The 57671-nt window shown below is 30.6% G+C and carries 59 protein-coding genes and 1 other RNA gene (2 of these 60 running past the window's edge); 2 read left to right on the top strand and 58 right to left on the bottom strand.

All coding sequences use genetic code 11. The features are described from left to right. The 23 genes from flgK to FDN13_RS01045 all read right to left on the bottom strand — a co-directional run. Window positions 1-1306, bottom strand: the 5' portion of a protein-coding gene (gene flgK, locus FDN13_RS00935) for a flagellar hook-associated protein FlgK (protein WP_138978458.1). Its footprint begins 356 nt before the window's first position; the window shows 1306 of its 1662 coding nt (coding positions 1-1306); it begins with the start codon at window positions 1304-1306; the stop codon falls past the left edge of the window. A 10-nt stretch (window positions 1307-1316) separates the two neighbouring features. Next, complete coding sequence (locus tag FDN13_RS00940; protein ID WP_138978459.1) at window positions 1317-1748, bottom strand: flagellar protein FlgN; 432 nt, start codon at window positions 1746-1748, stop codon at window positions 1317-1319. After that, window positions 1748-2026: a flagellar biosynthesis anti-sigma factor FlgM gene (locus tag FDN13_RS00945; protein ID WP_138978460.1), complete on the bottom strand. Its 279-nt coding sequence runs from the start codon at window positions 2024-2026 to the stop codon at window positions 1748-1750. The genes FDN13_RS00940 and FDN13_RS00945 overlap by 1 nt, the downstream gene beginning before the upstream one ends. A gap of 83 nt (window positions 2027-2109) precedes the next feature. After that, window positions 2110-3186, bottom strand: coding sequence for a flagellar motor switch phosphatase FliY (gene fliY / locus FDN13_RS00950; RefSeq protein WP_168190024.1), 1077 nt, complete (start codon window positions 3184-3186; stop codon window positions 2110-2112). Next, a complete protein-coding gene (gene fliM, locus FDN13_RS00955; RefSeq protein ID WP_138978462.1) occupies window positions 3179-4168 on the bottom strand; it encodes a flagellar motor switch protein FliM in 990 nt (329 codons plus the stop codon). Before fliM ends, fliY begins: the two co-directional genes overlap by 8 nt. 10 nt (window positions 4169-4178) lie before the next feature. Beyond that, window positions 4179-4571 (bottom strand): chemotaxis protein CheW, encoded by a 393-nt coding sequence (locus FDN13_RS00960; protein ID WP_138978463.1) that lies wholly within the window; start codon window positions 4569-4571, stop codon window positions 4179-4181. A gap of 10 nt (window positions 4572-4581) precedes the next feature. Further along, window positions 4582-4941: a response regulator gene (locus tag FDN13_RS00965; RefSeq protein WP_138978464.1), complete on the bottom strand. Its 360-nt coding sequence runs from the start codon at window positions 4939-4941 to the stop codon at window positions 4582-4584. Window positions 4942-4955: 14 nt separating this feature from the next. Continuing rightward, entirely contained in the window at window positions 4956-5552 is a 597-nt protein-coding gene (locus tag FDN13_RS00970; RefSeq protein ID WP_138978465.1) for a chemotaxis protein CheC, read from the bottom strand. A 13-nt stretch (window positions 5553-5565) separates the two neighbouring features. Further along, window positions 5566-7536, bottom strand: a complete 1971-nt coding sequence (locus tag FDN13_RS00975; RefSeq protein ID WP_138978466.1) for a chemotaxis protein CheA — start codon at window positions 7534-7536, stop codon at window positions 5566-5568. A gap of 1 nt (window position 7537) precedes the next feature. After that, window positions 7538-8314 carry a CheR family methyltransferase gene (locus FDN13_RS00980; protein WP_138978467.1) on the bottom strand — a complete coding sequence of 259 codons (777 nt, stop codon included), beginning with the start codon at window positions 8312-8314 and terminating at the stop codon, window positions 7538-7540. Window position 8315: 1 nt separating this feature from the next. Then, on the bottom strand, window positions 8316-9368 hold the full coding sequence (locus tag FDN13_RS00985; protein WP_138980993.1) for a protein-glutamate methylesterase/protein-glutamine glutaminase: 1053 nt from the start codon (window positions 9366-9368) through the stop codon (window positions 8316-8318). Between the two features lie 5 nt (window positions 9369-9373). Continuing rightward, entirely contained in the window at window positions 9374-9862 is a 489-nt protein-coding gene (locus tag FDN13_RS00990) for a chemotaxis protein CheD (protein ID WP_138978468.1), read from the bottom strand. Window positions 9863-9878: 16 nt separating this feature from the next. Further along, window positions 9879-10337 carry a chemotaxis protein CheW gene (locus FDN13_RS00995; protein ID WP_371414830.1) on the bottom strand — a complete coding sequence of 153 codons (459 nt, stop codon included), beginning with the start codon at window positions 10335-10337 and terminating at the stop codon, window positions 9879-9881. An 11-nt stretch (window positions 10338-10348) separates the two neighbouring features. Beyond that, window positions 10349-12229: a flagellar assembly protein A gene (locus tag FDN13_RS01000; RefSeq protein ID WP_138978470.1), complete on the bottom strand. Its 1881-nt coding sequence runs from the start codon at window positions 12227-12229 to the stop codon at window positions 10349-10351. Between the two features lie 156 nt (window positions 12230-12385). Further along, a complete protein-coding gene (locus tag FDN13_RS01005; protein ID WP_138978471.1) occupies window positions 12386-13684 on the bottom strand; it encodes a phosphatase PAP2 family protein in 1299 nt (432 codons plus the stop codon). Window positions 13685-13798: 114 nt separating this feature from the next. Continuing rightward, window positions 13799-14167, bottom strand: an RNA gene (rnpB, locus tag FDN13_RS01010) — RNase P RNA component class A. A 107-nt stretch (window positions 14168-14274) separates the two neighbouring features. Beyond that, the gene (locus FDN13_RS01015) at window positions 14275-14976 is read right to left on the bottom strand and encodes a zinc ribbon domain-containing protein (protein ID WP_168190025.1); all 702 of its coding nucleotides are present in this window, start codon (window positions 14974-14976) and stop codon (window positions 14275-14277) included. A 64-nt stretch (window positions 14977-15040) separates the two neighbouring features. Then, window positions 15041-16141 carry a Nif3-like dinuclear metal center hexameric protein gene (locus tag FDN13_RS01020; protein ID WP_138978473.1) on the bottom strand — a complete coding sequence of 367 codons (1101 nt, stop codon included), beginning with the start codon at window positions 16139-16141 and terminating at the stop codon, window positions 15041-15043. Then, window positions 16132-16815, bottom strand: a complete 684-nt coding sequence (locus tag FDN13_RS01025) for a tRNA (adenine(22)-N(1))-methyltransferase (RefSeq protein WP_138978474.1) — start codon at window positions 16813-16815, stop codon at window positions 16132-16134. The genes FDN13_RS01020 and FDN13_RS01025 overlap by 10 nt, the downstream gene beginning before the upstream one ends. Window positions 16816-16834: 19 nt before the next feature. After that, window positions 16835-17569: an HAD family hydrolase gene (locus FDN13_RS01030; RefSeq protein ID WP_138978475.1), complete on the bottom strand. Its 735-nt coding sequence runs from the start codon at window positions 17567-17569 to the stop codon at window positions 16835-16837. A gap of 59 nt (window positions 17570-17628) precedes the next feature. Then, a complete protein-coding gene (gene rpoD, locus FDN13_RS01035) occupies window positions 17629-18708 on the bottom strand; it encodes an RNA polymerase sigma factor RpoD (RefSeq protein WP_138978476.1) in 1080 nt (359 codons plus the stop codon). A 23-nt stretch (window positions 18709-18731) separates the two neighbouring features. Continuing rightward, window positions 18732-20510 carry a DNA primase gene (dnaG, locus tag FDN13_RS01040; protein WP_138978477.1) on the bottom strand — a complete coding sequence of 593 codons (1779 nt, stop codon included), beginning with the start codon at window positions 20508-20510 and terminating at the stop codon, window positions 18732-18734. 172 nt (window positions 20511-20682) lie between these two features. Then, complete coding sequence (locus FDN13_RS01045) at window positions 20683-21687, bottom strand: deoxyguanosinetriphosphate triphosphohydrolase (RefSeq protein ID WP_138978478.1); 1005 nt, start codon at window positions 21685-21687, stop codon at window positions 20683-20685. 265 nt (window positions 21688-21952) lie between these two features. Between FDN13_RS01045 and FDN13_RS01050 the strand changes: the two genes are divergently transcribed. Continuing rightward, the gene (locus tag FDN13_RS01050; protein ID WP_138978479.1) at window positions 21953-23029 is read left to right on the top strand and encodes a CotS family spore coat protein; all 1077 of its coding nucleotides are present in this window, start codon (window positions 21953-21955) and stop codon (window positions 23027-23029) included. A gap of 21 nt (window positions 23030-23050) precedes the next feature. Here the strand turns inward: FDN13_RS01050 and ppdK are convergent, their stop codons facing one another. From ppdK to gpr, 26 genes are all read right to left on the bottom strand, one after another. Continuing rightward, on the bottom strand, window positions 23051-25687 hold the full coding sequence (ppdK, locus tag FDN13_RS01055) for a pyruvate, phosphate dikinase (RefSeq protein WP_138978480.1): 2637 nt from the start codon (window positions 25685-25687) through the stop codon (window positions 23051-23053). 95 nt (window positions 25688-25782) lie between these two features. After that, complete coding sequence (locus FDN13_RS01060; RefSeq protein ID WP_305781726.1) at window positions 25783-26415, bottom strand: helix-turn-helix transcriptional regulator; 633 nt, start codon at window positions 26413-26415, stop codon at window positions 25783-25785. Between the two features lie 229 nt (window positions 26416-26644). Beyond that, window positions 26645-27205: a DUF4342 domain-containing protein gene (locus tag FDN13_RS01065; RefSeq protein ID WP_138978482.1), complete on the bottom strand. Its 561-nt coding sequence runs from the start codon at window positions 27203-27205 to the stop codon at window positions 26645-26647. Between the two features lie 12 nt (window positions 27206-27217). Beyond that, complete coding sequence (gene recO / locus FDN13_RS01070; protein WP_168190026.1) at window positions 27218-27958, bottom strand: DNA repair protein RecO; 741 nt, start codon at window positions 27956-27958, stop codon at window positions 27218-27220. An 18-nt stretch (window positions 27959-27976) separates the two neighbouring features. Next, a complete protein-coding gene (gene era, locus FDN13_RS01075) occupies window positions 27977-28864 on the bottom strand; it encodes a GTPase Era (RefSeq protein ID WP_138978484.1) in 888 nt (295 codons plus the stop codon). Window positions 28865-28867: 3 nt separating this feature from the next. Continuing rightward, window positions 28868-29266, bottom strand: a complete 399-nt coding sequence (locus tag FDN13_RS01080) for a cytidine deaminase (RefSeq protein ID WP_138978485.1) — start codon at window positions 29264-29266, stop codon at window positions 28868-28870. A 66-nt stretch (window positions 29267-29332) separates the two neighbouring features. Then, window positions 29333-30028, bottom strand: a complete 696-nt coding sequence (locus FDN13_RS01085) for a diacylglycerol kinase (protein WP_138978486.1) — start codon at window positions 30026-30028, stop codon at window positions 29333-29335. 10 nt (window positions 30029-30038) lie between these two features. Next, window positions 30039-30521, bottom strand: coding sequence for an rRNA maturation RNase YbeY (gene ybeY, locus FDN13_RS01090; protein ID WP_138978487.1), 483 nt, complete (start codon window positions 30519-30521; stop codon window positions 30039-30041). Then, window positions 30508-32628: an HD family phosphohydrolase gene (locus FDN13_RS01095; protein ID WP_138978488.1), complete on the bottom strand. Its 2121-nt coding sequence runs from the start codon at window positions 32626-32628 to the stop codon at window positions 30508-30510. Before FDN13_RS01095 ends, ybeY begins: the two co-directional genes overlap by 14 nt. Next, window positions 32606-33568, bottom strand: coding sequence for a PhoH family protein (locus FDN13_RS01100; protein WP_138978489.1), 963 nt, complete (start codon window positions 33566-33568; stop codon window positions 32606-32608). The genes FDN13_RS01095 and FDN13_RS01100 overlap by 23 nt, the downstream gene beginning before the upstream one ends. 15 nt (window positions 33569-33583) lie before the next feature. Further along, window positions 33584-34765, bottom strand: coding sequence for a sporulation protein YqfD (gene yqfD, locus FDN13_RS01105; protein WP_138978490.1), 1182 nt, complete (start codon window positions 34763-34765; stop codon window positions 33584-33586). A 9-nt stretch (window positions 34766-34774) separates the two neighbouring features. Further along, window positions 34775-35056 (bottom strand): sporulation protein YqfC, encoded by a 282-nt coding sequence (gene yqfC, locus FDN13_RS01110; protein WP_138978491.1) that lies wholly within the window; start codon window positions 35054-35056, stop codon window positions 34775-34777. A gap of 119 nt (window positions 35057-35175) precedes the next feature. After that, window positions 35176-35619, bottom strand: a complete 444-nt coding sequence (locus FDN13_RS01115) for a GatB/YqeY domain-containing protein (RefSeq protein ID WP_138978492.1) — start codon at window positions 35617-35619, stop codon at window positions 35176-35178. A gap of 16 nt (window positions 35620-35635) precedes the next feature. Continuing rightward, on the bottom strand, window positions 35636-35812 hold the full coding sequence (rpsU, locus tag FDN13_RS01120; protein WP_078696164.1) for a 30S ribosomal protein S21: 177 nt from the start codon (window positions 35810-35812) through the stop codon (window positions 35636-35638). Between the two features lie 133 nt (window positions 35813-35945). Beyond that, a complete protein-coding gene (locus FDN13_RS01125; protein WP_207670925.1) occupies window positions 35946-36290 on the bottom strand; it encodes a histidine triad nucleotide-binding protein in 345 nt (114 codons plus the stop codon). A gap of 58 nt (window positions 36291-36348) precedes the next feature. Beyond that, window positions 36349-37641: a tRNA (N(6)-L-threonylcarbamoyladenosine(37)-C(2))-methylthiotransferase MtaB gene (gene mtaB / locus FDN13_RS01130; RefSeq protein WP_138978494.1), complete on the bottom strand. Its 1293-nt coding sequence runs from the start codon at window positions 37639-37641 to the stop codon at window positions 36349-36351. Then, on the bottom strand, window positions 37638-38393 hold the full coding sequence (locus FDN13_RS01135) for an RsmE family RNA methyltransferase (protein ID WP_138978495.1): 756 nt from the start codon (window positions 38391-38393) through the stop codon (window positions 37638-37640). The genes mtaB and FDN13_RS01135 overlap by 4 nt, the downstream gene beginning before the upstream one ends. Before the next feature lie 9 nt (window positions 38394-38402). Beyond that, on the bottom strand, window positions 38403-39344 hold the full coding sequence (gene prmA, locus FDN13_RS01140; protein WP_138978496.1) for a 50S ribosomal protein L11 methyltransferase: 942 nt from the start codon (window positions 39342-39344) through the stop codon (window positions 38403-38405). A 116-nt stretch (window positions 39345-39460) separates the two neighbouring features. Next, window positions 39461-40630, bottom strand: coding sequence for a molecular chaperone DnaJ (gene dnaJ, locus FDN13_RS01145; RefSeq protein WP_138978497.1), 1170 nt, complete (start codon window positions 40628-40630; stop codon window positions 39461-39463). 32 nt (window positions 40631-40662) lie between these two features. Then, window positions 40663-42483 (bottom strand): molecular chaperone DnaK, encoded by a 1821-nt coding sequence (gene dnaK / locus FDN13_RS01150; RefSeq protein WP_138978498.1) that lies wholly within the window; start codon window positions 42481-42483, stop codon window positions 40663-40665. Window positions 42484-42513: 30 nt separating this feature from the next. Then, a complete protein-coding gene (locus tag FDN13_RS01155) occupies window positions 42514-43131 on the bottom strand; it encodes a nucleotide exchange factor GrpE (protein ID WP_243120240.1) in 618 nt (205 codons plus the stop codon). A 24-nt stretch (window positions 43132-43155) separates the two neighbouring features. Continuing rightward, on the bottom strand, window positions 43156-44187 hold the full coding sequence (gene hrcA / locus FDN13_RS01160; protein ID WP_138978499.1) for a heat-inducible transcriptional repressor HrcA: 1032 nt from the start codon (window positions 44185-44187) through the stop codon (window positions 43156-43158). A 114-nt stretch (window positions 44188-44301) separates the two neighbouring features. After that, on the bottom strand, window positions 44302-45405 hold the full coding sequence (gene hemW, locus FDN13_RS01165; protein ID WP_138978500.1) for a radical SAM family heme chaperone HemW: 1104 nt from the start codon (window positions 45403-45405) through the stop codon (window positions 44302-44304). Beyond that, complete coding sequence (gene lepA, locus FDN13_RS01170) at window positions 45402-47210, bottom strand: translation elongation factor 4 (RefSeq protein ID WP_138978501.1); 1809 nt, start codon at window positions 47208-47210, stop codon at window positions 45402-45404. Before lepA ends, hemW begins: the two co-directional genes overlap by 4 nt. A 121-nt stretch (window positions 47211-47331) precedes the next feature. Then, a complete protein-coding gene (locus tag FDN13_RS01175; protein WP_138978502.1) occupies window positions 47332-48477 on the bottom strand; it encodes a stage II sporulation protein P in 1146 nt (381 codons plus the stop codon). Between the two features lie 154 nt (window positions 48478-48631). Beyond that, window positions 48632-49609: a GPR endopeptidase gene (gpr, locus tag FDN13_RS01180; RefSeq protein ID WP_138978503.1), complete on the bottom strand. Its 978-nt coding sequence runs from the start codon at window positions 49607-49609 to the stop codon at window positions 48632-48634. 234 nt (window positions 49610-49843) lie between these two features. Between gpr and rpsT the strand changes: the two genes are divergently transcribed. Then, window positions 49844-50113, top strand: coding sequence for a 30S ribosomal protein S20 (rpsT, locus tag FDN13_RS01185; protein WP_138978504.1), 270 nt, complete (start codon window positions 49844-49846; stop codon window positions 50111-50113). Between the two features lie 27 nt (window positions 50114-50140). Here the strand turns inward: rpsT and holA are convergent, their stop codons facing one another. The 9 genes from holA to FDN13_RS01225 form a co-directional block, all read right to left on the bottom strand. Beyond that, window positions 50141-51259 carry a DNA polymerase III subunit delta gene (holA, locus tag FDN13_RS01190; RefSeq protein ID WP_168190027.1) on the bottom strand — a complete coding sequence of 373 codons (1119 nt, stop codon included), beginning with the start codon at window positions 51257-51259 and terminating at the stop codon, window positions 50141-50143. After that, entirely contained in the window at window positions 51228-53165 is a 1938-nt protein-coding gene (locus tag FDN13_RS01195; RefSeq protein WP_168190028.1) for a DNA internalization-related competence protein ComEC/Rec2, read from the bottom strand. The genes holA and FDN13_RS01195 overlap by 32 nt, the downstream gene beginning before the upstream one ends. Before the next feature lie 326 nt (window positions 53166-53491). Next, a complete protein-coding gene (locus FDN13_RS01200; RefSeq protein WP_168190029.1) occupies window positions 53492-54010 on the bottom strand; it encodes an ECF transporter S component in 519 nt (172 codons plus the stop codon). 163 nt (window positions 54011-54173) lie between these two features. Next, the gene (locus tag FDN13_RS01205) at window positions 54174-54887 is read right to left on the bottom strand and encodes a TVP38/TMEM64 family protein (RefSeq protein ID WP_138978508.1); all 714 of its coding nucleotides are present in this window, start codon (window positions 54885-54887) and stop codon (window positions 54174-54176) included. Window positions 54888-54891: 4 nt separating this feature from the next. Further along, window positions 54892-55047, bottom strand: coding sequence for a hypothetical protein (locus FDN13_RS14170; RefSeq protein WP_168190030.1), 156 nt, complete (start codon window positions 55045-55047; stop codon window positions 54892-54894). A gap of 349 nt (window positions 55048-55396) precedes the next feature. Continuing rightward, entirely contained in the window at window positions 55397-56221 is an 825-nt protein-coding gene (locus FDN13_RS01210; protein WP_138980995.1) for an RnfABCDGE type electron transport complex subunit B, read from the bottom strand. 17 nt (window positions 56222-56238) lie between these two features. After that, complete coding sequence (gene rsxA / locus FDN13_RS01215) at window positions 56239-56817, bottom strand: electron transport complex subunit RsxA (protein WP_138978509.1); 579 nt, start codon at window positions 56815-56817, stop codon at window positions 56239-56241. Between the two features lie 36 nt (window positions 56818-56853). Then, a complete protein-coding gene (gene rsxE, locus FDN13_RS01220) occupies window positions 56854-57525 on the bottom strand; it encodes an electron transport complex subunit RsxE (RefSeq protein ID WP_138978510.1) in 672 nt (223 codons plus the stop codon). Further along, window positions 57525-57671 carry the final stretch of an RnfABCDGE type electron transport complex subunit G gene (locus FDN13_RS01225; protein ID WP_138978511.1) on the bottom strand. It continues 426 nt past the right edge of the window, so only the last 147 of its 573 coding nucleotides appear in the window; its start codon lies beyond the right edge, outside the window; its stop codon occupies window positions 57525-57527. The genes rsxE and FDN13_RS01225 overlap by 1 nt, the downstream gene beginning before the upstream one ends.

Raw genomic sequence — 57671 nt, forward strand, 5'->3', positions numbered from 1 at the left:
AATTTCTTATCTGACTTATTAAAAGTGCCCTCTCACCATTTCCTTCACTGTAATTTGAATCACTTGTATCAATAACCTTTCCTGCATTTATTTTCTTGGGGTCATCAAGTATATCCTGGCTTACTTTAATAACAGCAGCAGGCTCCTCTGCAGTTTCAGCACTAGCATCAAAGAAATCAATCCCTACACCATTATCTGAATGTATCGTATTTACTGCTATTGCAAGCGACCTTGCAAGATTATTAAGCTGAATTTTATATTCCTCTATTTCTTTATTTATACTTTCATATCCATTTAAACTTCCATTATTAAACTTAGCAGGAGATATGTCACTTATATTTAAAGTACCGTTTTTTTCATAATTTGTTTTATCATAAAATAGGATTTGTGTATCCTTATATTTATCTTTATCAATTCCACTAATTGTAACTTTTTTATTTGGATCTCCATTGATATATATTTCCATATTATATTTTGTTGGATCTGAACTATCAGCTTCAATTTTATTTATATAAGCAACCCCATAATTTATTGATCCATCTTTTAATAGTATCTGTTCATCTACACTTCCATCATCTTTTACAATATTAGCATTAATTTGTATTCCTTTATAATTAGTTTCATCAACACTAAAGCTAAACATTTCTGATAGCTGGTCAAGAAGCAAATCACGCCTGTCAAGCAAATCATTAGGCTGCTGTCCTGTTATTGAAACAGCTTTTATCTGCACATTTAAATCCTGTATTTGAGTTAAGATACTATTTACTTCAAAAATCTTCTGCTGAATGATGCTTGAAGCATTAGACTGCATAGTACAAAGCTGCTCATAGTTATGATTGATAGCTGTACATAAAGAATCTGCATTTTGTGCAACAAGAGTCCTTGCAGTTGAATTAGGCTCAGGGGTATTAGAAAGCTGGCTCCATGAATCCCAAAAATTACTTAGCATAGTTGAAAGCCCTGTATCTGATGGTTCAGTAAAAATTGATTCAATCTCCGATAAAAACTGTTGCCTTGCTTCATATTTACCAAGGGTTGAATTTTCTTTTCTTATTTGGCTGTCAAGAAACACATCCCGTGATCTTGTAATGCTTGCAACTTCAACTCCAGTTCCAAGCTGACCTGGCTCTGCCGCAGTAGTTAAAGATGGCATACCAAAGGGCTGAGTTGTTTTTAAATTTGCTCTTTGAACAGAATATCCTTCCGTATTTGCATTGGAAATATTATGTGCAACTACATTCAAAGCAGTCTGCTGTGCAAACATTCCCCTTTTAGTTATATTAAAAGTATTAAAAAGCCCGCTCATGCTATTCCTCCTATACCTTGGTAGTAAAAACGTTTACTACTTTACCGTTTTCTATTTTACCACTGTTTCCGTAAGTGATAACATTTTTATTTGGATTTAAAGCCGAAGTAATCATTTTTATATAATTCAAAGACTGTTTTGTTAAAACCATATTTGTTTCTTCTTTTTCCTTAATTGATTTAACAATAGATTTTAATTTATCAACTTTATCCTTATCTAAAATGCCTTCTGTTACTAGTTCTTCTGCTGTTTTTTCTTTATATATGCTTATTCTAATCTTTTCAATTTCAACTATCTTCCTTGCAATTTCCTTTTTCTCTTCAATAATCTTTGGAAGTTCACTTGCTTTATCTTTTATCAATACATCCTTCTCAACATCAAGAAGGCTATCAAGGCTTAATAGAATCTCGATTTGTTTTTTAACAATCTCATTAATATCCATTATTTATCACATTCCTTTATATATTCCATTATACTTTTAGCAAGTTCCTCAGCATTAAAATTATAATTACCTTCATCTATAAGTCTTTTTATTTCATCAACTCTTCCATTTTTAATTTCTGTATTTTTAGCTAAATCTATATACTTTTGTAATTCTCTTCCTTCTTTTGATATTTCTATACAGTCATTTAAACTTATTTTATTTTCATTTGTCTTAGATATATTTAAATTTTTAGAATAAATATTAATAACCCTGTTTATATTCATATCAATCTTCATGGAATCCCTCCTATAGATCGATTATCTTAATTATATTCATAATATCGTATATTTTATAATAAACTTTATAAAGAGCCTGCAAGTTATTTCCCTTGCAGACTCTTTACTCTGTCAGCATTACTAATTATGCTTGTTATTCTAACTCCAAAGTTTTCATCGATTACAACAACTTCCCCTAATGCAACCTTTTTACCATTAACAAGTATTTCAACAGGCTCTTCAGTTAACTTATCAAGTTCAACTAACGAGCCTGGTCCCATTTCAAGAATTTCCTTAATTGTCTTTTTACTTCTTCCAAGAACTACAGATATCTCAAGCGGGACATCAAGTATCAAATCTATGTTCTGCTTTTCGTGATTTGAAAGAGGTGTAAGTGGAGCAAATTTTGCCTTTTGCACATTAACCTGAGGCTCTATTTTTATCTCTTCTTCTTCAATTTCATAATTCTTATCATTTGGAGCTGAATTATTGGTAGCTTTATGTTCTCCTCCATTTATTGCAGCCTCATCACTTGCCCCTCCTGTCATCTTATCAACAATACTTCTTGCTGTTTCTATTGATAATAAAAGCATAATCTGGCTATCGAGAAGATTTTCAATCGTTAACCTAAAAGCAATTTCAACTATATCTTCATCTGGATCCACATTATCAGATAAGGTTTTTGAATTATCATCCCATATTCTTGCAGTTGGAGGAGATATATTTACAGGAAGATTTAACATTGTTGAAAGAGATGTTGCTGCTGAACCTATCATCTGATTCATAGCCTCTGAAACTGCACTTATTTCTATTTCCGAAAGTGTACTTCCTGTGTTTTCCCCACTGCCCCCCATCATTATATCTGCTATAACTGCCGCATCAGTTAACTTTATAAGTAAAAGGTTAGCACCTTTAAGATTTTCTGTATATAAAACTTCAAGAGATACTATTGGTACCTCAAATCTTTCTTTTATTTTATTAATAGATGTTATACTTACCTTTGGCGTTGTAATATTTACCATTTTCCCAAGTATAGTTGAAAGAGCAGTTGATGCAGAACCCATGGCAATATTACCTACTTCCCCCAAAAGATCCTTATCACTATCGGATAGAGGGGAAGGTTTACTTACATTTCCAAGTAGTGCATCAATTTCTTCTTGAGAAAGCAAACCATCATACATTATCTTCCACATCCTTACCGATTATTTTTGCAATTTGTATTCCTATTTTTTTGCCTATAGTACCAGGATATACTTTAAAGTGATGACATCCTTCAATATAGTAATCTAACATGTCATTTGTTTTTTTATCTAAAGTTATACAGTCACCTACTGATAAAGATAAAAAATCTTCAACTGTAATATAGCTTTTGCCAAGTTGAGCAAAAGTGTCAACCTTAACCCCCATAATATTGGCCTGCATCATACTCTTATTTTCAACATCTTCTCTTCCTGTAACAGATGTTTTATATTGTATTATAAGTTTGTCCATATATTTTTCTAATGAAATATATGGAATACACATATTTAAAAAGCTTTGATTTTGTCCTATTTCAACTGACATTGTAACAAGCGCAACAGGCTCATTTGGTGCCATCACCTGATTTAATACAGGATTTGTTTCAAGGTTTTCAAATTTAACATCAACATCTATTATATCTTCCCATGCCATCTTTAAATTTTCAAGGAGCTTTAAATTTATTTTTTTCATTATGTTCTTTTCAATTTCAGTAAATTCTCTAATCTTTATTATGTTTTTACCGCTTCCTCCAAATAGTATTTCTAAAATTTGAAACACAAACTGCGGCCCTGTTTCAAACATCATTATTCCCGTAAAAGGCTCCAAAAAGAAACTTATAAGTATTGTTGGATTTGGAATTGAATGTATAAATTCCTCAAATGTTATTTGTTCAGTTGAAATAACCTTAATCTGCACAGAGCTTCTAAGGTGTGCAGTAAGATAATTTGAAGCAATCCTTGCAAAGTTATCATGAACCATTTCAATAGTTCTTATATGTTCCTTAGAAAACTTATTTGGTCTTTTAAAATCGTACTTCCTAACCTTTTGCTTTTCTTCAAGACCATGTTCTTCAAGGTTTAGTTCACCTGATGATAAGGCTGACAGCAGGGCATCTATTTCGTTTTGTGATAAAATTTCACCCATACTATTCCCCCTATCTTAAAACTAGCGTTTCTCCTTTTAACAGAGTTACAATATATTCATTAAAATTTATAACTCCTTTAACATATTCATTATCATTATCAACATTTTCTATCATATCATCAGATATTTCTACAACCTCTTCTACTCCATCAACAATAAATCCCGCCTTTTCATCATCAATCTCAACAACTATTATATTTTCTTCTTGTCCTTGTTCTTCAATATTCATAAATGCCTTAAGATCTATTATTGTTATAATACTTCCTCTAAGGTTTGCCAAACCCTTTACATAATAGGGTGCAGTTGGAACCTTCGTTATCCCCATCATCTTTTCAATTCCATGTACTATATCTGTTTCTAATGCATATCTCTCATTTCCTAAAGTAAAAATTACAATCTGCATCATACCACCTCTATCCAAGTACTTTCTTTAAAGCTTCAAGTACCCTCTCTGGCTGGAATGGCTTTACTATAAAATCTCTTGCACCAGATTTTATAGCCTCCATTACCATGGCCTGTTGTCCCATTGCTGAGCACATAATAATTTTTGCATTAGGATCTATTGCCTTTATCTGCTTAACAGCTTGTATTCCATCCATTTCAGGCATAGTTATATCCATCGTTACTATATCTGGTTTTTCTGTTTTATATATTTCAATGGCTTTAATTCCATTAGAAGCTTCTCCTGCTATTTCATAGCCATTTTTAGTTAAAATATCCTTTAACATCATTCTCATAAATGCTGCATCATCTACAATTAAAACTTTTGGCATTTTTTATCCTCCTTTTATAATCCAAGATTATTTAATATTTTTTTTAATGATCCAGGCTTTGGTATAAAGAAAAAATTAGTTTCTTTTTCAGTTCCATCTTGAATAAAATTTGTATCAATAGATAAAACATAGTCACTATATTGTTCAGCATCTAAAAATGTACTACTAAGTATCGCCCCAAGCATGTCCATTGTTATTGCCGGAACGGAAGTAAGAAGGCTTAATCCTGTTAATCTACTAATAGCATTTATATAAGAATTTCCCATAATATTTCCTATTTCCTGATAAGCTGAAATATATATATCTTCAGTTACATCATCAAAACCTGCAAGAAGCATTTTAGTAATATCCTTTGCTGTTTCATTATTCATTACAAAGAGTATGTTACCAGGGGCATCTCCATATACCTTTAACATTACAGCAATAACAGGCTCCTCTTCTTTTCCGGCTTCTTCAATTGTAGTTTCAAAGGGAAGTATGTTAACTTTTGGCACAGTCATATCAATCTTTTTATTTAGCATTTGGGATAGAGCCGTTGCTGCATTACCTGAGCCAATGTTCCCCACTTCCTTTAAAGCATCAATCTGTATTTCATTTAAATTTCTTTCCAATTTATCACCTACTTTACACAAATGCTGCAACGTTTAGTATCAATGTTACAAGACCATCCCCAAGTATCGTAGCACCTACATATTCTTTTAAGCTTTGCAATGTCCTTCCTATTTGTTTTATTACTATTTCCTGCTGACCCAAAAGAGAATCAACTAAAAGCCCTGCTGTTTTATCCCCTACCTTCACAATAACTATATATTTTTGCTTCAAATCTTCTTCCATCAAATTTAATTTCTTTGAGAGATTTATAACCGGAATTATATTATCCCTATATACTATAACATCCTTTTTATTTGTCTTTTTGATTTCATCTACATTCATAGTTATAACTTTTTCAATAAAACCAAGGGATATTGCAAAAGTTTCTCCTCCTACTTTAACAAGAAGTGCTTGGATTATGGATAATGTCAGCGGCAGCCTTATAATAAAGGCTGTACCTTTATTTGGCTCACTCATTACATCAACAGTTCCTCCAAGTGAGGAAATCTTAGTCCTAACAACATCCATTCCAACTCCTCTTCCTGATATATCGGTAACTTTATCGCTTGTACTAAACCCCTGCATAAATATGAGATTCCTAATATCTGCTGTACTCATTCCCTCTATATCTATCCCTAACTTTTTAGCCTTATTTTTAATTTTATCTATATCAAGGCCTCTTCCATCATCTTCAACCTTTATTACAGCTTTATTACCCTCTTGATATGCCATAAGCTTTATAATTCCCTTTGGGCTCTTTCCTTTTTTAATTCTTTCTTCAACAGGTTCAATTCCATGATCAGCTGCATTTCTTATAAGGTGCATTATTGGTTCACCAATTTCATCAATAACTGTCCTGTCAAGTTCTGTATCCTCACCCTCAATGATAAGCTCAATATCCTTATTTAATTCCTTTGAAAGGTCTCTTACTGTTCTTGGAAATCTGTTAAATACCTTTTCAATTGGAAGCATCCTGACCTTCATAACAAGATCCTGAAGATCTGATGTTATTCTCCCCACCTGCTCTAGTGTTTCATGAAGTTCTGTCATTTTTAAATCGCTACTTATCTGCTCAAGCCTTGTTCTATGCATTACAAGTTCCCCGACAAGGTTCATAAACTTATCTAGCCTTTCAAGATCTACTCTAATTGACTGATGAGACTTTTTACTTATTTTTTCCTCATCTTTATCCTTATTTTTATTACCATTCTCTTCAATGTTTTCAGCTTCAACATCTAAAGTTGCAGCTGTCTCAGCTTTTATTTTACTTTCTAACTCAACTACTTCAACTTTTTCTATCTCTGAAATATTCTTAACAAGTTTTTTAATATCATCTATCTTCTTTTCAGTAATAAGTATAATACTAAACTCCCTATCAAAATTTTCCTGTTCTAAATCCTCAACAGAAGGAACAACTTTAATAAGTTCTCCTGCTTCTTCTAATGTTTTATAAACCAAAAATGCCCTTGCTGATTTTAAAACACAATCTTTATAAAGAGTAGTATCAACCTTATATATATTATAGTTTTTACTTTTTGCTTGCCTAATAATTTCATTGTCGTACTCATTAAGTTCATATACTATATTGTTTGTATCATTTTTTTCTTTTTCCTCTGTAGCTGAACCTATATTATATACGTTATCAAGCATATCAATCAATTCTTTTGTATCGAAATTTTTATTGTCACCATTTTGGATATTGTTAATCATATTTTCAAGAGCATCAACACACTTAAAAAGTACGCTTATAATATCTGATGTAACTTTTAACTCATCATTTCTAAATTTATCAAGAACATTTTCCATCTTATGAGTAAGATCTGCAATATCATTAAAGCCCATACTACCAGCCATACCTTTTAAAGTATGAGCAGCTCTAAATATAGAATTAATTGTTTCCTTCTCATCAGGATTTTTTTCAAGAGCCAAAATACCATCATTAAGGTATTGCAAATTTTCAACAGACTCTTCAAGAAACATATCAAGATATTGGGACATATCCATATTAATTACCTCCCGGTTTTTGGTATATAAATGTTCCAGCTTTTTCAAAACCAAGCTCTCTGTAATTGAAAATACTCTCTGTTGCCCCAACAAATAGTAGAGCACCAGGCTTCATGCTATTATAAAATTTCTTATATATTTTATCCTTTGTTTCCTGTGTAAAATATATAACAACATTTCTACACACTATAAGATCAAAATTTGATTCGTAGCTTTCTAAAATCAAATCATGCCTTTTAAATCTTACCCTCTGTTTTATGTAATCGCTTATAATGTAATTTCCATTTTCTATTTTAAAATATTTATCTATCAAATCCTTGTCTACATTTTTTACATCGTTTTTTGTATATATTCCTTTTTTAGCAACCTCAAGTATTGTTGTATCTATATCAGTTGCAAGTATATCATGTATTTTGTTTGGAGTTAACCTATCCATAATAATTGAAAGGGTATATGGCTCTGCTCCATTAGAGCAAGCAGCACTCCATATCTTTAAAATATTTTTTTCAGGTTTTAATATGTCCTTAATTTTTTTCTCAAGTTCTAAAAACATTTCTTTATTTCTAAAAAACTCTGAAACATTTATAGTCAAATAATCCTTAAACTTTTTGTTAATATTTAAATCTTTTTTTAATATATGTATAAAATCCTCTGTACTTTCAGCACCAACCCTTGACATAAAACTTTCTACTCTTCTTATAAGCTGCTTTGACTTATATGCTTTAAGGTCAACTCCATATTCCTTTAATACATAATCATCTATCTTAGCAAAATCCATTTTAAACCCTCCTGACCATGTTAATAATTTTATCAGCTATTTTGCCATCAGGAAGGACCTCATCAACACATCCAGTTTCAAAAGCAGCCTTTGGCATACCATAAACTATCGATGTAGCTTCATCCTGAGCTATAACATATCCTCCCAATGATTTTATAAACTTAACTCCTTCAGCTCCGTCTTTCCCCATGCCTGTAAATATACAACATAATATGTTTCCTTTATAATATTCCCCAGCAGAAATAAAAAGCTTATCGACGGCTGGTCTTACTCCATGAATTGGAGGAGATAAATCAAGATGAATTTTTTCATTTTTTACCATAAGATGATATCCTCCTGGGGCAATATATACAATGTTATTTAAAACATCTTCATTATCCTTTGCTTCAACAACTTTAATTAAACTATTTTTATCAAGCCTTTCAGCAAAAGCCTTAGTAAAACCTTGTGGCATGTGCTGTACAACAAAAACAGGAACTCCTAAATCATTAGGAAGTTTAGTTATCACATCATATAAAACTCTCGGCCCACCAGTTGAGGCTCCAAGTAGTACAGCATTTATTTTGTTTGTCTTATATTTACTTACATTAGAAGTGATTTCAATTCTATCTGATGTATTATATAATAAATTTTGTCTTTTTTTTCTCGCATTAAACGAAAACTTAGCATATCTTATCTTTTCTATAAGCTCGTCTTTTACCTTTTCGATGTCTAAAGAAATAGATCCTGATGGCTTTTGAACAAAATCAAAAGCTCCATTGTATAATGCTTCAATCGTAGCCTTTGATCCATCGTAAGTTAAGCTACTTAACATTATAACCTGTATTCCTTCAATACTTTTAATTTCTTTTAATGCCTCAAGACCATTTACCTTAGGCATTTCAATATCTAATGTTACAACATCTGGCTTTAAACTTTTTGCTTTACTTATTGCCTCCTCTCCATTCTTTGCAGTATCAATAACTTTCATGTCAGGCTGGCTATTTAGCATATCTGAGATCATTTTTCTCATGAACGCCGAATCATCAACCACAAGAACCTTTATGTAATCTATCATATCTACAACTCCTTTATTTCTCTACCTACCGTCCTTATATATACCTTCATAGTATCAGACTCAACAATCATGGTTCTTCCAAAGTTTCCACCTAAATCCTCTGCTAAAATAGGTATGTTATACTCTTCAAGTACTTTTTTAACAGCTACCCCGTTTCTTACACCAATATCCATAATTGAATTTTTATCGGGGAATGAAAACATACTTGCTCCACCTGCAATCTTAGATTTTAGATATCGCTCTTTGGCACCCATTTGTTTTAATTTATCTATTAATATTGGTATCGCCTTATCTGCAAACTTCATTGGATTGCTCTGATTAGTAAAGCCACTACTATCTGGAAGCATTATATGTGCAAGACCTGCTACTTTATTAACACTATCATAAATAGCAATTCCCACACAAGAACCAAGCCCCAAAGTTATAAGCCTGTCTGGAGGAGTTGCAACATTTAAATCACCTATTCCTACCTTAATTTCCCTAACCTCCATAATATCTCTCCATCTATTACTGCATTATTGAATTTAAAACATTTATATCATCTTTTGAAAGAATATTTTCAGTATTAATTAATATAATTATCCTCTCATTTAATTTTACAATACCACTTACATATTTGTTCGTTATTCCTTTTACAATATCTGGTGCATCCTCAATAATATCTCCATTAATATCAGTAACTTCTGAGACATTATCAACAATAAGTCCTGCCTTTTTATCTGCATTTTTAACAACTATTATCTTCTTATCGGAATTTGTATTTGTTTCATTAAGATTAAATCTTTTTATAACATCTATAATTGGTATTATTTTCCCTTCATATTTTATTACTCCTTTAACATAAGAAGGAGCCTCTGGAACTTTAACTGGCTCTGTATATCCGAGTATTCTCTCAACTTGAAAAATATCTGTTGCAAACTCTTCTCCATTAATACTAAACACTACAATCTTTCTTTCCTTTGACATCATATCACCTCTTATAACTTAAATTTTTCAATTGTAATTTCCCCATTTTTTACATAAGCTTTAAGCTGTTTACAAGGATATTCTATCCTATAACTGGACTCACCAAAATATAATATTGTATTTTGATAAACAACTTGTGCTTCTATAATGCCATCAAAAGATGTTTTTAAAACTGTTATAATTCCTGCTTGTGATCCTACCTCTGCAAGTTTTATAAAGTTTTTAGCATAAACTTGTCCTCCTCTATAAACCCCTGAATATCCATTGTAAACAACGCTATTACCAGCAAATATATTTGTATTATAACAGCCTTTTCCTTTAATCTCTACATCATTTGTTGCATATATTTCGCTATTTTGACAATAATACAATGTTACATTTGCTAAATTATCTTCAAATTTATAAGAATTGATGAAATTTCTTAGAAATTCATTAAATTGATTTAATATATTACAATTTGAAATTGATTCCCTTTCAATCAAGTAATATAAATTAATGCATCTATTCCAGACATCACAAAAATTATCCTCAAAAAAGTTTTCAACAATAAATTTATTATGCTTTAAAATTTTTTCTTTTTCTGGTTTGAATTGAGATTCAAGAAGTATTTTAATAGCATGTACAATTTTTATATTTGAATTAAACTTTCCTGATTCCTCTAATTCATGCCAAATTTTTTTTATCTTTTCTATAAACTCACTAAAATCATTTAAATATTCAATAGCCAAACTATCATTTAATTGCTTCTCACCTGCTTTTATAGTACTTGATATAACACTTTTACCTATTTTTATATTCCCTCCAGCAAAAATTTGCGCATCTTCCACATCATCCATTATCATAACTTCTTTGCCGGCTCTTATTTTCATTCCTTCCCTGACACTACCCTTTATAACTATATTACCTTTAAATTCAATGTTTCCAGTTTTTAAATTAACATCTCCATTAACTATATGTACAGGATTTACAGATATCCTTTCATTTTTAAGGGTTGGCATACCTTTTGTTTGTGAAATTGCCCTATTTCCGTTATCTAAAACCTCACATCCTGAACCTTTTATTATTTTTTGAATCTTTCTTTTTCTTGGGAGTATTATATTACCATAAACGTCATAACCAACTTTCCCATCCTTGCCTTCCTGCCTTACAGCAAGGAGTTGTCCTTCTTCAACACATTCTATCTCTCCTATATTGTAATAATCGACTTTTCCATTCTTTTCTACAGGTGTTATTATATCTTCAGTCATAAAAAAATATTTTATTGTATCATCTACCGGTTCTATAGGCGTAGTACCTTTAGCTATTAGTACTTCTCCTCCCTCATCAAGTACTTTAGCTATATTTTCCCATTGTATGCCATACTTTATCTTCTTTTGTAAAATAATATTCTCTACATCTTCCTTTGTATATTTTTCAGGAAATTCTTCAATAAATTTTTCTGCTTCTATTAGAAGTTCACTACTTGGTTCTTTATCCTTTAACTTATATACCACTTTAGGCTGATATAATATTTTTAAAAATGCCTGCATATTATCCTTTGAAACATCTATTTCAATATTTCTTTTAGCCTCTTTATTTTCTACTTCTATAATTATTTCGTCAGTTTCTTTAACATTAGTTTTGTTCGTAATAACTTTATTATTTACAATAACTTTTACACCTTCACCAGGTATAATAGAAGGCAAAAGCTCTTTAGGATAATAAACTATTTTACCTTCTTTTATGCCTATCTGCCCTTTTTCTTTAAAGCCCTTTAACTCTATTGCTACCTGCTTTTTAAACAAGCTATTTTTTTGTTCAATTATTTCATAAATCATCTCATCTACATTTCTGTTTGTATCCTTCTTTGCATTTTCTAATGCCTCTTCAAGGGTTTTTCCTAAATATTTCATTTAAATTCCCCCATTTTATATTATAACAAAATAAAATTTTTCTTTATATATGTATATTTCGGTCGAAATCAAAAAAAAATTAGTTTAATCTCTCATATTTCTTATAAGCAAAATAAAAGCCTGCAAGGTTTACTTGTCAGGCAATAAATTTTATTATTACTTTTTTACTTCTCCTTTATAAATAAGAATCCTATGGATTGCTATACTACTTGATGCAAAGAGGATACCTGCAGTCCATCCGGCAATAACATCGCTTGGGTAGTGTACTCCAAGATATATTCGGCTAAATCCAAGAAAAAATGCAGTAATAATTAAAATTAAAGAAAAAACATAAAATTTACTTTTTTTCAATTTTAAAGCAAACAAGATATATATTAAAACTATACTCCAGCACAAAAATATCATTGCATGTCCACTTGGGAAACTATAACCACTAGCTTTAACAAGCCAATTTCCTATTGGTCTTTTTCTTTTAAAAATCTGCTTTAAAAATTCATTAAAAAGCCATACCCCAATAGTATTAATTGCAAAATATAATGACAGCTTTTTTTTATTAAAATAGATTAGCAATAATACAACAATTATAGTCAATATAATCATATTATAAAAATTACCTAAAGCCGTTATAGCTATAAAGATTTTGTTTAAGCTCTCGCTCCTATTTTGTATAGCAATGTTCAATAATTTAATATCAAAGTTCCAACTTCCTCTTTCAAAATAATCCTCTCCAAGCTCAAGAAATGCAAACAGAGCAATAAAAGATATTGATATTGATGAATATAATATAAAAGCTGCTTCATCATATTTTTTATATTTTTTATGAAATGTGCTTAATCTGTTTGTAAACATCTTAATTTTATTTATTATTCTGTTATTAATTAAATTCGTATTTACATTTATTTTTTTAACAGCATAATATATTAAAATAATTAACAAGGTCAAAGTAAATGTTATTAATTCAAAGTAATTTGTCATGTAATATTTAGCAGTATCCCCATAAAAGAAAATTATAAAGCCTTCAAGAAAAAACCTTGCACCTCTTCCAATCAGTGATGACAATGTAAATATAGAAAGTTTAACTCCAAAGGCTCCTGCAGATATTGTAAAGATTTTATAAGGTATAGGAGTAAATCCAGCTATTCCAACAGCCCATCCTCCATACTTTTTAAAATAGCTTTCAACCTTTTTTATTTTATCATCTTTAAAAAGTTTTTTAAGAAGAGGTTTACCAAATTTTCTTCCAAGATAATGCCCAAAAATTCCTCCAAAAGTTGAAGATATAGTGGTCAAAAGTGCATATATTATTGCAAGGCTTCTATTCATAAAAGCCATCGGAAGCAAAAGTACATCAGGAGGTATAGGAAAAAAGGTTGATTCAGCAAAGGCTAAAGATATAAGCCCTATAATTCCGTAGGATTGAACTAATTCAACAAAGCGGTTTAAAAATTCATTCAATAAAATCACCTCCTGCTAATTATATCAAATTAATTTAAAAATTTCATTTATATTGCATCCATGTTTACAAAAAAGCAAAAAACACTACGAGTAAACGTAGTGTATAAGGCAATAGAATTGAGTAAGCCTATAAGCCGAGTTCTGTATTTGATGGTCATCTATCTAGGCTGTATGTTACCATACAGCTCAAGCAACCTTACCCGAAAGCACGCCGGGCCAGCGTTAAATGCTTTCCTATTTGGTCTTGCTCCAGGTGGGGTTTACAGAGCCACACTGTCGCCAGTGTGCTGGTGAGCTCTTACCTCACCTTTCCACCCTTGCCAGGCAGCTAAGCTGCACTCATCAGCCAATGCTGATTCTGGCGGTATATCTCTGTTGCACTTTCCTTAGAGTCGCCTCCACTGGGGGTTACCCAGCACCCTGCCCTATGGAGCTCGGACTTTCCTCTCCCGCATACGCGGCAGCGACCATCTGGCTTACTCAATTAATCATTGCTGTTCAAATATATAAACTCCAGGATTAAATAATACAATATTTTAAGTAAAAAGTAAATACATAAATATTATAACTTTAGTCAAATAATGTAATAATCATTCATTTACATATAGAATAACTCCACAGTGAGGACATTTTGTAATCTTTCTTTTATCCTTTGCATCGCTTATTATAGCAGTAGGAATGTCTATTCCGCAACCAGAACATATTTCCCCATTTAGTAAACACATACCATAACCTTTAATATTTTTTATTCTCTCATATTCTTCAATAAATACAGGCATAATTTTTTCTGTTATAAGCTCTCTTTTTTCATTCAGTATCTTTATCCTTTCATTTACATCATTTAAAAGCCTCATATATTCTTCTCTAAGCAAATTATAGCTTTCTTTAACCTCATTTCCCTTTTTTAATAGCTTTTCTTTTTCTACCTTCATTGCATCTAATTTTTCCATATAATTATATACTCTTTCTTCTTTCTCATTAATATCAGCCTTTTTATTTTCTAAAAGCTTCTGGCATGCATCTATAGTTTTTAAACTGTTACTTGAATAAAGTCTTTCTTCTGCTTCCTTAACTTCCTTATTTAAACTTTCAATATCCTTTAATGTATCTTTTATTAAATTTTCAAGTTCCTTAATGTTTCTATTTATCTGATTGTATTCGTTCTTATAATTCTCATAAGTTTCTTTGTAGTATCTTATTTTTATAGCTGTTGCCTTTATGTTCTTATCCTTTTCAATATCCTTTAATTCTTCATCAATTCTTGATACTTCAAACAATAAATCTAAATCCACTAGCATCACTCCTAATTCTTTGTTTAAAAAGTTTATAAAAAAAGGCATAAAAATCTTATAATTTTTATGCCTTATAAAACGGGTTTGTATTAACCTTTGAAACTATACACTCAACTTCAAATAATGATGATAAATAATTTGCAATATAAGGGATAGCAACTACCTCTGTAAAGTAATGCCCTCCATCTATAAGGTTTATTCCTTCATTTACAGCATCAATAGCTTGATGATGCTTAACATCTCCTGTTAAAAGCACATCACATTTTTTATTGATTGCATCCTTATAAAACTCTGCACCAGCACCTCCAACAACAGCTATTCTTTTAACCTTCCTATTAAAGTGTCCTGCAACATTTAAATATGGAATATTTAATTTTTCTTTTACATACTGGCAAAACTCACCAAATATCATTTCATTTTTAAGTTCTCCAAATGTACCTGTTCCATCATTTATTTTGTTTTCAAGTTTATATATATCATAAGCAACTTCTTCATAAGGATGTGCTTTTTGCATACATTCTATTGCCTTTTTAATATCCTGATTTTTTACAATAGTTTCTATCTTTATCTCATCAACTTTTTCGAGCTCATTTTGTTTTCCAATATATGGATTAGAACCTTCAAGGGGCATGAACGTACCTTCACCTTTAATATTAAATGAGCAGCAACTGTAGTTACCAATATAGCCACATCCAGCTTTAAATAAAGCTTCCCTGACTTGTTCAACATGAGTATTAGGAACATAAACAGTTAATTTATAAAGCTCCTGGGATTTATTGTAGGAGAGAGGCTTTATTCCATCAAGTTCTAATATATTTGCTATTATATAGTTCATTCCTCCTATTGCATTGTCAAAGTTTGTATGAAGTACATATAAATTTATATCATTTTTTATAAGCTCAAAAATTGATTTTGATATGTAATTATCCTTTATTATCCTTTTTATGGGCCTAAAAATAATAGGATGATGGGATATTATCATATCAACCTTTTTTTCAACTGCTTCTTTAACAACATCTAAATTCACTTCAAGGCACAAAAGTATTCTTTTTACAACCTTTTCAAAGTCACCTATTATAAGCCCACAGTTATCAAAATCCTCAGCAAGATAAAGAGGAAATTTTTTTTCTATTTCGTTTATAATATTTCTGCAAACTATAGACATTTCATCACATCCTCAAATCCTTTTATAAGCTCATGAACCTCTTTATATCTATCCATTTGTGTATTAGGATCAAGTTTTTCTGATACATTATAAAGCTTTTTAAGATTAAATGTTAAATATTCTCTTAAAAGATAATGCTTCTTTTCTATAAGCCTTAAACCCAAATAGTATATTGCTTCATTTTTATATGGAGGCTCCTCCCCCTTAGATGTCTTAATTATATGATAATACTTATTGTCATCTTTAACAAGTTCCTCATCCAATATTTTAAAGCCAAAATTAACAAGATATCTTCTTAAAGCTTCTGGATGTTGAGTAGGTTGCAATATTAAAAATTCAGCTTCTTTTGCTATTTTTTCTTCAGCTTCTAAAAGATTACTTATAGTGTATCCTCCCATCCCTGCAATTACTATAACATTAGCCTCACCTAATTTAAGAACTTCAAGACCAGAACCTAATCTTAATTCTATTTTATCTAAAAGGCCATAATATTCTATATTTTTCTTTGCTGCTTGCAAAGGTCCTTTTTTTATATCTGAAGCAATTGCTTTATCACATATTCCATTTAAAACAGCATATATAGGTATTAAACCATGATCGGTACCTATATCAGCAATGCATTTGCAATTAGGAATGAATCTTGCTATATTATCTAAACGATTTGAAAGCTTCATAAATTCCTCCTACAAACTATCATTGTGCAACAGCCTCATCATTTAAAGCATAAGGAAGTTTTTGTACAAAATTATAAAAATCCTCATAAGTTCCTACATAATCAGCCTTAGGTTCAATATTATTTTTATTAATCATGTAATCAGTGATCAAATAGGTTTTAATTCCAAGTTTACCTGCTATCAAATCCTCGCTTACATCATTACCTACCATCATACACTCAAATGGTTTTTTATCTATTACATTAAGTATCTCATCATAGTATTTTATTTGTGGCTTACAATAATGCATTATCTCAAAACTTGTAATGAGAATAAAATCCTTTTCATCAAGTCCTGCCCAATTAACTCTTTGAATTATTGCTTCCATTGGAAATATAGGATTAGTAGCAACAACTAAGGTATATCCTTTTTCTTTCAACGTCTTTATAGAGTTTATTACATATTTTGAGGGGGTAAAAATACCTGATATAGTTCTGTATTCTTTATCATAAAAATCCTTAAATATTTTATACATCTTTTCCTTTTCTTGCCCAGATATTTTGCAAAACTTATCCATAAATACTTCTTCATTAGTTTTATTGCAATCAGTATTCATAATCATTTCCTTTGTAGCATCCAATATATATTCTATAGTCTGTTTTGGAGTAAATAAATCTTTTAATTTATATACCATTTTTTTAAAGTATTCTTTTTCAAAATCCTCCCACTTATAAGGTAGAAGTGTCCCATCAAGATCAAATAATATTGTATTCATAAAATCCCTCCTAATAAAAGCAATATTTAAGGCTTACAAACCTGTAAGCCTTAAATATATTAATCAAGATAGTCCTTAAGTTTCTTACTTCTACTTGGATGTCTTAACTTTCTTAACGCTTTTGCTTCTATTTGCCTAATTCTCTCCCTTGTAACTTTAAATTCCTTACCTACCTCTTCAAGGGTTCTTGCCCTCCCATCATCAAGACCAAAACGTAGTCTTAAGACTTTCTCTTCTCTTGGAGTTAATGTATCAAGCACATCCATGAGTTGTTCTTTTAACATAGTATAGGCAGCTGCTTCAGCAGGAGCTGGAGCATCTTCATCAGGAATAAAATCGCCAAGATGACTATCTTCTTCTTCTCCAATTGGAGTTTCAAGGGACACAGGTTCTTGAGCTATTTTCATTATTTCCCTAACCTTTTCAACTTCCATATTCATTTCCTTAGCTATTTCCTCTGGGGTAGGCTCTCTCCCAAGATCCTGAAGCAGGTTTCTTGAAACTCTTATAAGTTTATTAATCGTTTCAACCATGTGAACAGGTATTCTAATAGTCCTTGCCTGATCAGCAATTGCTCTTGTTATTGCCTGCCTTATCCACCAAGTTGCATAGGTTGAAAACTTAAAACCTTTTTTGCAGTCAAACTTTTCAACAGCCTTTAAAAGCCCTAAGTTTCCCTCTTGAATTAAATCAAGAAAAAGCATACCTCTTCCAACATAACGTTTTGCAATGCTTACAACAAGCCTTAAATTTGCTTCAGCAAGTTTTTTCTTTGCCTCCTGATCGCCTTGTTCAATCCTCTTTGCAAGTTCTATCTCTTCTTCTGCTGAAAGGAGAGGCACCTTTCCTATCTCTTTTAAATACATCCTTACAGGATCATCTATACTGATTCCCTCAGGAAGGGTTAAATCAAGATCCTCTTCAAGCATTTGTTCAGGGTTGAAATCCTCTTCGTCATTAATCACTTCAATGTTCATAGATTCAAGTATCTCATATATTTTTTCTATTTGCTCAGGAGATAAGTCCACATCTTCCAAAGTATCCATTATTTCCTTATATGTTAAGACACCTGATTTTTTACCTTTTTCTATTAATTGTTTTACGATATTCATCTTAGCATTATTATTTTCTTTTTTCAAATGTACAACCTCCCTTAAAAGGATTACAATAGACTAAGCTGTCTTCTAAGTTCAATAAGTTCTTTGGATAAAATTGCAGATTTTTCAATATCGTTAGCTTCCTCATAGCTTTTTATTTGTTCATTTATTTCATCTATTTTATTTTCAAGGTTATATTTTTTAATTGTCTTAATCAAATCATCAGCAAGTTCATATAAGTCTTCACTATATTCATATTCTATAAAAATAGAAGCAACATCACCTATGCCTTTATCACTTTCAAACTCTATAAGAATCTCATTAGCATCTATCTTTTCTCCTTTTTCACACTTATTATATATATACTCTGCTGCCTTTTTATATTCATCAGTAATAAATTCCTTTGGTATTATTTTTTTGCTGATATAGCCATAAAGCTCAATATCCTTTATACATAAATTTAAAATTAATCTTTCAGCTTTTCTATATGCAGGTTCAATATTAAAAACATTACCATTTACAATATTATTTCTCATATTGTTCCTATTATTCTTGTTTATTTTATTGTTCTTTAACTTTTTTACCTGTTCAAGAATGCTTTGCACTTCAATACCAGTTTCATCAAAAACTTTGGCAGCGTATACTTGAACATCTATCGGGTTTTCAACTTCGCTTAATATGTTAGCAACATCATTTATAAACACGATTTTTTGATTTACATCTTTAAGGTTTTTTCCATCTTTTGCCTTTTCAATGCGATATTGAAGAACAGGAAGGGAATTCTCAATAACCTTTTTAAATTCATCTACTCCAAAGCTCTTAATAAACTCATCCGGATCCTTACCCTTTGGTACCTCAATAATCTTAACATTGCACCCAACCGATTCTAAAATATCAAGCCCTCTTAAAGTTGCAGCTTTTCCTGCAGCATCTGCATCATAACAAATATAAATATCCTTACTATATCTTTTAAGTAGCTTTGCCTGCTCCATAGTTAATGCAGTACCAAGAGAAGCTACTGCATTATTAATTCCATACTGATGAAGAGTAATACAATCCATGTAACCTTCAACTATTATTAAATTTTCAACATTTCCTTGTTTTGCAACAAGGTTTAAACCATAAAGGTTAGTTCCCTTTTTAAATACCGGAGTCTCCGGTGAGTTGAGATATTTAGGTTTTGAATCATCAAGCACTCTTCCTCCAAAACCTATTATTCTCCCTTTAACATCAATAACTGGGAACATGATTCTGTTTCTAAATCTGTCATAATAATCTTTTTGGCTCTTTACAATTAGACCAGCCTTTAAAAGTATTTCATCACTAAAACCTTTACTTTTTAAATAGATATATAAAGAATTCCAGCTATCTATACTATACCCAATTCCAAATTTAAAAATGATTGAACTTTCTACATTTCTACTCTTAAGATAAGTAATTGCTTTATTGCTTCTTTTCAAATTTGAGAAAAAAAACCTCGCGGCCTCAACATTAGCTCTATAAATTTGCTCTTTAACTGCATTTTCTCTTGTATTTTTATCATCTTCCGAAAACTCCAGTGGAACATTAGCCCTGTCTGCAAGATATGATATAGCATCTAAATAATCAAGGTTTTTAATTCTCATAACAAATCCAATAACGTTCCCTGAAGCACCGCAACCAAAGCAATGAAAAAGCTGTTTTTCTTGAGAAACACTAAGAGAGGGTCCTTTGTCATTATGAAAAGGACATACACCCATATAACTTCTTCCGGTTTTTCTTAATGGAACAAATTCCGACACTATATCAACAATGTCGTTTCTTTCAATTATTTTTTCGATTAAATCTTTTGGAATTCGTCCCATATCATCACCCTAAACATAATTATATTTTCTACACAATATCAAATTTTCCTTCTTATTATAGTCATTTTATAAACTTAATGTTTGAACTTTCTATTAACAAAAGTTTAAATAAATTTTTACATAAAGTCATCAAATATAATTATATTCGACACAAATTTTAAAAATCCTTTTTTTAATATATTTTTCCCCATGGTAAAGGCACAAAAAGATTTATATATTCAGAAAGTGCATATCTGTCAGTCATGCCAGCAATATAATCACAAACTACCCTTTCAACACCCCATTTTCTTATTCTTTCATAAAATTCAGTGGGCATCTTCTCAGGCTTTTCCATATAATACTTAAATAGCTCTTTAATACAGTGCACAGCCTTCTCTTCTTCTTTCTTTGCACTTGATCCTATATATACATTTTTAAACATAAATTCCCTAAGCTCCCATGTTGCTTCTCCCACTTCACCAGATAATTTGATTTCTCCAAATTTCAAAGCATAGTCTATAACAGATTTAATCATGGAATTTATCCTTTGGGAATGGGTATTACCTAAAACATTTAAACATTCCTTAGGTAAATCATCGAGAGTAATTATTCCGCCTCTCATTGCATCATCTATATCATGATTAATATATGCAATTTTATCGGCAAGTTTGACTACTTTACCTTCATTTGTTTTAGCTTCAAGATTTCCACAATGACACAATATACCATCTCTTACTTCATAAGTTAAATTCAATCCACCTCCACCTTCAATACAATCAACAACTCTAAGGCTTTGTTCATTATGTTTAAAACCACAACTAGTTATGTCATTAAGAACTTTTTCTCCTGTATGTCCAAAAGGAGTATGCCCAAGATCATGCCCTAACGCAATAGCCTCTGTTAAATCTTCATTAAGCCTTATTGCTCTTGAAATAGTCCTTGCTATTTGAGACACCTCAAGGGTATGAGTAAGACGCGTTCTATAATGATCTCCTTCTGGAGCAATAAATACCTGAGTTTTATGTTTAAGTCTTCTAAAAGCCTTTGAATGTATTACTCTATCTCTATCCCTTTGAAAATCAGTTCTAATACTGCACTTTTCTTCATAGTTTTGCCTTCCTAATGAATTTTTACTTAATGTTGCCATAGGAGATAATATTTTCTCCTCAAGCTCTTCATATTGTTTTCTGATATTCAATATCATCACCACTCTTAAATGCATCCATATATATTATATACAACAAAAAAGTCAATATCCCTTCTTTTTAATTTATAAAAAATTATAACTGATTTTAGAGGAATAATCTTAATAAACTTTAAATTTCATAGCATTTATCATTTTTTCATAAATTATAATTTTTTATACAATATTTTTATAAATAAACTTTTAAATTAATTTATTTATAAGTATATAGATAGAAATTTCTTCATATATTTTTATAGCACGTGTTTTAGGTGATATAATGGAATCTATTAACAAAAAAACAGACTTTGAATTTTTATCCTTTGAAGAGTTAAAATCAAATATATTAAACTATTATAACCTTGTTATATATGACATTGAAAGTATAAAATTTAAAGACACTGAAAAACAAAGGGCCGTATATAAAGTTATTACAGATAAAGGAGTTAAATGTCTTAAAAAGGTATATTATTATGAAGAAGATCTCCTATTTATTTATTCAGTTATTGAATGGCTAAATTCAAGAGGAATACATTGTCCAAGATTTATTTCTACAAAAAATGGGCTTAAATTTGTTAAATATTGTAATAATCTTTTTATATTAACAGATTGGATTGAAGGAAGAAAATGTGATTATAATAATATTGATGACATTAAAGCAATTGCAGAAAATCTGGGAAAAATACATAAATGTTCTAAGGGTTTCTACCCAGTAGATGGTAGTAAACTTAGGATTACAGATAAGGATTATCTTTATAGTTACAATAAACATTTTTTGCAACTTCTTGAACTTTCAAACACAGCGTTCCGTATTAAAGATAAATTTTCTAAAATCTATCTTGAAAGTTTTGATTATAATTTATACAAAGCAAGAGAAAGTATATATATATTATCAAAAATAGACTTTTCAAAAAATATAGGAGATGATGTAAGTAGAAATGCAATATGTCATCTTGACTATGTAAATAAGAATATAATTTTTTCGGAGGATAATAATATTTATGTAATTGATTTTGACAGAACCATGATTGATATGCCAGTACATGATATTAGCGTATTTTTAAAAAGAATTTTAAAAAGAGAAAAAACTTCATGGAATTTTGATGTTTTTTTAAGTGCAATTGAAAGCTATGAAAAAATAAGAAGATTAAGCTATGAGGAGTATATGCTTTTATATGCCATGCTTATGTTCCCTCAAAAGTACTGGAAGGTTTCCAGAGACTATTTTAAAAACATTAAAGAATGCAACAAAGATGCTTTTATTACAATATTAAAGAAGATTTCAAGTCAGCAAAAGGATCATGAAAATTTCTGCAATAAGATGAAGAATTATATATATAAAAAATTTGGGGAGTAGTATAAACTACTCCCCAAATTTTTACCTTGGATTTTTAACCTGTGCTTGAGCTGCTGCAAGTCTTGCTATTGGAACTCTAAATGGTGAGCAGGATACATAGTCAAGTCCTACATTATGACAAAATTCAACTGATGATGGATCTCCTCCATGCTCTCCACATATTCCAAGCTTAATATCTGGTCTTGTTTGTCTTCCAAACTCTGATGCCATCTTTACAAGTTTGCCAACACCATTTTGGTCAAGTTTTGCAAATGGATCAAATTCAAATATTTTCTTATCATAATAGTCATTTAAGAATTTTCCTGCGTCATCTCTTGAGAAACCAAATGTCATCTGAGTGAGGTCATTAGTTCCAAAGGAGAAAAATTCTGCTTCCTTTGCTATTTCATCTGCTGTTAAAGCTGCCCTTGGTATCTCAATCATTGTTCCAACCTTATATTCAAGTTTTACTCCTTCTTTTTCTATTATTTCATTAGCTGTCTTTAAAATAATATCTTTTACATATTTCAACTCTTTAATTTCACCAACAAGAGGAATCATTATTTCTGGTATTATATTCCATCCATGTTTTCTATTAACTTCAATTGCAGCCTCAATAATTGCTGTTGTCTGCATTTCAGCTATTTCTGGATATGATACTGCAAGACGACATCCTCTATGGCCCATCATTGGGTTAAACTCATGAAGGCTTTCAACTGTTGCTTTAAGCTCTTCAAAGGTTATACCCATATTGTTTGCAATTTCTCTTATATCATCATCTTCACTTGGTAAAAATTCATGAAGTGGTGGGTCAAGAAGCCTTATAGTCACAGGTCTGCCTTCCATTGCTTCGTATATTCCAATAAAATCATTCTTTTGCATTGGAAGAAGCTTTGCTAATGCCTTTCTTCTTTGTTCTTCATTTTTAGCTACTATCATCTCTCTAACAGCTGGGATTCTATCCTCATCAAAGAACATGTGCTCAGTTCTGCAAAGGCCTATACCTTCTGCACCAAACTTAACTGCCTGTGCTGAATCTCTTGGAGTATCAGCATTTGTTCTAACTTTAAGCTTTCTAATTTCATCTGCCCAAGCCATGAATGTTCCAAAATATCCTGTAATTTCTGGTTCAACTGTCTTTATCTTCTGTCCGTAAACCTTACCTGTGCTTCCATCAAGGGATATGTAATCTCCTTCGTTAATTCTTACTCCGTTTGCAACAAAATATTTTCCTTCTTCATTAATCTGTATATCTCCACAACCTGCCACACAGCACTTACCCATTCCTCTTGCAACAACTGCTGCATGGGATGTCATTCCGCCTCTTGCAGTAAGAATACCCTCTGCTGCAACCATACCTTCAATATCTTCTGGTGATGTTTCAACTCTAACAAGAACAACCTTTTCTCCGGCTGCCTTATGCTGTTTAGCTTCTTCTGCTGTAAAGTATACTCTACCACAAGCTGCACCTGGTGATGCTGGAAGCCCTTTTGCAATTTCCTTTGCTCCTTTTAACTCTGTTTGGTCAAATGCTGGATGTAAAAGCTGATCAAGCTGCTTTGGATCAACTTTTAAAATAGCTTCTTCTTTTGTTATAAGTCCTTCTTGTACCATTTCAACAGCTATCTTTAATGCTGCTGGTGCTGTTCTCTTACCATTTCTTGTCTGCAAGAAATAAAGTTTTCCTTGCTCTATAGTAAATTCCATATCCTGCATATCTTTATAGTGTTTTTCAAGAATGTTCGCAATTTTCATGAACTCATTATAACAATCTGGCATAACTTCTTTTAATGTATCTATGCTCTGAGGAGTTCTAATACCTGCAACAACATCTTCACCCTGTGCATTAATAAGGTATTCTCCAAACACCTTGTTTTCTCCTGTTGCAGGGTTTCTTGTAAAAGCAACGCCTGTCCCCGATGTTTCTCCCATGTTTCCAAATACCATCTGCTGTACATTAACTGCTGTTCCCCAATCACTTGGTATATCATTTAATCTTCTATAAACTATAGCTCTTGGGTTATTCCATGACCTAAAAACTGCTTTTACCGCTTCAAACAATTGCTCTTTTGGATCTTGTGGAAAATCAGTTCCTTTTTCTTCTTTATAAAGTGCCTTATATCTTCTTACTACTTCTTTAAGATTTTCAGCATTCAAATCGGTATCATATTTTGCACCGTTCTCTTCTTTTACTGCATCAAGTATTTTTTCAAATTTGTTCTTGTCTATTTCCATAACAACATCGCTAAACATTTGTATAAATCTTCTGTAGCTGTCATAAGCAAATCTTTCATTGTTAGTTAACTTAGCAAGACCTACAACTGTTTCATCATTAAGTCCAAGGTTAAGTATTGTATCCATCATACCAGGCATAGATGCTCTTGCACCTGAACGTACAGAAACAAGAAGTGGATTTGATGGATCACCAAATTTCTTTCCAGTTATACCTTCCAATTTTTGAAGATATTCAAATATTTGAGCCTTAATATCATCTCCAATTTTTTGTCCATCTTCATAATACCTTGTACATGCTTCTGTGGTTACAGTAAAACCTTGAGGCACAGGTAAACCAATATTAGTCATCTCAGCAAGGTTGGCACCTTTTCCGCCAAGAAGATTTCTCATACCTGCATTTCCTTCACTAAAAAGATAAACATACTTTTTTTGATGACCAGACATTTTAAGACCCCCTGTTTTTATATTTTATATTTAAAATAATTTTAAACAACCCACAGGGACATATAATGTCCCAATTATGTTCAAAAAAATCACATTTACATAGAACATAAATTTACAAAAAGTTTTGTAATATTTGTTTTAGAAACTTTGCCTGTAATCTTTAAAGCTTCTTTCCCTTCTTCTGTAACTACTTTTTCAATAACCGGAAGAGAATCAACCTCATGCTCAATTATTTTCTTTGCAGCATCATAAGCACTATCTTCATCCATTACAGTAATTATATTAGGCATTCTTGTCATAATCACGCCCACCGGTACCTTATGTACATCAGTATTACCAATTGCAATCTTTAAAAAATCTTTTCTTGAAACTGCACCAGTTAAGTATCCATTATGTACTACAAATATAGTTCCTACATCATTTAAAAACAATTGAATTATTGCATCATAAACAATTGTATCTTCTGTAACAACAACAGGCTTTGTCTTAATATCTGCTACGGTTATTTCTTTTATATAATCATATATGATGTTATTATTTCCCTTTTTAGAATATAAATATCCTACCTTAGGTCTTGCCTCAAGAATTCCTGTCATTGTAAGTATTGCAAGATCAGGCCTTAGTGCTGCTCTCGTGACATTTAATAATTTTGCAATTTTTTCACTTGTTATAGGCTGATTTTTTTTAACAAGTTCAATAATTTCTTCCTGACGCTTTGTAAGTTTTATAAAAATCACCTTCTTTAAACAAATTGCTATAAATATAAAATTTTGCTATTTTCTTATATATACTATTATATAAACTCTATTATTCAAACTCAATACTTTTAAAAAATATTTTGTCTATTTTAAATATTGTTTTATTCTGATATTTAATACTTTTTATATAATATATTTTATTTTAAATTGTTTTATTTTTCAATACATTAATAAAACAGAATAAGCCAGTAAAACTGACTTATTCTGTTTTATCAACATTATCTTTATCATTTTCGTCATTATTCATATTTTCTAACTTAACACCTATATCCTCTTTAATATTATTTACAGCATCCTCAGCCTTATTTTTAACATCTTCAAATTTTTCTTTAACGTCATCGTATTTTTCCTTTATAACATCATTTACAATATCAATTTTCCCATCTGGTCTTTCAATTTCAATTACTATCTTAGTTGCCAATGCTGCAACAGCACCTACTGCAATTAGTGCAGGATAAAATAATCCAAGAGCCCCTGCAGCAATTCCAGCATTAACTGGAATATCTATTAAAACTCTATTGTCCTTTTTAATCTTTATCCTGCTGACATTTCCCTTTTTTATTATATCCTTTACAGTTTCTATTAAATCATTACTAACATTAGCAATGTTTTGAGCAAAGTTTTTTTGATTTTGTTCAAAGTAAATCAATGCATCTACTACATTCCCATTGTTTTTTTCAAGTAGTTCTTTTGCTTGTGCATATCCAACTCCTGTTCTTTGCCTTATAATATCAATCTTTTCAAGGCTAATTTCTTCCATATAACCCTCTCCTTATCTCTTTATTTTATCTAAAATACTAAGGCTTTTAAAATCCGTTTCAGTCTGATATAAAATATACTTAGTCATTATGTTTTGAAGATAATTTATACTTTTCTCATCATATTTAATATTTCTCAAATTCTCTAATTTTATGTTTTTAATTATATGTAAATTATTCAAAGTTTCTTTATTAATACCATAGACTGCTTGGTTGTCTTTACAATCTGTACAAATCATTCCACCCCTGTTAATACTAAAATATCCCTCTTTTATCCTTCTACCACACTTTACACAATTAACAATCTGAGGCATATATCCAGAAATAGATATGGCTTTAAAATCAAAAACAAGCCTTAAAAGCCTTAGATCAACCTCATCATGAGTCAAAATATATAATGTTTTTAAAATAAGTGCAAGAATACTTATACTTTTAACTTCATTTTCAGTAATATTATCTATAAGTTCAAGGAAATACATACCATAAGCAACTTTATCAAGATCCATAAGTATAGTCTGAAAAGAATTGATTATGTTACTTTGACTAATAGTATAAAGATTTTTACCTTTATGTAGCTGATATTCTCCATAACAAAAAGGTTGAGTTGATGCCATAAATTTACTCTTTGTCCTTCTTGCTCCATGAGCTACAGCATCTATCTTACCAAGTTTATCCGTTAATAAAGTGATGATTTTATCACTCTCTCCAAGCTTAATATATTTAAGCACTACTCCCTGAACGTTTATAAGTGACAAAACCACCACCTCCTATTTTTAATAACCAAGATATTTCAATAAAGATGGACTATCCCTCCAGTCCTTTTTAACTCTTACCCAAAGCTGTAAAAAAACTTTATTTCCAAGAAATCTTTCTATATCAATCCTTGAATCTTGCCCTATCTTTTTAAGCATTGCCCCACCTTTTCCTATTATTATTGCCTTATGGGAGTCCTTTTCACAATATATATTTGCATCTATATTAGTTATCCCTGTTTCTTTATCATCAAACATTCTTACAATCTCAACTGCTGTTCCATGGGGAACTTCATCTTTAAGATAATGAAGCAGCTTCTCTCTAATTATTTCTGATACTATAAATTTCTCAGGCTGATCTGTCATAATATCCGGTGGAAAATATTGTGGACCATTAGGAAGGTTAGATATTAAAACCTTAAGTAATACATCAATATTATTTCCGATTAGAGCTGAAATAGGTATTACTTCTTTAAAATTATATTCTTTAGTATAGCTTTCAATTGTTTTAGCAACAACTTCCTTTTTAACTGAATCTACTTTATTTATTACAAGAAAAATTGGAACTTTCGTTTGTTTTAATCTTTCAATAATATGTTTATCTGATGGATGTAGATCTTCCTGAGGTGTAGTTATAAATAAAACAACATCGACTTCCTTTAAAACGCTCTGAGCTGAACTTACCATATACTCTCCAAGCTTGTGTTTAGGTTTATGTATTCCTGGGGTATCCATAAAAATTATTTGACAATTCTCTCCATTATATATTGCTTTAATATTATTCCTAGTTGTTTGAGGCTTATTTGATATTATAGAAAGCTTTTCACCTATAATCCTATTAAGCAGCGTAGATTTCCCAACATTTGGACGACCAATAATTGCTACAAATCCTGATTTGAACTCTGTCATATATTATCTCCTTTCAATGTCCTTTTTTGAAAATGCATAAGGTAAAAGATCATAAAGTTGATGAACTTTATATTCTAATTTTTTATTTGCAACTATAACTTCTATATCAGTTCCAAACTCAGCAATAACTTGCCTACAAATGCCACAAGGATATGTAAAATCTTCACTATCAGCAACTATTGCTATCTTTGAAAAATTCCTATATCCTTCTGAAACTGCCTTAAAAAGTGCTGTTCTTTCAGCACAATTTGTACTACCAAAAGAAGCATTTTCTATATTACATCCAGTAAACACTTTTCCTTCTTTAGTTAAAATCGCAGCCCCCACTTTAAATTTTGAATATGGTGCATAAGCCTTTTCTTTCGCTTCATTTGCTAATTTTATTAAATCAAAATCATCCATTATATTCCTCCTTTTTATTTTATCATAGTTTATATTATTCTATACTATTTTTGATTTTTTAAAACTTTAAAACAGCTTAAAAATCAATATTGATATAAGTATCCCAAGTACTGCACCTACAACGACTTCAAATATACTATGTATCTTTGCATCGACACGGCTTTGTGCTACAAGGAAAGCTAAAAAATAAGAAAGAGTAATTATAAGTAATTGGCTAGTTACTAAAGATATTGATGTTGCAATGCCAAATGCAAGGGCACTATGACCACTTGGCATTCCTCCTTTTAACGGTGTTCCCTCTCCATAGATAGCTTTTATTACAATTGTTATTAATACCGTAAGTATAAGGCATATAAAAACTACCGTAGTATTTGACTGTTTAATTTTCATAAATACAGTTAGCGTTATAGGCTTTAACCTATCAAAAAAAAGAAGATATCCAACAACAATTGAATTAATAGCAGCAATAAGGACAGCTCCTGCTGAAACGTTCTTTGCAATTTTTGCCAAAGGATGATAATAATTTGCAATCACATCTATAGTAGCCTCAATTGCAGTATTTATCATTTCAAGAACTATAACAAGGGATATGGTAAAAAATAGAATAAGCATTTCTATTTTAGAAAAATCAAAAAAAAGACTAAGTAGAAGAACTATTATAGCTATAGTAAAATGTATTTTCATATTAAGTTGGGTTCTGACAGTATATATAATTCCATCAATCGCATTATTAAAACTATCAGAAATCTTCTTTATCTTCATAGTTATATTTCTACCTCACCAAACCAATTTTTTCTAATATACTCTCTTCCTTCTGCCTCATAATAATTCTATCTTCATCCCTTTCATGATCATACCCTAAAAGATGTAGAACACTATGAACAGTTAAAAATGAAACTTCTCGTTCAAAGGAATGGCCATATTCAATAGCCTGGCTTTTTGCTTTTTCAAGGGATAGGACTATATCTCCTAAAACGACTTCTCCCGTTTGAGGATTTATATCTTCAAAGTTAAAATTATTATCAATGAATTTCTCATTAAGCATTGGAAAAGATAATACATCTGTTTCCCTGTCAATGCCTCTGAATTCCTTATTTATTTCCTTTATTTTATCATTATCAGTTAATACTACACTTATTTCATAAGGTTTTGAAAAATTTTCATGTTGCAGTGTACTATATATGCTCTTTTCTATAATATCTTGTATTTCCTGTGTAAATTCAATTTTATTTTGTCTGTTATCAAACTCTATCAATTGTATCTTCTCCTTCCTTATTTTTATCATTTAGTTCTGGGTATTCTATACGGTTATGGAATATACCTATCATTACTTTTATGAAGGATTTTTTTATAGTATCAATATCCTTTAATGTAAGCTCTGTTTCATCAAGCTGTCCATCTTTTATTTTATCTTCAACTACTTTATTTACCATAGATTGTACTTCTTGAATTGTTGGATTGTTAAGAGAACGAACAGCCGCCTCTACACTATCTGCAAGCATTACTATAGATGCTTCTTTAGTTTTAGGCTTTGGTCCCTCATATCTAAAAGAAGCTTCTTCAATATCTTCCTTTGAATTATTTGAAGCTAAAGCATAAAAATATTTAACAAGGGTTGTACCATGGTGTTGTTCTATTAAATTTTTTATCGCTCCCGGAAGTTTATATTTTTGGGCAAGCTCTAAACCATCCTTTACATGAGAGGTTATAATAAGCGCACTAAGTTTTGGGGTTATCTTATCATGAGGATTATCATTTGTTATTTGATTTTCCTTAAAGAAATATGGTCTTTTTATTTTTCCAATATCATGGTAATATGCTCCAGCTCTTGCTAAAAGAGAGTTTGCGCCAATTTCTTCAGCTGCTGCTTCCGAAAGATTTCCTACAAGTATACTATGATGATAAGTCCCTGGAGCTTCAAACAAAAGTCTCTTTAAAAGTGGATGATTAGGATTTGTAAGTTCTAAAAGCTTTATCGGAGTAATTATATCAAATAGCTGCTCATATATAGGAAGTATACCTATAGCAAGCATCCCTGACAACATTCCTCCTCCAATAGCACTAAAACACTGAAGAAGAATCTGGGGAATATTTAAATTGTTGTTTATAAAATTACTTGATAGCACTATAACTCCATTTGTTATACCAGTATAAAGACCACTTAGAAGTATATTATTTCTTTCATGCACATTACTAATAAATAGTATCCCTGAAATACACCCAATAATATATATCAACAGAGGATCAAAACTAAAATTCGTTATAAAAGAAATTATCACAACTGAAGGTATACTTATAAAAAAAGCTGTTAAAGAGTCAAATATAAGAGTTATAAGAATTGCATTTAAAGCTACAGGAATTAAATATCCTGATATTGTATTCATCCCCATAGTAAATAATGCATTTATACATAATGTTATAGCAATAATCAACAGCCTATTATTTTCATAAAAATAATTTTTTCTATACCTATATAAATAAAAACCTATTATCATTTCCAAAAGCAAGATTGTTAAGGCTACTCCAATATATAGCCAAATATCAGCCATTTTATTTTCCTCAAGCAACCCTGCTTTTCTCATTAAATATATATGCTTTGAAGTGACAACTTCTCCTTTTAATATTATATTTTGATTTTTTTTGTATACTACAGGTTGTACTTGCTTTTTTGCCTCTTCTTTTAATTCATTAGTCTGCTGTTCATCAAAATAAAGGTTAGGCTTTATCAAAGGTAGTCCTATTTGACTGCATATTTTTTTTATATTTTTTTGCATAGATAAGTTTTCAACGTAAAAATTAAAATCATCTTTTGCTTTTTTAAGATCCTCTTCATCATTAATCATTATATCTTGAGATAATATTTTATCTAAACAATTTTGAAGAAAAGTTGACATGTTTTTAATTTCTTCATCCTTAAGCTGTATTAAAACCTTATAATCATTATAATCTAACTCAAACTCTGAAAGTGATTTTATTTTATCAATCTTCTCTTCTTCATTAATATCCATTGATTTATATTCTATTACCTTATCAAAAAAAGCTTTAACCTTTTCAACTGCTTCATTTTTAATATTAACGTTTTTACTATACTTATCAGTTACCGAAGAAATGGCTTTATTAATTTTTTCCTGAGTTTCAACATCATCTATAAAATCTCTCGGTGCTTTTATATCTGTCGGTGCAATGTCCCCTTCTTTTAAATTATATTTTTTTGGTATTACCCCCATGGAAGATATTGCAAATAATATAAAAAAAGTAAATAAAAAAATAATCATCTTTATAATCCTTGTATTTTTGAATATAAACCCATGAGTTAATCTTCTGTTAACTTCCATTTTATCACCTATCTTTATTCTCTTCATATCTATTGTATGCTTTAATTATTTCCATAACAAGCCTATGCCTTACAACATCATTATGAGAAAAATATATAAAATCGATACCGTTTATATCTTTTAATATTTTAGTTACATGCTTTAACCCTGAAACTTTTCCTTCTCCAAGATCTATTTGAGTTATATCTCCAGTTACAACTATTCTTGAACCATAGCCAAACCTTGTTAAAAACATTTTCATCTGCTCAGGGGTTGTATTTTGTGCTTCATCAAGAATGATAAAGCAATCATCTAAAGTTCTCCCTCTCATATATGCAAGAGGTGCTACCTCTATTATACCTGATTCCATATATTTTTGGAAAGTTTCAACTCCAAGTATATCATATAAGGCATCATATAAAGGCTTAAGATATGGATTGATTTTCTCCTGCAAATCTCCTGGAAGAAAACCTAATCTTTCACCTGCTTCAACAGCAGGTCTTGTAAGTATTATTCTTCCAACTTTTTTGTCTTTTAAAAATTTTACGGCCATTGCAATTGCAAGATATGTTTTACCAGTACCAGCAGGTCCTATTCCAAATACCACGTCATTTTTTTTGATTGAATCTACATATTTTTTTTGTCCAAGGGTTTTACATTTAACATATTTACCCCTTGCAGTTACTATTACAACATCTTCTAATATCTTTTCAATCTCATCTGATTTGTCTTCCATAACAAGGCTTATTATATAGTTTACCGTGTGAAGATTTATAGTTTCACCCCTTTTTATAATATCTAAAAGCTTAAGTATTGCACTTGTTGCAAGTTCTACGTTTCCTAATCCTGTTATCTTTATCTCGTTTTCTCTACTTATAACATTAACATCAAATGTTTGCTCTATAACTTTAATATTTTCATCATAATTTCCAAATAAATTTATTATATCCTCAACTTTGTCTATTTCTATTCTTCTCTCTTTTTCCAATTCATTTCCTCCATTCTAATTTATTTCCTGTTCAATACAAATATTTTCTTCAGTAATATAAAGAACTCTTACCTTGGCTTTACCATTACCTATAATCTTGTCTACCTTTTTATCTAATATCTTTGCATCCTTTGGAAGATATTTTTTTACATCTTCTTCAGCATCATTAAGTGCAATATTAGTAGCCTCTTCATAGCTTATAATTTTATATTTATCAGTCTTTTCATAATAATATTCAGTAACTAATTGCACTGGCATAGAAAAATTTCCTATTTTAAATATTTTTTTTTCTATTATTTTATCATATTTTTTAAATAGAATGTTATCGTTTTTTATATATATATCCTTACCAAAATAATTATAATATACTTTCTTTGCTGTTCTACCAGTTCTCTCTTCATATTTATAATTTATATTTACTTCTTTAACTGATTCATACCATGTCTTTGCAATTACCTCTCCAAAGGCATGAACTAATTTTATAGGTACATTTTGAGTGTCAGTTAAAACTCCCGAAATAAGAACTTGACCTTTTTTTACATAATCTCCCTCTTTAACCATGGCTTTGCCCATATATGCTGAAATTTTTAATATTATTCCATCCTTTGAAGCTATTACGTTTATAGGCTCTTCTAAATTTTTTATTTGTGGTGGCATCTTTCTTTCAACAACCTCAATTTTAGCTTTAATACCTTGAAGTTTAATTGTTACTACCGAAATTTCTTTTACATTATTTAAAATGTAATCTTCAATATCTCTTAGATTCAACTTATACTTTAAGGTTCCTTCTTTAAGTCCTGCTTTTTTAGCAGCTTCATATATTATATCTGTGTTAACAGTTTTATTCCCAACAATATCAATTTGCCATATTATATTTAACATATAAACTATTATAGCTAAAAATATCCCAATCCCTAAAACAAAAACTTTCCTTCTCAAAGCTTTTTTATATATAAAGTGCATTCCTACCTTTTTAATTATTTTTGTCTTTACACCTGTCTTTTGAATTATACCTCTAAGCATTCCATACTGGTCATATTTCATTTTAAAAATTACAGTCGTAAAGTTAACTCTTTTTACATCCCAAAGAGTTACTCCATACTTAATTGCCATATTAATGAACTTTTCTGGATTTAATCCTTCTAATCTTACCACGATATATCCACTAAAAAATTCATTAGAGCTCCTACTTGCCATCTTCACACCTCATTTAATAAATTCAACTATTTCAATATTTCCAATTACCGTTATAAATTCCTGATTAATTTCTTTTACCTCAAGCTCTTTTCCATAAATCTTTATTATTCCTATATGTGAGTTGATTCTTAATATGTTTTTAGAATATTCAATTACTCCTTTATGATTTTCTATAGAAACTTCAATATTACCAATCATTTTTATATTTGGGACTCCCATGGTAACATCCTTTGGAATGTCAAGGGATTCTGATACCCTACTTTTCAATTTATTAACTCTTTCTTTTTGCATAAAAAGGCCTCTATTTATTTCTATACAATATAATTATGCATTCTTTTTTTTTAAAATAACAAAAGAATACTTATGTATCCTATAAATCAAAAAATTAAAAAGACCCTCTTCGGGTCTTATTATTGTAAAATTTGCTTTACTATTTCATTTACAAGCTTTCCATCGGCTCGCCCCTTAACTTTAGGCATTATTGCTGCCATAACTTTTCCCATCTCTTTAATACTTGTAGCATTTACCTCATTCACAGCACTTTTAACTATTTCAGTTAGTTCTTCTTTTGATAACTGCTGAGGAAGGTATTCAAGCAAAATCTCTATTTCTTTTTTGGCCTGCTCAACAAGATCCTGCCTGTTCCCTTTTTCAAACTCAAGGATTGAATCCCTTCGTTGTTTTACTTCCTTAGAGAGGACAGCAATTACACCTTCATCATCAAGTTTTGAGCCATCAACCTTTTCAGCTTGAAGTACAGCAGCTCTTGCCATACTAATTACATTAGCTCTAAAGCTGTCTTTATTTTTTAAGGCAGCCTTCCAGTCTTCCTGTAATTTATCCTTGAGCGACATGCTTACCCTTCTTTCATTATTTAAACTTTCTCTTCCTTGCAGCTTCAGATTTTTTCTTTCTCTTTACGCTTGGCTTTTCATAGTGTTCTCTCTTTCTTACTTCTGCAAGCACACCAGCTCTTGCGCATTTCTTTTTAAATCTACGGAGTGCACTATCAATTGATTCATTTTCTCCAACTCTGATTTCTGACACCTGTTCTCCCTCCCTCCGCTATTTTCAATAATAGATAATAATAAATAAAGTGCTGTGATGTTTGTATTTTAAATACATATTATATTATATATTATGGGTGTAAATACTGTCAATAAATAATGATAATTTAGAATCAACCTGGAGGCCACTGCATATCTCTACCACCTAAAAGGTGAAAATGCAAGTGAGGTACTGTCTGCCCTCCCTCTTTACCACAATTGTTTACTATTCTAAATCCCTTTTCGCTAATTCCAAGCTCTTTTGCTATTTTTTTTGCTACAAGAATTATATGACTTACTATATCAGCATTATTTTCATCAACTTCCATTACTGATTCTATATGATGCTTAGGGATTATTATAATATGTACAGGAGCAACAGGGCTTATATCTTTAAAACCAACTACCTTCTCATCCTCATAGACTTTTTGAGAAGGTATAGTTCCCTCTACTATTTTACAAAATATACAATTCATTATCTTCACCTCCATTCATATTATTTAATTCAACATAAATCTTTATTTTCCTTCTTTTATGCTAAATTAAATTACCCTCTGCAACATTCTTCAAACAATTTACCAACTTTACATTCATAATTTTACCAGTTATATCTTCTTTAGATTTTACCATTACTTTAATATAGTTTGTAGTATAACCAAAATAGATTCCATCGTCTCCTTCTTCAAATAACACTTTCATTTCACTATTTATAAACTTTTTAATAAAGCTTTCTTCAAATATTTCATCAAGTTTAATAAGTTTTTGGCTTCTAATTTCTTTTACCAAGGGATCTACTTTATTAGGAAGCTTTTCTGCCCTTGTACCCTTTCTCTCACTATATTTAAATATATGCATCTTTGATAATTTTATATCTTCTAAGAATTTATAAGTTTCATTAAACTCCTCATCAGTTTCCCCTGGAAAACCTACAATAATATCAGTACTTATAGAAACATCTTGTATCTTCTCTCTTAACTTTGTAACTATACCCTTATATTCTCCTGTCGTATAGTGCCTATTCATGCGTTTTAATGTTTCATCGCATCCACTTTGAAGAGACAGATGAAAATGATTGCAAAGCTTTTTAACTTTACTTAAACTTTCAATTCTATTATCTGTGAAAAATGTGGGATCTACTGAACCTATTCTAATGCGCTCAATTCCTTCAATATCATTTATATTTTCAATCAAAGATACAAGATCAACATTCCCTAAATCTTTCCCATAAGATGCAACATGAATTCCTGAAAGTATTACTTCTTTATACCCATTTAAAGCTAATTTTTTAACTTCGCTTAATACTTTATCTGGATTTTTACTTCGTACAGGTCCCCTTGCAAAGGGGATTAAACAGTAGGAACAAAAATTTTCGCAACCATCTTGTATCTTTAGAAAAGCTCTTGTTCTGTCCTGATATTCCTCAATTTCCATCTCTTCAAAGGTTCGTATATTCATTATATTCTCAACATGCTTTATTGGCTTTTTTTCTTTTAAATATTCCTTAACTATTTGGGGTATCTTTATTTTATCTGTCGTTCCTACAACAATATCTACCCCCTCAATTGAAGCGACTTCTTCAGGCGCTACTTGAGAATAGCATCCTGCTGCCACTACAACAGCTTCGGGATTCAATTTTTTAGCCTTTCTAATCATATTTCTGGACTTTTTATCACTAATATTTGTAACGCTACAAGTGTTTATAACATAAACATTTGCAAATTCATCAAAATCAACAACTTCATATCCATCTTTTATAAAAACTTCTGCAATTGCTTCAGTTTCATATTGATTTACTCTGCAACCTAAAGTATAAAAGGCAACTTTTTTCATTTACTTCCTCCCATATCTGAAAGTTCATATAAAACTATAGTTGATGCTACAAAACCTGCAGTTTCAGTTCTAAGTATTCTTGGTCCTAAAGTTACAGGATGTATTCCATTTTCTATGCAAAGTTTTATTTCTTCTTCTTCAAATCCTCCTTCAGGACCTATAAATATTCCTACATTTTTTATATTGTTTTTTTGATGTAAAACATTTTTAAAACCAATTGATTTTTCATTTTCATAAGGTACAAATGCAATATCCATTTTTTTTAGCTCTTCAACTGCCCTTTTGAAATCAATAGGCTCAATTACCATGGGTATCATACCGCGATTACTCTGTTTTGCAGCCTCCATGGAAATCCTTCTCCATCTTTCAATTTTATTGCTTATGTCTTTGCTTCCAATATCAGCTACAACCCTTTTGGTAATAACTGTATATATATTGCAAACTCCAATCTCAACGGATTTTTGTACAATAAGATCCATCTTTTGTGACTTTGGAAGGGCTTGAAATAAGGATATTTTTATATCTGGTTCAGTTTTGTTTTGAAACTTTTCTTCTATAGTACACAATACTTCTTTTTTATTAAAACTTTCTATAGTACATACATGCTCATTCCCTTTTCCATCACAAATCAATATTCTATCTTTACTTCTTAGCCTTAAAACCTTCGTTATATGATTTACATCTTCCCCTTCAATTAGTATTTTATTATTACTATAATTTATATTTTCACTGTTAACAAAAAACTTATGCATATATCCTCCTTAGCTTACCTTTGCAGAAATTGCAACCCATTCACCCATCTCTTTGATATCACAAATATCAAAGCCTTCTTCTTTGAATTTTAATAGTACATCCTGTTTCCTATCTTGAATTATACCTGACACAATGAATATTCCATTTTCTTTCACAAAAGGCTTTATTGTTTCTATCAAATTTAAAACTATATCAGCTATTATATTTGCAACAATTATATCTGCTTTTCCTTCAACAACATCAGTTAAATTTCCATGCCTTATCTCTACATTTTTAATATTATTATATTCTACATTCTCCTTTGCTGCATGAACTGCTACTTCATCTATATCTACTCCTATTACTTTTGCAGCTCCAAGCTTTGATGCAGAAATTGAGAGTATTCCTGAACCAGTTCCTATATCAAATACTATATCTCCTTTTTTTACATATTTTTCAAGAAGCTCAATGCACATCATTGTTGTTTCATGGGTGCCTGTTCCAAAGGCCATACCAGGGTCAAGCTCTATCACTATTTCATCTTCTTTTTTCTCATAATCCTCCCATTTGGGTTTTATGACTATGTTTTTACCTATCTTTGTTGTTTTATAATATTTTTTCCATGAGTTTGCCCAATCCTCATCATATACTACATTAGTTATTACCTTACCTTGACCTATATCAATTCCTAAATCGTTAAGTTCATTTATTTTATTTTTTATGTATTCAACTATCTTATCTATATCCTCATTTGGATTAAAGTATCCTTTAACAACAGCTGCACTGCCTTTGTATTCAAGTATTGAAATATCAGCAAAATCCCAGCTAAGCTCTCCTTGATCCCTTTTTATAATATCGTTTGGATCCTCTATTGCAACTCCTTTAACATCCAGTCCATAGAATATGCCCGACACAGGCTCAACTGCTTCACTACTTGTAATTATCTTTATTTCAATCCATTTCCCATTCACAATATTCATCCTTTCGTTTTTTATTAATTATACTATATTATTATTATAATGTAAAAAACATTGATTATTAAAAAAGGTCAGATGTTTTTTGGCTCTCATCTGACCTTTTTCTTATTTTATCCTCCAAAGGCATCTTTAAATTTATCCATAAAGGATTTTTTTCCTTCCTTTATATCCTCTCCGAACTCAACAGCAAGCTTATTTAAAAGCTCTTTTTGCTTTTCAGTAAGTTTTTTAGGGATTTCTACCTTAAGCTCTGCAAAAAGATCTCCTCTTCCTCCTCCACGGATTTTATTTATGCCTTTACCTTTTAATCTTACAATAGTTCCTGGCTGAGTTCCTGGTACAATTGTATACTTTTCTTCTCCTTCAAGAGTAGGTATAGCAATTTCTCCTCCAAGTATTGCCTTTATAAAGGATATAGAAACTTCACAGGTTATATCAAAGCCTTTTCTTTGAAATATTTTATGAGGCTTTACCTTAATGTTAATATAAAGATCCCCTGGTGCTCCTCCCCTTAAACCTGGTTCTCCTTCTCCTCTTAAAGGAATTGTATTTCCAGTATCTACCCCTGCAGGTATATTTATTGATATAATCTTCTTTTTTCTAACTTTACCTTTTCCACCACAGTTAGGGCACGGTGTCTCTATTACTCTTCCTTCTCCATAGCATCTGTCACAAGTAGTAACACTTACAAAGCTTCCAAAAGGCGTATTTCTTTGAGTTTTAATCTGCCCTGTACCATTACATTTAGGACATGCTTTTGGAGAAGTCCCCGGCTTTGCTCCTGTACCATGACATTTATCACATGATTCATATCTATAAATTTCAATATCCTTTTTTACTCCAAAAGCTGCTTCTTCAAAAGTTAATTCAAGATTATACTCTAAGTCAGCTCCTCTTTGAGGACCATTCTTTTGTCGTCTTGCACCAAACATATCACCAAATATATCACCAAATATATCAGAAAAACCTTCAAAGCCTCCAAAGCCACCAAACCCACCAAAGTTTGATGGATCGAAACCGCCAAATCCACCTTGACCATTAAAATCAGCCGTACCAAATTGATCATACTGTGCACGTTTTTGAGGATCAGATAGAACCTGATAAGCTTCATTTATTTCTTTGAATTTCTCCTCAGCATTTTTATCTCCAGGATTCTTATCTGGATGATATTTTAATGCAAGCTTTCTAAAAGCACTTTTTATTTCTTCGTCAGTTGCATTTTTGCTAACTCCAAGTATTGCATAGTAATCCTTCGCCACTTGCCTCACCACCTTCCACATACAGTAAGGAGGGAATTAAATCCCTCCCTATGCTATTTGTCGTCCTTTACATCGTAGTCAGCATGTATATCGTTTGGGTTACCAGTATTACCTCCTGGATTTGCATTAGCATTTCCTGCAGACTGCTGATATATCCTTGATGAAACTTCATAGAATTTTTGTGTAAGTTCATCAGTAGCATTTTTTATAGCTTGAATATCTGTACCATTAAGAGCATCCTTTACCTTCTTTAACCTTGCTTCTATTTCTGATTTATCCTCTGGTGAAAGCTTTCCTTCAAGATCCTTTAATGTTTTTTCTGTCTGGTACACTATAGAATCAGCATTATTTCTAACTTCAATTTCTTCCTTTCTCTTCTTATCCTCTTCTGCATACCTTTCAGCTTCCTTAACTGCCTTTTGTATCTCTTCTTCTGAAAGGTTAGTTGAAGCTGTTATAGTAATGTTTGCTTCCTTACCAGTACCTAAATCTTTAGCTGAAACATGAACTATTCCATTTGCATCTATATCAAAAGTAACTTCAATTTGAGGTACTCCTCTTGGAGCAGGTGGTATTCCAGAGAGAGTAAATCTTCCAAGTGTCTTATTATCTCTGGCCATCGGTCTTTCACCTTGGAGAACGTGTATCTCAACGGATGTCTGACCATCAGCAGCAGTTGAGAATATCTGGCTCTTTCTTGTCGGTATAGTAGTATTTCTTGGTATTAATGTTGTAAATACCCCTCCAAGGGTTTCAATTCCAAGGGAAAGAGGAGTTACATCAAGAAGAAGAACATCCTTTACTTCACCCTTTAATACTCCTGCCTGAATAGCTGCACCTACTGCAACACACTCATCAGGGTTTATTCCTTTTGTTGGCTCTTTACCAGTAAAATTCCTTACAAGTTCTTGAACAGCAGGTATTCTTGTAGATCCTCCAACTAAAACCACTTTATCAATTTGGCTGATTTCAAGTCCAGCATCTCTTAAGGCATTCTTCATAGGCTCTAATGTTGCTTGAACAAGGTCAGCTGTTAATTCATTGAACTTTGCTCTTGTTAATGTAACGTTTATGTGTTTAGGACCAGTTGCATCTGCTGTTATAAATGGAAGATTTATCTCTGTAGATAGAGAAGTTGATAATTCTATTTTTGCCTTTTCAGCAGCTTCCTTTAATCTTTGTAGTGCCATTTTGTCGTTTCTAAGGTCAATACCATATTCAGCTTTGAAATTATCACAAAGATAGTCCATTATCCTCTGGTCAAAATCATCTCCACCAAGGTGTGTATTACCATTAGTTGATTTTACTTCAAATACTCCATCTCCTATTTCAAGTATAGAAACATCGAAGGTACCTCCGCCAAGGTCATATACAAGTATTTTTTGATTTCTATCCATCTTATCAAGTCCATAAGCAAGTGATGCTGCTGTAGGTTCGTTTATTATTCTTAAGACTTCAAGTCCGGCAATCCTACCTGCATCCTTTGTTGCTTGCCTTTGGCTATCGTTAAAATATGCAGGAACTGTAATAACAGCTTCAGTTACAGGTTCCCCAAAATAACTTTCTGCATCAGCCTTTAACTTTGCAAGTATCATTGCTGATATCTCCTGTGGAGTATAGGACTTACCGTCAATAGTTACTTTATAATCAGTTCCCATGTGTCTTTTAATTGACATTATAGTTCTATCTGGATTTGTTATAGCCTGCCTCTTTGCAACCTGACCTACTATTCTCTCACCATTAGGTTTAAATGCAACAACTGAAGCTGTTGTTCTTGCACCCTCTGAGTTTGGTATAACTACTGGTTCTCCTCCTTCCATGTAAGCCATACATGAATAAGTTGTACCAAGGTCAATACCTATTACTCTTCCCATAATCTTCTTCCTCCTTTATATTATTCATTGTTAATTAGCTACTTTAACCATGCTGTAACGCAGTATTTTGTCTTTATATTTATATCCTTTTTGTAGGACTTCAACAACTTCATTTTCACCATAGTTTTCATCTTCCACATGCATTACTGCATTATGATATTCTGGGTTAAATTTTTCTCCCAAAGCATTAATTTCCTGAATATTCATCTTTGCTATGGTATCTTTAAAAAGTTTAACTATCATTTTAATTCCTTCAATAAGACTTTCACTTTCATTGTTATACTCAAGTGCCCTTTCAAGATTGTCAAGAACTGGTAAAAGATTCTTTACCGCATCTATAATGCCATCATCATACATACTCTCTTTTTCTTTGTTCGTTCTTTTACGATAGTTATCAAAATCAGCCATGTTACGCCTTAACATATCAAGATAATCATTAGCTTCCTTTTCCTTAGCCTCATACTTTTTTAAAAGTTCTAAATAAAGTTGTTGAAAATCTTGCTTTAATTCATCATTGACTTCATTGATTTTAGTTTCAACATCATTTTCAATATTTTTGTCTTGAACTTTACTTTCTTCATTACAATAATTACTCATATTTTTTTCATCTTGAATGTTTTCATTTTTCATTACATTTTCTTCTGTCACTTTATCACCTTCTACCAAATTATTTTATTCATCTATATGGTTCCTAAGCATTTGATTTAATATATTTGTAAAATACATTAAAATACCAATAACCTTTGCATAATTCATCCTTGTTGGTCCTATAACTCCTATTTTTCCTACTGCTTTATTTCCAATTTTATAAGTAGCTTTTACAATGCTGCATTCCTTTATCTCATCATATATATTCTCTTTTCCTATAGATACACTTATATTGTTATCATCATCGGAGAATATATCTAAAAGCTTTTCTTTATGCTCAAGCAGTGAAAGAAAATTTTTTGCCTTTTCTAAATCGTTATACTCAGGATAATAAAAAATATTGGTTGTTCCATCAAGTATTATGTCACAATCATAGGATTTAAGGCTTTCATTAAGCACTGGTATAATAGAACTTAATATTTCATTATACCCCTTCAACTCAAGCTGTATAGAAGAAATAACAGACAAGTCTATATCTTCAACTGTAAGTCCTACAAGTTTTGCATTCAACATATTATTTATTGTTGTTAAAGTGTTATTTGATATTGGTCTTGGTATTTTTATTTTACAATGTCTTATTATTCCAGTATCAGTTACTATTACTGCAATTATATCTGTAGAACTTAGCTGTATAAGCTGTATCGATTTTACTGAACTTTTTTTTACAGAGGGTGAAAGCACTGCTGAAGTATATTGAGTTAAATTTGACAGCAGCTTTGATATCTGTTTTATTGTCTTATCAATCTCATCAATTTCAGTTGTTTCAAAATAATTTTTAATATTTTCTATTTCATATATTGATGGCTTTTGTTTTTCCATAATTTCATTTACAAAGAATCTATATCCTTTATCAGAAGGAATTCTTCCAGCAGAAGTATGAGGCTGTTCAAGATATCCAAGCTCCTCAAGGTCAGCCATTTCATTTCTAATAGTTGCCGAACTAATCCCCATCTCATATTTTTTGGCTATTGTTCTTGAGCCTACTGGTTCTGCTGTATCTATATAGTCTATTATCACTGCCCTTAAAATAGTCTTTTTCCTCTCGCCCAAATCCATACTTCCACCTCCTTTTGTTAGCACTCTAACCTATTGAGTGCTAATTATTACGATAATAAAATATCACTATTGAATAATTTTGTCAATATCCCCACAATTTTTTATACAAAAATTCTATTTTAAAAAATTAATAAAAACTTTGTTTGAAAAGTCTATTCCCCTATCAGTAAGCCTAATACTATCACCAACATCAATTAAAAGTCCCTGCCTGATTAGATTATTGATTTCAATTTTATAAACGTCATTTATATCTTTATTGAATCTTTTTTTAAATCTTTCTTTCTTAATGCCACTTGCCATCCTAAGTCCCATAAACATAAATTCTGCCATTTCATCATTATAATCTATAGTTTCACTCTCCATAATAGCATTCCCTAAATTGATTCCTTCAATATACTTTTGTATATCTCTATAATTTGAAAATCTAACATTTTTAATATATGAATGGGCACCTGCTCCTATACCTATATATTCTTCATCCATCCAATAGGTTATATTATGTCTACATTCATATCCTTTTTTCGAAAAATTTGATATTTCATATCTTTGAATTCCATGAGCAGATAGTCTTTTAACCGCATAATAATACATTTCTCTTTCAATATCATCATCAGGAAGAATAAGTTTCCCCTTGTTATACATTTCAAAAAATGGTGTACCTTCTTCAACTATTAAACTATAACAGGATATATGTTTTGGATTTAACTTCAAAACATTTTCTATTGTTTCTATCCAGTCCTCCATGCTTTGATCTGGTATTCCAAACATTAAGTCTATATTTATATTTTCAAAGCCCGATTTGATTAAAATATCATAGGTTCTTAAAAAATCATCTAATTTGTGTATCCTTCCAAGTTTTTGTAGAAGAGTATCCTGCCATGCCTGTAGACCAATGGAAATCCTGTTGACTCCAAACATTTTTAAAAGTTTAACCTTTTCAATATCTACAGTTCCAGGATTTGTTTCAAAAGTAAACTCTAAAGGCTCAAAAAACTTTAACTGTTCAAGAAGCTTTTTTAAGTTTGATATAGATAAAATGGTGGGAGTACCCCCACCAACAAATATTGTATCAAATTTATTCTGTTTAATTTTTCTAATTTCAGTTAAAAGAGCATTAATATATGCATCCTGCTCATTTAATCTTACATAAGAGTTAAAATCACAGTAGAGGCACTTTTTAATGCAAAATGGTATGTGCACATAAAGCGATTTTATCATTGTTCCACCTTCAATACTGCCATAAAAGCTTCTTGTGGAACTTCAACAGTTCCAATCTGCTTCATTCGTTTTTTACCTTCCTTTTGCTTTTCAAGTAGCTTTTTCTTTCTTGATATATCTCCTCCATAGCACTTTGCAAGTACATCTTTTCTTAAAGCCTTTATTGTCTCTCTTGCAATTATCTTTGAACCAATCGCCGCTTGTATAGGTATTTCAAATTGCTGTCTTGGTATAACTTCCTTTAGCTTTTCAGCTATTGCCCTGCCTCTATGATAAGCTCTCTCTTTAGGTACTATCTGAGATAAAGCATCAACAACATCTCCATTTAACAATATATCAAGTTTTACAAGCTCTGACTTTTTATAGCCTGCAAGTTCATAGTCTAAGGATGCATAACCTTTAGTTCTCGATTTTAGCACATCAAAGAAGTCATATATTATTTCATTTAACGGAATTTCATAATGAAGCATTACCCTTGTAGGTTCAAGGTATTCCATATTTTTAAATGTTCCTCTTCTTCCCTGGCATAGTTCCATAACTGAACCTACATATTCATCTGGACATATTATAGAAGCATTAACAACTGGCTCTTCCATATAATCTATCTCTGTAGGAGAAGGCATATTCGTAGGGTTAGTAAGTTCTAAAACATCTCCGTTTGTTAATATTATTCTATATATAACACTTGGAGCTGTTGTTACAAGGTCAAGGTTATATTCTCGTTCAAGTCTTTCTTGAACTATCTCCAAATGCAAAAGGCCAAGAAAACCACATCTGAATCCAAACCCTAAAGCTACAGAAGTTTCAGGTTCAAAGGTTAAAGCTGCATCGTTAAGTTGAAGTTTTTCAAGAGCTTCCTTTAACTCTTCATACTTTGAACTATCAGCAGGATAGAAACCACTAAATACCATAGGAATTGCTGGTCTATAACCAGGCAATGGCTCATCGGCTACTCTTTCAGCTTCAGTTATAGTATCCCCCACTCTTGCATCTCTTACATTTTTAATACTAGCAGTAATATATCCAACATCACCAGCTTTAAGCTCTGTAACTTCCATAAAACTTGGTCTGAATATACCCACTTCAGTTACTTCATATTCCTTTCCCGTCATCATAAGCTTTATCTTTGTACCTTTTTTAACAGTACCGTCTTTAATTCTGACAAAGCATACAACACCTTTATAAGAATCGTATATACTATCAAAAATTAATGCTTTAAGTGGAGCATTTTCATCCCCTTTTGGTGATGGTATTTTATCAATGATAGCCTTTAAAACTTCATCAATTCCTATTCCAACCTTTGCAGAAATAAGCGGTGCATCAGAACAGTCAAGTCCTATTACATCTTCAATCTCCTTTTTAACCTCATCTGGCCTTGCACTTTGAAGATCAATTTTATTTATAACAGGCACTATTTCAAGGTCATGATCAAGTGCAAGATAACAGTTTGCTAAAGTCTGAGCCTGTATACCCTGAGTTGCATCAACAACAAGGATAGCTCCTTCACAGGCTGCAAGACTTCTTGATACTTCATAGTTAAAATCCACATGACCAGGGGTATCTATAAGATTTAGTATATATTCTTCTCCCTTTGAATCCACATATATAAGTCTTACAGCTTGAGATTTTATAGTAATTCCTCTTTCCTTCTCAAGCTCCATAGTATCAAGAACTTGATCCTCCATCTCTCTCTTTGTTAATGTTCCAGTTGCTTCAATTAATCTATCTGCTAAAGTTGATTTTCCATGGTCTATATGAGCTATTATGCAGAAATTCCTTATCTTTTCTTGTCTTTTGCTTGGCATATAATTCCTCCTATTATTATGGTAGTTATATTAAAGTTAGTATAAAATCTTTTAAATATATTATGAATCAATGTAAATTATATCATATATTTTAATTATCATGTCAACAAAAAGCATTATTTTAATTTAAGCACTGAGCTATTACCCTTCCAATTACCTTTGCTGATCTTAATGCCTCCTCGAGGCTATTTCCATCAGATCCTACCTCAAGTAATATTATCTTTGAAGATACATCCTGATTGTATATTCCTTTTTTAAACATAAGTCCTCTTGAAAAGTTAGGATATAAACTCTCAAAAACATCATTAATCTTTTTTGCCATAAGCTCACTTTTTGAATGGTTCTTGTTGTTTGTACCAACTACAAACATAACCCTTGCATACCTTTCATTACTTATTATTGCAGTTGTCTTGTTTATATTAACATTGCCATCCCTGTGAAGATCTATTATTATTTTAAGGCTTGAGTACTGTTTTACATATTTTTGAACAGTAGGTCTTGACTTTGCGTATGCTCCTTCTCTTTTAGGAAGATCATGTACAGTAGTATCATGTATAGTTGCAATTCCGTAAACATTTTGAAGCTCATTTTTTATTTCTTCTCCTAACCTGCATACTCCCTTATTTGGATCTGTAGTATAATCTTCATTAGTTCTATTTTGAGGGTTATAGTTTTCAGTTGTATGAGTATGATATATTAAAACCAAGGGCTTTTTAGGATCAAGCTTCATCTTCTTTATAGGTTTTATATTACCTAATTTAACCTTTAAAGGAGAATCTGAATTATTATTTTGTTGTGTTTTATCATCTTGAGCAGAATTATTTACACTATTATTTGTTGAATTATTATTATTTTGTTCATTTTCACTATCACTTTCATTTTCAACATCCTGTTGTGCAACATTTGGTACAACTACAACTGGACCACTTTCTTTTGATATTAGAGAAGTTATATCTATAAGTTGAAACATTGGAATTTGTGAAGTTAAATATGTTCTTGGATCTGATATGTCAATATCTGTAAGATACTTAAAAATTATAGATATTAGCTCCTTTTTATCTTCTTCAAAATCGTTATAATCCATTATAGTTTCAATATAAGCATTTGATTTATCTAAAATTCTCTTATAGACTTCATATTTATCATATAAACCCGATGCTAAACTTGCGGGATATATAATGGGTATAAAAATCTTTATAAGGACATATAATCCAATTATAAAAAAGACTATTTTTCCTATAATCTCTTCACAGTACTTTTTATTCATACTCTCATCCCCTTTGTGCTACAATATATTTTTGCTAAATATAGTTCCATACATTATATGAAATAAACCTATAGGTTATAACAAAAAAAGCAGCAAAAGCTGCTTCAGATTATAATAGTGTTATTTAAATAGATTTATAGTACAAAAGTTATTTTTAATGCACATATCTATTCACATCTTTAAGTTCAATGGCTGGGTGAAGGCATATATTAATCCCATTTGCTATTATTTTTGACATATCCTCAATCAAACTATCTATTTCCTTTGGAGTTACCATTAGATCTCCTATATAAGGATTCAATATTTCTTTTATCATTCCGTATTTTTCTTCTTTATCAACTCTTTTTAGCATATTATAAAAATCTTTGTTATCCTTACTCTGCTCAATTAAAGTATCAATCATTAGATCAATTGTATCATTAGACATAGTTGCAGCATCAACTACCGTAGGTACTCCAATCGCAATAACAGGTATGCCCAGAGACTTATATGTAAGCTCCATTCTCTTGTTTCCAACACCTGATCCAGGGCTTATCCCTGTATTTCCAAGCTGGATTGTAGACACTACCCTCTCCATTTTTCTTGAAGAAAGAGCATCTATAGCAATTAATACATCAGGCTTTATTTTTTCAATAACCCCTTGTATTATTTCAGCAGTTTCAATTCCTGTTATTCCAAGGACTCCAGGTGATAGAGCACAAACAGAATATATTCCTTCTTCAATTTGGTCAGGCATATATTGTTTAAGGTGTCTTGTTATCATAAGCTTTGATACAACTTTAGGTCCTAATGAGTCTGGGGTTACATTCCAATTGCCGAGCCCAACAACAAGAGCAGTTTGGTTTTTCTCAAGATGAACAAGTTTAGTAAGTTGTTTTGCAAGTGATTTGCTAAGCTCATCATGAAAATCTGCATCGTAGTGTCTTATACCGGGTATTTCCATTGTTATATAGATTCCAATTGGTTTTCCTATAATTTTAGCACCAACTTCATTTTCGACTTCTACAGTTGTTATTCTTATACCTTCCATTTCCTCTTCAACATCGACCTTTACCCCTGGTACTTCTCTTTTATTTGATTTCTTATATATCTCTCTGGCTTCTACTGCAAGATCCGTTCTTATATTAAACATAACAATCCTCCTTTTATTATACTAAAAATATTTTTTCCAAATATTTTTAGTAATAAACAAATTATTTCTTAAATGAAATATAAAATTAAACCTGATAATTACTTTTTATTTAACATATTTTACTTGAACAATTTAATCATTAATGTTATAATATCCTTTGTCAATATAGAAACTCGTACGCAGATTCCCCACAATCTGCCTTAATATATTTAATTTTCAAAAGGAGGGAAGAAAATGGCAAATATTAAATCAGCAATAAAGAGAATAAAGATTACTAAAATTAGAACAGAAAGAAATAAAATGGTTAAATCCGCTATAAAGACAGCAATAAAGAAATTTGAAGCTGCTGTTGAAAAAGGAAATTTTGATGAGGCAAAGGTTCTCTTATCCAGAGCTTCTCATTTAATAGATAAGGCTGCTGCAAAAGGAGTTATTCATAAGAACAACGCTGCAAGAAAGAAATCAAGACTTGCTGTAATACTTAATAAAGCAGCTGCAAACTAAAAAAGAAACACCCTAAAGGGTGTTTTTTTAATTACAAAGATTAACTATAAGCATCTCAAGGGAGAGGTTAGGAGATATTCTTCCTCTTTTTATGTTACAATCCGCTTCAAGGCACAAATCAAAGGCTCTTTTTAGTTCATCAAAATTCATATTGTTAGATTGAACAATTAAATTTTTTAATATAATGTCACTTTTAATCTTCAATATTCTTTTTATTTCGCTTTGTTCCTTTTTAAGGAGCAAATACCTTTTAACATTATAAATTAATCTATACTGTCGTATTATCATAGCAAGTATTATAAGGTGGTTTTCCCCTTGAAAAAGAAGATTATTAATTATTGAAATAGCTCCATCAGCATTTTTCTTTATAACAGCATCTACAAGCTTGAATATATTACTTTCAATTCCTTTATAAGAAACTGCATCTATATGAGCTTTTGTAATTATCTTTTCGTCAATTGCAAAAGCACAAATTTTATCAATCTCCATCTCAAGTTCATCTATAGACGAAATATCAGAAATAAAATAAGCAAGCTCAGCCTTTTTAATATCCTTTCCTCTATCTTTAAACATTTCAACGGCTATATTTTCAATGTCCTTTGCTTTAAGCAAGTTATACTGAACAAGATATCCTGAATTCTTCACAGAGGTTACGAATTTATTATTTAAATCAATATCATCATTATAACTTATAAGAAAAATTATATTATCAGGAAGTTCTAAAATATATTTACTTAAAAATGATACTATATCATTTGAACTTAAATTTCCACTAATATTTTCCACACTTTCTTCTTTTGTAAGGGAAGGATTTTTATTTGAGCTTTCCTTTTTTGTTTTCTTTAGAAAATCTGGATTCTTTATATGTACAAGTTTTCTATCTGAAAAAAAAGGCATTGTTTCGCAAGAATTTATAATAGAATCAACATTTATATTTTCACCTGAAAGAGTTATTAAATTAATTTCTGGAAAAAAAGTTATTAAATCATATAAAACTTTAATGCTTTTTCTAATTAGATTTTTTTCTTGTCCGCAAATCAAAAAAATGCCTCTTTTGTTTTTCGATACTATATTTAAAAAATCATTATATGTATTTATTATCATATTATCACCTTTATCTATAATATAATCTATATTTTTCTCCATCAGTTTCAATGGTTATATTTCCTAACTCATCTGTTCTCAAAACTTTTACTCCTTTTTCTTTTAGCTTCTCAATAACCATTTGTGATGGATGATTAAAGTTGTTTTTTCCAACGCTTATTACTGCAATATTTATTTTAGAGTTTTTAAAAAAATTATCACTAAAAGATTCCTTCGAACCATGATGAGGTATCTTTACCACATCAAAATCCCCTTCTATACTGTCCATAACACTTTTTTGTGCATCAGACGTTAATAGAATTGAAAATCTTTTATACTTTAAATTTAATACAATACAAGTTTCATTACCTTCTAAACTTTCTTCATCACCATCAGGATAAAGCACATCAATAACTAAATTTTTAATTTTAATACTATCACCCTTTGATAACTCAATAAAATCATAATTTTTTCCAATCAGCTTTTTAAAGGAAATAACACTTTTAACTTTAAAATTATTAACTAAATATTCAAACCCTCCTGCATGATCATTGTGTAAGTGGGTTAATACAAGCATGTCGATTTTATTATAACCACATCTTTTTATATAAGGTGCTACTACATCTCTTGCTGCTGAATATTCACTAAACTCTGGGCCAGTATCTATAAGTATGCTACCCCTTTCTGGAGTTTCAATAAATATACTATCTCCCTGACCAACATTTAAAAAATGTATTTTAAGTGTATGAGGATTATAAAATAAACTAAAAACCATAGAGAATATAATAACAGTATTAATATAAAAATATTCTTTTTTATATTTTATAAAATCAAAAAACAATAAAATAAGTATATAATAAGAAATTATAAAAACAAGATTTGGTCTTCCGAAAACTAATATACTATTTATTTTAGTTAAAAAATTTACAATATTAATAAATAAACTTCCTAAATATACAACTGGATATAATATAAAACTTAACCTAATTACAGCATATATAATAGAAGAAGTAAAACTCAAAATAGTTAAAAAAGCAATTAATGGAGAAATCATAATGTTTACAATAACAGATATTAAAGACACATATCCATTATACCAAAGAACAATTGGTAAAGTTGCAATAAAAGCCGATATTGCAGTAGCAGCCTCATCTTTAAATATCTTTAACTCAGGAAATAAAGATTTTATTTTATTTTTTAACAATACTATTCCATAAGTTGCAGAAAAAGAAAGTAAAAAACCAGGATTATAAATATAATAACTATTTATAATAAGCATAATATATCCAACTATTGTTATCATTGTTATTAAATCAACTGTTCTTCTTATTATTTTAGCAATAGTAATCAATACTATCAATAAGAAGGCTCTTAATATAGAAGGTTGAAACCCTGAAAGAAATGTATATATAAAACACAGCAAAAGACTTATTATATCTCTTATATTTGCAGGGATATTTTTTAAAACATATTTTAAAAAATAAAATATAATACCTATATTAAACCCTGATACTGCAAGTATATGAGATATGCCAAGCTGATTAAAACTCTCTCTATTTTCATTATTTAAATTCTTATCATATCCAAATAAAAGACTGCAAATAAAATCTCCTCCTTTATCATCTATACTCATAATCCCATTTATTATTCTATACTTAAATTTTATTGGTAACGTAATTATATTTTTTCTGTCTTTTATTTTAATTTCGTAACTGTATGCTGAAATATAAGCATTAATATTATTTGCATTCATTAATAAAACCCTATAATAAGGTCTTTCCCTAACTTCTCCTGTAAAAATAATATAATCCCCTGCCTTTATGTTATTTGCACCATAAACCCTAAGAATTACCATATACCTATCCTTATAATTTTTTATAATTAAGCTATTATCAGCCTTTTCAATGACATAGCCTTCTAAGCTTTTATAGCTTTTAATTGTATTATATTTATAATCAAAAATCTTCATATTAATGTATGCTGCAAATATACCAATAAAAAAAATTATTATACAAAAATATACTATGTTATTTTTCTTAAAAATAAAAAATATTAAAAATAGTGCAGATAATACTGCACTAATATAAAGATAGCTTCTATTGTTGAAATATATAATACCTAAAATAAAAAAAGGATATAGATATAGAGCAATCCTTTTCATAAATATTTAAAACCCCACAATTCTTCATATTATATTTTCTAACAAATTTCTATCATTCAGTTATCTTATTTATATTTTTCCCATAATTGGTATTATTTAATACTTTTCCTATAAAAAAACTGCCAAAATGGCAGTTATCTGTCTATTCTAAGTTTTAGTGTAATTCCAGTTTTTTGAGCTGCAATCACAATTGGAATAGCTGCTGCTGCACTAACTCCTGCCTGTATCATATTTGCAGGAACATTAGGATAAGCATTACCAATACCAAACATAAAATATTCATAAATGAAATATCCAAGTACCATCCACATTCCTGCAACAATTGAAGCAATAACAATAGAAGTTGACCTTAAATTACCATCAACATCTTTTTTAATAAGAACAGCAAATATTAAACCTTCAAGACCTTTTATTATAAAAGTTGCTGGAGAATAAATAAAATAACCTCCTAATATATCAGCAATGGCAGAACCGAGTCCTCCTGCAACAAAACCTATTCTTCTTCCTAAAATTGCAGCAGTTATAAAAATCATAATATCACCAAAGTTTATATATCCCATCTTTGGAGAAGGTATCCTGATTATCATGGTTGCTACTGTAACTAGTGCCACTGCTAATGAAGTATAGACAATATTCTTAATTTTTTTATTCATTTTAATACCCCCTTTAATGTATCGATACATTAGTTGCAACTAACCTTCAAGATAATATTATTTATTTTTTTAGTTTTGTCAATATAAATTTTAAAATTTATATTGGCAAAACTAAAAAAATTGAAGACATTACCTGTACTTTGGATAATGCCTTCAAATTTCTTTACATATCTTTTTCTTGCTGCTTTTTATTTTCAAATTCAATACCTACCTCTTCTGTTAAATCCTTATTATAAAACTTTTTTATTACTATTGGTATAACAGAAAGCAAAATTAAAAAAATAATTGAAAAAACAAATTGCCATGAATATATGTTGTGTAAAGAGCTTCCAAAGTTGCTATAGATAAAAGTCCCTGGTATGATGCCAAGTATTGTCCCTGCTATATATTTAAAAATACCAATATCCGAAAGACCACATATATAACTAACAACATCGCAGGGAAGAATCGGTATAACTCTCATTAAAAAAGTTATAGTAAATCCTTTTTCCTTACATTTGTTATCAAGTTTTTTCAGTTTACCCTTAAGCAACCCCTCAACCCATTCTCTTCCCCAATATCTTGCCATATAATATGCTATTATTGAGCCAATTGTACTCCCTGCAACTGTATAAGCAGTACCTTTTACTGTTCCAAAAAGAATTCCCCCAAGTACAGAAAACAAGCCTATTGGCAAAAGAATTATGGGCCTTATAATGCATAATATTAAAAAAATAAATGGGGCAAACTTGCCATAAGACTCAACAATCTTTTCTACATTTTTTATGTCATATAATCTTAAATATACAACTAAAGCAATTATAAGTAATAAGAATATTGACAGGGTAATAAGTTTTTTTATACTTTTTTTACCATCAACCATTGATTGGTCTTGCATATTATCACATCTTCTTGCTACTTATTTGGTTTAAAAAGTTTCTCTTATTTTTTGTTATCTTTTCATAAGTAAGAGGATCGATGCTACCTTTCTTTAAAAGTTCATTGGCATAGTTTAAAAATATTTCTATTAGCTCAACAAGCTGCTCTTCAATACTCATTTTAATCACCAACTTATAAAATTTTTTAATCCTCTTATATTATTCTTAAATAAATATTCCATTTTTAATTTTAACAATATTTACCTATAATATCAATATAAATTTTAACAATATATGTACAGCTTCAGTATATTAATATAAAGGGAACCTATACATCACTTAGCTGATTTTTGTTCTCAAGCAATAGATTCTCATGTAGCTTTATGAAATCTATCTTGCTTTTTATTTAAAAGCTCTTTACTTTTGTTTAAAGCTTCACAAAAATTTCCACAATCATATCAGCTAAAATAATATATCGGTTCCCTTATCCTATTTTAATTCAAGCTATAAATATTTTTAATTTAATATATTAACTAACAACTTCTTGTTGTGGTTCGCTTTTTATTAGTCCCCTAATTGCCTTTGTAGGACATTTTACAGCACATGCATTACACTGTGTACATTTTTCATAGTCTATTTTTGCAAGGTTGTTTTCAAATATTATTGCTCCAAACTGACATGCTCTCTCACACATTCTGCATCCAATACATCCTACAGCACAATTATCTTTAACATCTTTTCCTTTGTCCTTTGAATTACATACAACTCTTACTTTTTTATCAGCAGGAACTATTTCAATAAGTCCCTTTGGACAAATTTTTGCACATTTACCACAACTTGTGCACTTATTTTCATCAACAACAGCAACACCATTAACAATACTTAATGCTCCAAACTCACAAACCTTTACACAGCTTCCAAGTCCAAGACATCCATAAGAGCACCCTTTATAGCCTCCCCCTGGTAATAAAGCCGCATCTCTACAATCAGCAATACCAGTATATTCATATTTATTCTTTGCGTTATTGCATGTTCCATTACACTTAACAAAGGCAACATTTTTTGTTAATGCATCTACTGCAAGTCCAAGAACCTCTCCTATTTTTTTTGCAGTTTCTGGTCCTCCTACAGGACATGCATTTGGTGCTGCTTCTCCTTCAACCATTGCCTTTGCACAGGCATCACATCCTGCATATCCACATCCACCACAATTTGCCCCTGGAAGGATATCCCTTACTATAGGAACTCTCGGATCAACTTCAACAGCAAACTTCTTTGAAGCATAACCAAGAAGAGATCCAAATAATACTCCAAGTCCTCCTAAACTAATCACAGGGAATATTATACTGTTCATATCCATATTCTCACCCCCTATTTAATTAATCCTTGGAAACCAAGAAAAGCTATTGACATTAGTCCTGCTGTAATAAGGGATATTGGAAATCCCTTAAGTGCAAGGGGCATACTTTCATTATTATCAATTCTTTCCCTAATACCAGCAAGAAGAACAATTGCGAGAAAGTATCCAAGAGCTGCACCAATTCCATTAACAATTGATTCAATAAAATTGTAATTTTCGTTCATATTAATAACAGCAACAGCAAGCACAGCACAGTTTGTTGTTATAAGTGGCAGATAAATTCCAAGAGCTTTATAAAGTGCTGGACTTGTCTTTTGAATAACCATTTCAACAAACTGAACAAGTGCGGCAATAACTAATATAAAAGCTACAGTATAAAGATACTTTATATTTAAAGGTACTAATATAAAGTGATATACAACATAAGAAATTATAGAGGCTAAAGTCATAACAAAAGTAACTGCAAGTCCCATTCCAAATGCCGTATCAGTTTTTTTAGATACACCAAGGAATGAACATATTCCAAGAAACCTTGAAAGTACAAAGTTATTTATGAGAATTGCACTAAAAAGTATAATAAATATTCTCATTTTTCTTTCTCACCATCCTTACTTTGCCTTATTCCTTTATTTTGAATCACACTTACCACAAAGTCCACAGCCAGCACATCCAGGCTCTATGAGCTTTGGTTCCTCTCCATCCTTTGCATTCTTTATTCTATATACATTAAGTAGTGCCATTAATATTCCAAGAGTAAAGAAGGCCCCTGGTGCAAGTATCATTATTATTGCTGGTTTATAAGCCATAGGCATTATTTGGAAACCAAATACTTTTCCGGTACCAAGAAGTTCTCTTATTGTACCAAGAATAGTAAGTGATAATGCAAAACCAAGTCCCATTCCAAGCCCGTCAAACATTGAAGCAAATACTCCATTCTTTGATGCATAAGCTTCGGCTCTTCCTAATATAACACAGTTAACAACTATTAATGGTATAAATATACCAAGAGACTTATAAAGCCCTGGAACAAATCCTTGAAGTAAAAACTGAATTAGTGTAACAAAGGAAGCAATAACTACTATATAAGCTGGTATTCTTATTTTTGAAGGAATGAGTTTTCTAATCAAAGAAATTGCAATATTTGAAGCTACAAGAACTGCAGTTGTAGCAAGTCCCATTCCTATACCATTAGTTGCACTTGTAGTAACCGCAAGTGTAGGACACATAGCAAGTACCTGAACAAATATAGCATTCTCTTTTACAATTCCATTATATAACCTTTCAAAAGCTACCTTCATCACTTGCTTCCTCCTTTCAAATTAGAGGTATAAAAGTTTATTGCCTCATTTACACCTTTTGTAACCGCTTTTGAAGTAATTGTAGCACCTGTTATTGCCTGTATCTGATTAGGTTTTGAAGGTGTTGTTTTTACTACTTCTAAAAG

Source organism: Caloramator sp. E03 (genome assembly GCF_006016075.1).
Lineage (GTDB): Bacteria > Bacillota > Clostridia > Clostridiales > Caloramatoraceae > Caloramator_B.

Coding starts and splice junctions, on each gene's coding strand:
- FDN13_RS00940 (WP_138978459.1), bottom strand. CDS start 1,748: ATGGATATTAATGAGATTGTTAAAAAACAAATCGAGATTCTATTAAGC.
- FDN13_RS00945 (WP_138978460.1), bottom strand. CDS start 2,026: ATGAAGATTGATATGAATATAAACAGGGTTATTAATATTTATTCTAAA.
- fliY (WP_168190024.1), bottom strand. CDS start 3,186: ATGTATGATGGTTTGCTTTCTCAAGAAGAAATTGATGCACTACTTGGA.
- fliM (WP_138978462.1), bottom strand. CDS start 4,168: ATGGGTGAAATTTTATCACAAAACGAAATAGATGCCCTGCTGTCAGCC.
- FDN13_RS00960 (WP_138978463.1), bottom strand. CDS start 4,571: ATGCAGATTGTAATTTTTACTTTAGGAAATGAGAGATATGCATTAGAA.
- FDN13_RS00965 (WP_138978464.1), bottom strand. CDS start 4,941: ATGCCAAAAGTTTTAATTGTAGATGATGCAGCATTTATGAGAATGATG.
- FDN13_RS00975 (WP_138978466.1), bottom strand. CDS start 7,536: ATGGATATGTCCCAATATCTTGATATGTTTCTTGAAGAGTCTGTTGAA.
- FDN13_RS00980 (WP_138978467.1), bottom strand. CDS start 8,314: ATGGATTTTGCTAAGATAGATGATTATGTATTAAAGGAATATGGAGTT.
- FDN13_RS00990 (WP_138978468.1), bottom strand. CDS start 9,862: ATGGAGGTTAGGGAAATTAAGGTAGGAATAGGTGATTTAAATGTTGCA.
- FDN13_RS00995 (WP_371414830.1), bottom strand. CDS start 10,337: ATGTCAAAGGAAAGAAAGATTGTAGTGTTTAGTATTAATGGAGAAGAG.
- FDN13_RS01000 (WP_138978470.1), bottom strand. CDS start 12,229: ATGAAATATTTAGGAAAAACCCTTGAAGAGGCATTAGAAAATGCAAAG.
- FDN13_RS01020 (WP_138978473.1), bottom strand. CDS start 16,141: ATGTCTATAGTTTGCAGAAATATTATAAACGAAATAGAAAAAAAATTT.
- FDN13_RS01025 (WP_138978474.1), bottom strand. CDS start 16,815: ATGAAGCTTTCAAATCGTTTAGATAATATAGCAAGATTCATTCCTAAT.
- FDN13_RS01030 (WP_138978475.1), bottom strand. CDS start 17,569: ATGAATACAATATTATTTGATCTTGATGGGACACTTCTACCTTATAAG.
- dnaG (WP_138978477.1), bottom strand. CDS start 20,510: ATGGGACGAATTCCAAAAGATTTAATCGAAAAAATAATTGAAAGAAAC.
- FDN13_RS01050 (WP_138978479.1), top strand. CDS start 21,953: ATGGAATCTATTAACAAAAAAACAGACTTTGAATTTTTATCCTTTGAA.
- ppdK (WP_138978480.1), bottom strand. CDS start 25,687: ATGTCTGGTCATCAAAAAAAGTATGTTTATCTTTTTAGTGAAGGAAAT.
- FDN13_RS01065 (WP_138978482.1), bottom strand. CDS start 27,205: ATGGAAGAAATTAGCCTTGAAAAGATTGATATTATAAGGCAAAGAACA.
- era (WP_138978484.1), bottom strand. CDS start 28,864: ATGACAGAGTTCAAATCAGGATTTGTAGCAATTATTGGTCGTCCAAAT.
- FDN13_RS01080 (WP_138978485.1), bottom strand. CDS start 29,266: ATGGATGATTTTGATTTAATAAAATTAGCAAATGAAGCGAAAGAAAAG.
- FDN13_RS01085 (WP_138978486.1), bottom strand. CDS start 30,028: ATGAAGATAAAGAAGATTTCTGATAGTTTTAATAATGCGATTGATGGA.
- FDN13_RS01095 (WP_138978488.1), bottom strand. CDS start 32,628: ATGAAGAGAATAAAGATAGGTGATAAAATGGAAGTTAACAGAAGATTA.
- yqfD (WP_138978490.1), bottom strand. CDS start 34,765: ATGGCAAGTAGGAGCTCTAATGAATTTTTTAGTGGATATATCGTGGTA.
- yqfC (WP_138978491.1), bottom strand. CDS start 35,056: ATGCAAAAAGAAAGAGTTAATAAATTGAAAAGTAGGGTATCAGAATCC.
- FDN13_RS01115 (WP_138978492.1), bottom strand. CDS start 35,619: ATGTCGCTCAAGGATAAATTACAGGAAGACTGGAAGGCTGCCTTAAAA.
- mtaB (WP_138978494.1), bottom strand. CDS start 37,641: ATGAAAAAAGTTGCCTTTTATACTTTAGGTTGCAGAGTAAATCAATAT.
- FDN13_RS01135 (WP_138978495.1), bottom strand. CDS start 38,393: ATGCATAAGTTTTTTGTTAACAGTGAAAATATAAATTATAGTAATAAT.
- dnaJ (WP_138978497.1), bottom strand. CDS start 40,630: ATGTGGAAGGTGGTGAGGCAAGTGGCGAAGGATTACTATGCAATACTT.
- dnaK (WP_138978498.1), bottom strand. CDS start 42,483: ATGGGAAGAGTAATAGGTATTGACCTTGGTACAACTTATTCATGTATG.
- hrcA (WP_138978499.1), bottom strand. CDS start 44,187: ATGGATTTGGGCGAGAGGAAAAAGACTATTTTAAGGGCAGTGATAATA.
- hemW (WP_138978500.1), bottom strand. CDS start 45,405: ATGATAAAATCGCTTTATGTGCACATACCATTTTGCATTAAAAAGTGC.
- lepA (WP_138978501.1), bottom strand. CDS start 47,210: ATGCCAAGCAAAAGACAAGAAAAGATAAGGAATTTCTGCATAATAGCT.
- FDN13_RS01175 (WP_138978502.1), bottom strand. CDS start 48,477: ATGAATAAAAAGTACTGTGAAGAGATTATAGGAAAAATAGTCTTTTTT.
- gpr (WP_138978503.1), bottom strand. CDS start 49,609: ATGTTTAATATAAGAACGGATCTTGCAGTAGAAGCCAGAGAGATATAT.
- rpsT (WP_138978504.1), top strand. CDS start 49,844: ATGGCAAATATTAAATCAGCAATAAAGAGAATAAAGATTACTAAAATT.
- holA (WP_168190027.1), bottom strand. CDS start 51,259: ATGGAGAAAAATATAGATTATATTATAGATAAAGGTGATAATATGATA.
- FDN13_RS01195 (WP_168190028.1), bottom strand. CDS start 53,165: ATGAAGATTTTTGATTATAAATATAATACAATTAAAAGCTATAAAAGC.
- FDN13_RS01200 (WP_168190029.1), bottom strand. CDS start 54,010: ATGAATAAAAAAATTAAGAATATTGTCTATACTTCATTAGCAGTGGCA.
- FDN13_RS01205 (WP_138978508.1), bottom strand. CDS start 54,887: ATGCAAGACCAATCAATGGTTGATGGTAAAAAAAGTATAAAAAAACTT.
- FDN13_RS14170 (WP_168190030.1), bottom strand. CDS start 55,047: ATGAGTATTGAAGAGCAGCTTGTTGAGCTAATAGAAATATTTTTAAAC.
- FDN13_RS01210 (WP_138980995.1), bottom strand. CDS start 56,221: ATGAACAGTATAATATTCCCTGTGATTAGTTTAGGAGGACTTGGAGTA.
- rsxA (WP_138978509.1), bottom strand. CDS start 56,817: ATGAGAATATTTATTATACTTTTTAGTGCAATTCTCATAAATAACTTT.
- rsxE (WP_138978510.1), bottom strand. CDS start 57,525: ATGAAGGTAGCTTTTGAAAGGTTATATAATGGAATTGTAAAAGAGAAT.